A 56,046-nucleotide genomic window follows, 5' to 3' on the forward strand; every position below is an offset into this window, starting at 1 on the left:
CAAGAGGTCAGCGCAGCGCGGCGCAGGCCGTCTGGATGCGCTCGCACGCCTCGCGCAGGATCTCGTTCGACGTGGCATAGCTGATCCGCATCGCCGGCGAGAGGCCGAAGGCGGCTCCGTGCACCGCGGCGACGCGCGCCTCGTCGAGGAAATAGCCGACCATTTCCTCGTCGGTGGTGATCCGCTTGCCCTTGGGCGTGGTCTTGCCCATCAGCCCGGAGAATTCGGGATAGACGTAGAAGGCGCCCTCGGGCGTCGGGCAGGTCATGCCGTCGATCGCATTGAGCATCGACACCACCAGGTCGCGCCGGCCGCGGAACGCCTCGTTGCGCCCGGCCAGGAAGCCCTGGTCGCCGTTCAGCGCCGCGGTCGCCGCCGCCTGCGCGATCGAGCAGGGGTTCGAAGTGGACTGCGACTGGAGCTTGCCCATCGCCTTGATCAGCCAGGGCGCGCCGCCGGCGAAGCCGATCCGCCAGCCGGTCATCGAATAGGCCTTGGAACAGCCGTTCACCGTCAGGGTGCGGTCGTACAAAGACGGACAGACCTGGGCGATCGTCGCGAACTGGAAGCCGTCATAGATGATATGCTCGTACATATCGTCGGCCATGATCCACACCTGCGGGTGCCGTTCGAGCACCTCGCCCAGCGCCTTGAGCTCGTCCGCCGAATAGGCGGCGCCGGTCGGGTTGGACGGCGAGTTCAGCACCAGCCACTTGGTGCGCGGCGTGATTGCGGCGTCGAGCTGCGCCGGGGTGATCTTGTAATTCTGGTCGGCGCCGGCCTGGATGAAGACCGGCGTGCCGCCCGCGAACTGGACGATATCGGGATAGCTGACCCAATAGGGCGCGGGCACGATCACCTCGTCGCCTGCCTCGACCGTGGCGACCAGCGCGTTGAACAGCGTGTGCTTGCCGCCGACATTCACGCTGATCTGCTGCGTCGTATAGTCGAGTCCGTTGTCGCGCTTGAACTTGGCCACGATCGCCGCCTTCAGCTCGGCGGTGCCGTCGACATTGGTGTAGCGCGTCTGGCCCGAACGGATCGCCGCGATGGCCGCGTCCTGGATATAGTCGGGGGTGTCGAAGTCCGGCTCGCCCGCGCCCAGGCCGATCACGTCCACGCCGCTCGCCTTCAGCTCGTTCACCCGGGCGGTAATCGCGAGCGTGGCGGAGGGCTGGATACGGTCGAGCGCAGCGGAAGTCTTCATCGGTCAGGGCGCCTGTCTTTGAGGAGAAAGCGCCGCGCCTATACGCTCCGGTTTGTGCGATGCGCAAATGTAACGGCGGTTACGAGTCCGCGAAGCGCGTTGCCGATGAAAAAGCCGCCGTCCAGGTCCTCGGGGCGAAGCTCGCCCTCGATCGCACGGCCGGTTTCTAGAAGCTCGCCGCGCAACACCCCGGGCAGCAGCCCGCGCGACAGCGGCGGCGTCACCAGAACCCCGCCCCGCTCGACGAAGATCGAGGTGAAGCTGCCCTCGGTCAGGAACCCCTCGTCATCGACATAGAGCGTCTCGAACGCTTGCGGCACCTTTGGATAAAGGTCGCGCCGGCTGGTCTTGTGGACCAGGCGGAAATCGTGTCGGGCGACGGTCCTCGGCAGGATCGCGACGGGTACCGGTTCCGCGGGACTCTCGGGCATCGGCGCGATGCCGATCGCGATCGCCCCCGATCGCGCGAGCAACAGCCGGATTCGCGACGCGTCGCGCAGCCGGAAGGTCGCGGCCTGAAGCTCGTTGCGCACCCCGTGCCGGTCGAAACTGAAGCCGAAGCGCTGCGCGCTCGCCTTCATCCGCGCCAGATGGCGCTCGAGCAGCAGGATCCCGGCTTCGGGGTCGAACGCCATCGTCTCGATCAGGTCGAACCCGGTCTCGCCCGCGGTCACGAACGCGCCCTTGGCGAGGCATTCCGCCCATTCCTCGTCGACCTGCGAATCGGCCACCACGCCTGACCCCAGGCCGAGTGTCGCCGAGCCGCCCTCCGAGTCGATGCTGAGCGTGCGGATCGCGACATTGAAGCTTGCATCGCCGTCCGGGTCGATCCGGCCGATCGACCCGGTATAGAGGTTGCGCGGCTCGCCCTCGACCTCGCCGATGACCTGCATCGCCCGGATCTTCGGCGCGCCGGTGATCGACCCGCACGGAAACAGCGCCGCCAGCGCATCGATCGCGTCGAGCCCGTCGGCCAGCCGCGCGGTCACGGTCGATACCATCTGATGGACCGTCGGATAGCGCTCGACCTCGAACAATTGCGGCACCGCGACCGAACCCGGCCGCGCGACCCGCCCCAGATCGTTGCGCATCAGGTCGACGATCATCAGATTCTCGGCGCGCTGCTTCGGGTCGGCCGCCAGTTCCGCGGCCAGTATGCGATCCTCGGCATCGGTCGCGCCGCGCAGCGCCGTCCCCTTCATCGGCCGGGCGGTCAGCACGCCCTGGTCCAGCGAGAAGAAGGATTCGGGCGACAGCGACAGCAGCCAGCGGTCGCCGGTGGCGACCAGCGCGCCATGGCCCGCGCTCGCCCGGCCCCGCAACAACGCATAGAGCGCGGCGGGCGCGCCTGCCCAGCGCACCGCGGCCCGAAAGGTCAGATTCGCCTGATAAATATCGCCGGCCTGGATCAGGTCGATCACACGCGCGAACTGCTCGCCATAGCGGGTGCGGCCGATCTGCGGTTCTGCCGGCCCGGCCCAGGCGCCCGCGGGGTCGGGAAGCAGGGCGGGCACGTCGATCTCGCGATAGCCATCGAACAGCCCGAACCACAGCAGCGGCGTATTGCTGCCGCTGCCCGCCTGGCCCTGTGGCTCGAACGCCGCACCTGCCTCATAGGTCAGATAGCCGGCGGCGTGCCGGCCGCTGGTCCGGATCCGCTCCAGCGCCGCGTGAACCTCGGCTTCGGTTCGAGCCTCGACGATCTCGACCGGATCGGCATAGAGACGCGCGCGCCCGCCGGGACGCGCATCGTCGAGCAGCACGAAAGGGGAATCCGGCAGCATGGCAGGACCGCATGCCGGTCGCGGTCGCTCGGGGCAACCCCGTGTTGCTCCGCGCCTTGCCCCTGCCTATCAGCGGCGCCATGCCGACTCTCCCGATGCGCGCCGCGATCGTGCCCGTCACGCCGCTCCAGCAGAACTGCACCCTCCTGTGGTGCACGCGCACGATGCGGGGCGCCTTTGTCGATCCCGGCGGCGATCTCGACAAGCTGCGCGAGGTGATTCGACAGCATGGCGTCACGATCGAGAAGATCCTGATCACGCACGGGCATATCGATCATTGCGGCTCGGCCGGCGTCTTTGCTGCCGAACTGGGCGTCCCGATCGAGGGGCCGCACGAGGCCGATCGATTCTGGATCGACCGGCTGGAGGAGGACGGCCGCAACTATGGCGTGCAGGGCATGCCGTTCGAGCCGAATCGCTGGCTGGTCGATGGCGACGATGTCGCGGTCGGGGACCTGGTGCTCGACGTCTATCATTGTCCCGGTCACACGCCGGGCCATGTCGTGTTCCATCATGCGCCGTCGAAGTTCGCGACGGTCGGCGACGTCCTGTTCCGGGGCTCGATCGGGCGGACCGATTTCCCGCGGGGCAATCACCAGCAGCTGATCGACGCGATCGTCGGCAAGCTGTGGCCGCTGGGCGGGGACACGGTGTTCGTCCCCGGGCATGGCCCGCTCAGTAATTTCGCGCGCGAGCGGCAGTCCAATCCCCATGTCGCGGATTCGGTGCTCGCCCGGTCCTGAGGCCCGGCATGAAAAATCGCGAAAGAGCGATTTTTGGTCCCGCACCGGCCCGCTCCCCCACCCGACCACCCAACGGCAGTATTCTATGGGTGGTCGGGTGGGGGAGCGGGCCGGTGCCGCAATGCGCCGACAGGCGCATCCCAAACGGTGTCAGTACCAGGCGGTGACGATCGCCGCGATCCCCAGCGCCAGCATTCCCAGCATCGTCGTCGCGGCGCCGAATTGCCGGGCGGGCATGAATCCGTCCATGCCGAACGGATGGGCGACGCGGCCCAGGATGAACAGCGCCGCCGCGATCCACAGCCACAGGCTGGTCCCCAGCGCGAGTTCGAGCAGGCCGATCAGGATCAGGACGAGCGGGACATATTCGGCGAAGTTCGAATGCGCCCGCATCCGCGCGTTCAGCCGGTCATTGCCGCCATCGCCGACCGAAATCCGCTCGCGGATGCGGATTCGCCCGATCCGGACGCCCAGCCACAGGTTGATCAGTGCTGCGGCGCCGGCCGCGGTCAAGGTCACGGGAAGCAAAGTCATGAAGAATCCCCTTTCGATCCTGCATATAGCGTCACACGGCTGTGGACAGCCTTGCAACTGCGTCAGGAATCGGTATAGGCGCACGCTCGCTTCGTGACCTGTCCATCTGGTCCGGCGAGCGGCCGGCCTGGACCGTCGCTTGCCCGGAACTCCTCGTGGGCGTATCGCGAACCCGATATTGACAGTCAGTTCTAAGAAGGTTTGCCGAAATGGCCGTTCCCAAGAGAAAGACTTCGCCGTCGCGGCGTGGCATGCGTCGGGCGCACGACGCCCTCAAGGTCGAGGCGTTCCAGGAATGCCCGAATTGTGGCGAGCTCAAGCGTCCGCACGTCCTGTGCGGCGCCTGCGGCCACTATAACGGCCGTGAGATCACGTCCGTCGAGGCCTGAGCCTGACAACAGGGGCCTGACAGCATGACGACACCCTCGCGAATCGCCGTCGATGCGATGGGCGGTGATGGGGGTATCGCCGTGATGCTGGCAGGCGTCGCGGCTGCGCGGCGCCGGTACGAGGGGATTCATTTCTACCTCGTCGGCGACGAGGCGCAGATCCGCGAGGGACTTGCGACTCACCCGAACCTGACGGCCGCGTCCGAGATCGTTCACGCCCCTGACGTGATCCGGTCGGACGAGAAGCCGAGCCAGGCGATTCGCCGTGCCCGCACCACCTCGATGGGGATCGCCATCGACCTGGTGAAGCAGGGCAAGGCGGGCGCCGCGGTGTCGTCGGGCAATACCGGCGCGCTGATGGCGATGTCGAAGCTCTCCCTGCGAACGATGAAGGGTATCGACCGCCCGGCGTTGGCCGCGCTGATGCCCAGCCTGGGCGAGACCGACACGGTCATGCTCGACCTGGGCGCCAATACCGAGGTCGATGCCCGCAACCTCGTCCAGTTCGCGGTGATGGGTGCCGCCTATGCGCGCACCGCGCTGGACCTCGAGCGCCCCCGGGTCTCGCTGCTGAACATCGGCACCGAGGAGATGAAGGGCACCGAGAATATCCGCGAGGCCGCCGCCGCCCTGCGCGAGGCGGGCCATCTGCGACTCGATTTCCGCGGCTTCATCGAAGGCAACAAGCTGTCGCGGGGCGAGACCGACGTGATCGTGTGCGACGGCTTTTCGGGCAATATCGCGCTCAAGACGGTCGAGGGTACGGCGCGATTCGTCGCAGACCTGCTGCGTCGCGCCTTCGCCAACTCGATCCGCTCGAAGATCGGCTTCCTGATCTCGAAGCCCGCGACCGAATTGCTGCGGCACCATCTCGATCCCAACAACCATAATGGCGCTGTTTTTCTCGGCCTGAACGGCATCGTCGTGAAGAGCCATGGCAGCGCCAACGAGACCGGCGTGGCGACCGCGATCGGCTTCGCCGCGAAGATGCTGCGCGATGATCTGATCCGCCGCATCGCCGAGGATCTCGGCCACATCGAAGCGAAGGCGGCTTAGGGCTCCATATGACGTTGCGTTCGGTCATCATCGGTACGGGCACCGCGCTTCCTGCTCGACGCGTTTCCAATGCCGAACTGGCCCAGACCGTCGACACTACCGACGAGTGGATCGTCGAGCGCACCGGCATCCGCTTTCGCCATCTGGCGGGCCCGGACGAAACCACCTCAACCCTCGCGACCGACGCCTGCCGCGCAGCGCTGGCCGCTGCCGGTGCCGAGGCGGACGACATCGACCTGATCGTGCTCGCCACCGCGACGCCCGACCAGACCTTCCCGGCGACCGCGACCAAGGTCCAGGCGGCGCTCGGCATCAACGTCTGCGTCGCGTTCGACGTCGCGGCGGTGTGCTCGGGCTTTCTCTATGCGCTTCAGGTCGCCGACTCGATGATCCGCGTCGGCGCGCACCGTCGCGCACTGGTGATCGGTGCGGAGACATTCAGCCGCATCCTCGACTGGGAAGATCGCACCACCTGCGTCCTGTTCGGCGACGGCGCCGGCGCGATCGTGCTCGAGGGCCAGGAATCGGACGAGGCGACCGGCCGCGGCATCCTGGCGACCCGGCTCCATGCCGATGGCCGCCACAACGAACTCCTCTATGTCGATGGCGGCCCCTCGACCACCGGAACCGTCGGCAAGCTCAGGATGAAGGGTCGCGAGGTCTTCCGTCACGCCGTCGTCAACCTGGCCGAGGTCATGCAGGAAACGCTGGCGGTCGTCGGTCTGACGTCGGCCGATGTCGACTGGGTCGTGCCGCACCAGGCCAATGCCCGCATCCTCGACGCGACCGCGCGCAAGCTCGGCCTGGCGGCGGAGCGGGTCGTGGTGACCGTGGACCAGCATGCCAACACCTCTGCCGCATCGGTGCCGCTGGCGCTCGACACGGCGGTGCGCGACGGCCGCATCAAGCAAGGCGACCTGCTCGTGCTGGAGGCGATGGGCGGCGGCTTCACCTGGGGGGCGGCAGTCGTCCGCTTCTGAAATCGCTCATTGCCGTACCGTAATGTTCCCGTTTGCGGGTTCATGACAATCTGTTAGACAGAAGTTTGATCATTCGCGGAGACTCCGGACAATGGCCGCTGGCGCCACGCTGACGAGAGCTGATCTGGCCGAATCGCTTCACCGCGAGGTTGGTCTGTCGCGTGCCGATGCGGCGCGACTTGTGGAGCAGATTCTCAGCCATATGTGCGAAGCGTTGTCGAAGGGCGAGAACGTCAAGATCTCGGGGTTCGGCAGCTTCATCCTTCGCGACAAGGGTGAGCGGATCGGCCGCAATCCGAAGACCGGAGTCGAGGTGCCCATCGCGCCGCGCCGCGTCCTCACGTTCAGGGCCAGCCAGATGATGCGCGACCGCATCGTCTCGGCCGGCTGACGGACAGGGCCATGCCGGCGCCCGGAAAGGCGGCTGGCGCGCTCCGCACGATTGGCGAGCTGGCCGAGGAGATCGGCCGCCCCCAGCATATCCTGCGTTATTGGGAAACCCGGTTTCCCCAGCTGAGGCCGCTCACCCGCGCCGGCAATCGACGCTATTACCGGCCCGAGGATGTCGAGCTGGTGAAGCGGATCCACCATCTCCTGGCGGACGAGGGCTATACCATCCGCGGGGTCCAGAAGCTGCTGGCGAGCGAGAAGCCCGGCCGCGGCCCGGCGCCCAAGGCATGCAGCAGCGGGTCGCTCACCGCGATTCGCGCGTCGCTGGTCCAGGCGCTCGAAGAGGATGGCGGCTGACCGCCGGGGCCGTCAGTCGCGGTCAGGGCCCAGGGCGGGGTCGAGGTCGCGCGGGCGGGTGAACCGGACGAGCAGGCCGGTACCGGGTTTCAGGTCCGCCCAGCGCTCGACCTCGAACCGCATCTCGGCCAGGCTGGCGGTCGGGAACTTCACCTCGACATCGTCGCGAAGCTGATCGTGATCGGGAATCAGCGCCAGGACCAGCTCCTCCAGCCCCGGATTATGGCCGACCATCAGCACCCGGTCCGCCGCGTCGGGCAGGTCGTGGACGATGTCGAGCAGTGTCGCGACCGATGCGAGATAGACGCGCTGGTCCCAGTCGGGGGCAAGTTCGCTGCCATAGCTTTGCTCGACCTCGCCCAGCGTCTCGGTGACCCGGACCGCGGGCGAGGCGACGACATGATCGAAAGTCAGCCCGATCGCCTTCATGTAGCGGCCGACCGCCTGGGAGGCGCGATGCCCCTTGGGGTTCAGCGGCCGATCGAAATCGCGCGCCACGGTGTCGTCCCAGCCCGATTTGGCATGACGCAGCAAGGTGAGGGTCTTCATCTTATCCCCGGATCGGCATCTTCATGGTCGGTCGCCGGTGCGTCATGCCGCAACCCTGTTGCCAAAGAAAGACGAACCCGTGCCACCGCTTCATCCAACGTCACGCGGGCGACCGGCGTTCCGGCGGGGAAGGCGGACAGCAGTCGCGACGGCATCGCCGACGACAGCAGGACGAAGGTCCCGCGATCGTCGGCGCGCCGGATCAGCCGGCCGAACGCCTGCGCCAGTCGCGCGCGGACGATGCGATCGTCATGCGCCGATCCGCCGCCAGCCAGTCGTCGTGCGGCATGGAGCACGGTCGGCTTGGGCCAGGGCACGCCCTCCATCACCACCAGCCGCAGCGACTCGCCGGGCACGTCGACGCCGTCGCGCAGCGCATCGGTGCCGATCAGCGAGGCGCGCGGATCGTCGCGGAAGATGTCGACCAGCGTGCCGGTGTCGATCGGATCGACATGCTGCGCCATCAGCGGCAGCCCTTCGCGCGCCAGCCGGTCGGCGATCCGGGCATGGACCGCACGCAGCCGTCGGATCGCGGTGAACAGGCCCAGCGTGCCGCCGTTCGCCGCGACGATCAGCCGGGCATAGGCGTTGGCCAGCGCGGGCAGGTCGCCGCGCTTCACGTCGGTGACGATCAGCACCTGCGCCTGATTGGCATAGTCGAACGGGCTGACCGCCTCGAACCGGCCCGCCGGACGCATCAGATGGGTGGCGCCGCTGCGCGCTTCGGCCAGTTCCCAGTCACCGCCCGCGCGCAGCGTCGCGGAGGTGATCAACGCGCCATGCGCCTGCTTCAGGACGGTCTCGGCAAAGGGCTTGGACGGGTCGAGCCAGTGGCGGTGCAGGCCGATATCATATTCGCGGCCCTCGACCCGGTCGACCGCCAGCCAGTCGACGAACTGGGGATCGGCCGGCCCCCCGATTCGCGCGATCAGCGACAGCCACGCGCCGACCGTCTCGGTCCGCCAGCCCAGCGAGGCGATCGCCCCCTCGATCCGCGCGCGCGCCGCCCCGTCCATCCAGTCGGGCGCCTCGGCCAGCACTGCTTCCAGCCTCCGGCCCAGCGTCACCATCGGCCGCACCATCGCCTCCAGCGCGGCTCCGGCCGGTCCGGCCGCCTCGACCAGCGTCCCGTCGGGCTCGGCAAGTTCGGTTTCCAGCCCATAGCCGGCCTCGGCGGCATTCTCGGCGCGCGCATAGGTCAGGCCGCGGACTGCCGCGAGCAGCGACTCGACCGGGCCGAAGGGCTGGCCTTCGTTCAGCCGCTGCAGCCAGCCATCGGTCGGCAGCGCCTGTGCCGCGATCACGGCGGCGGCGATCGCTTCGCCGCCTTCGGAATCATAGCTGGCGACGTCGGAAAGCCTCGCAGCGAGCCCGCGTCGCCGTCCGCGCGATCCGGATTCGGGACCGGTGATCCAGCGACGCAGCTCGATCGCCTCCTGTCCGGTCAGCGCGGCGGAGAACATCGCGTCGGCCGCATCGAACAGGTGATGGCCCTCGTCGAAGACATAGCGGGTCGGCCGTGCCGCGGTCTCGCGTCCGCGCGCGGCGTTGACCATGACCAGCGCATGATTGGCGATGACCAGGTCGGCATCGACGCTGGCCCGCGCCGCCCGCTCGATGAAGCATTTCCGGTAATGCGGGCAGCCGGCATAGATGCATTCGCCGCGCCGGTCGGTCAGCGCGGTCGATCCGTTGCGGCGGAACAGCACCGGCAGCCAGCCCGGCAGGTCTCCGCCGATCATGTCGCCATCGGCGCTATAGGCCGCCCAGCGCGCGACCAGCTGCGCCAGCACCGCCGCACGCCCGGCGAATCCGCCTTGAAGCGCATCCTCGAGATTCAGCAGGCAGAGATAATTCTCGCGTCCCTTGCGCGTCACGATGCGCCGCTTGCGCTCTTCGGGATCGGCGAACAGCCGCTCGCCCTCGTTCGCCAACTGGCGCTGCAGCGCCTTGGTGAAGGTCGAGACCCACACCGCGCCGTCCGCCTCCTTCGCCCACAGCGACGCGGGCGCAAGATAGCCGAGCGTCTTGCCGATGCCGGTGCCCGCCTCGGCCAGGACCAGGTTCGGCGAATCGCGCATCTCGCGCGGGGCGAAGGCGCGCGCGGCGGCAGCGGCATAGTCGCGCTGTCCCTGGCGGCGCTCGGCTCCCGTGCCGGTCAGCCGGGCCAGGCGATCGGCGACCGCATCGTCGTTCAGCGTCACCGTGCGCGGCGCGGATCGCGGCGGCTGCTCGCTCCATTCGGGCAGGCGCGAGAAGAGCCAGCGTTCGGCGCGCTCGGGCTTGTCGAGACGCTGGCCGACGACCGGCGCCCAGGGCCAGCGCAGCCGGAACAGCGACTGTGCCGCATGCCATGCGCCCTCGCGCTCGGGCCAGTCGCCGTCGATGCTCGCCAGCAACGCCTCGGCGGCGTCGCGCAGGAACGGGGCGACGTCGGCGTCGCTTGCCGGTGGCTCGATCCCCGCGGCGCGCGCCAGCCCCTTTGGCGTCGGCACCATGAAGCGGGCAGGGCGCAGGAACGCGAAGAGTTCGAGCAGGTCGAGCCCCGACAGCTCGGGATGGCCCAGCCGCTGCCCGACCAGCGGCGCGTTCAGCAACAGGGTAGGGGTGTCGGCAGCGATTCGGATCGCCTCGCCGCGTCCGACCGCGCGGACCTCGCCTTCATGTGCGATCCACACGCCGCCATGGCTCGCGTGCAGCGCGGGATAGGGAAGGTCGAGCACATCCGGTCCATAGCATGGCGGAACGGAAGGGAAACATGGATTGTGCCGCCGTCCGGCACGTCGATCCCGCCGGATGCTGGCCCTCGCGCCCAGTCTTCGCTAGAGCCCCCGGCATGTTCGACAAGGCAAAGTTGCGCGACGCCGCGCTCGCTTCCAAGGCTTGGCCCTATGAAGAGGCGCGCAAGCTGCTGAAACGCTATCCCGACGGCGCGCCGGCCAAGGGACATGTGCTGTTCGAAACCGGCTATGGCCCGTCGGGCCTTCCGCATATCGGCACGTTCAACGAAGTGCTGCGCACGACGATGGTGCGCCATGCGTTCGAGGCGCTGTCGGATATTCCGACCCGGCTGATCGCGTTCAGCGACGACATGGACGGGCTGCGCAAGGTGCCCGACAATGTGCCCAACAAGGACATGCTGGCCCGGCATCTCGGCAAGCCGCTGACGCAGGTGCCCGATCCGTTCGGCACGCATGACAGCTTCGCCGCGCACAATAATGCGCTGCTGTGCGAATTCCTCGACCGGTTCGGCTTCGACTATGAGTTCGTGTCGTCGACCGATTATTATCATGGTGGCCGTTTCGACGATGCGCTGCGCGGGGTGCTGCGCAACTATCAGGCGATCCTCGACGTCATGCTGCCCACGCTGGGCAAGGAACGCCAGGCGACCTATTCGCCGGTGCTGCCGATCAGCCCCACGAGCGGGATCGTGCTGCAGGTGCCGGTCGAGGTGGTCGATGCCGAACAGGGGATGATCGCGTTCGACGATGGCGGCGAACGGGTCGTCCAGAGCGTGCTGGGCGGCAAGGCGAAGCTTCAGTGGAAGGTCGACTGGGCAATGCGCTGGGTCGCGCTGGGCGTCGATTACGAGATGTCGGGCAAGGATCTGATCGACTCGGTCACCCAGTCTTCGAAGATCGCCCGCGTCCTTGGCGGCAAGCCGCCCGAGGGCTTCAACTACGAGATGTTCCTCGACGAAAAGGGCGAGAAGATCTCGAAGTCCAAGGGCAACGGGCTCAGCCTCGACCAGTGGCTGACCTATGGCCCGGACGAGAGCCTGGCCTTTTATATCTTCCGCGAGCCGCGCAAGGCGAAGGCGCTGCACATGGGCGTGATCCCGCGTGCGGTCGACGATTACTGGCAGTTCCGCGGCAACTGGCCGAACCAGCCGATCGAGCAGAAGCTGGGCAACCCGGTCCACCATATCCACAACGGAGCGGTGCCGACCGAGACCCTGCCGGTGACCTTCGGGCTGCTGCTCAACCTCGTCGGGGTGATGGGCGGCGACGCGACCAGGGAGCAGGTCTGGGGCTATCTCGGCAATTATGTCGTCGATGCCTCGCCGGCGAACTGGCCCGCGCTCGACAAGCTGATCGACTATGCGCTCGCCTATGCCCGCGATTTCGTGGCGCCGACGCTCCAGCGCCGCGCGCCCGAGGGCGTCGAGATCGAGGCGCTGCGCCGGCTCGATGTGGATCTGGCGGCACTGCCCGCCGACGCCAGTGCCGAGGACATCCAGAACATCGTCTACGAGATCGGCAAGACCGGCGGCTTTGCCGAACTGCGCGACTGGTTCAAGGCGTTGTACGAGACGCTGCTCGGCTCCAGCCAGGGGCCGCGCATGGGCAGCTTCATCGCGCTCTACGGCATCGCCAATTCGCGCAAGCTGATCGCCGAGGCGCTCGCCAAGGCGACCGGCTGAGCGTTCAGCGCCGGGCCGGCGCCTGCCACGTAAGCGTGACGGTCGCGCCGGCGCCGGGAACCCGCTCCGCGGTGATACCAGCCTCGGTCAGGCGGGCGATGACCGTCTCGGCCTGTGCGCCCGACACGCCGATCGGCAGCGCCACGCGCTGTCCGGCCCAGATCGCGGTCGCCAGCGCCTCCGCATCCGGCGTGTCGCCGTCGAATGCGATCGTCGGCAAGTCTGCGGTCGGGGGGATCAGGATGATCGTCCAGCCCTGGCTGGCAGCCGCGACGCGCTGCTCCAGCGCACGATAGGCGGCTGCCGTCGCGCCCGGCAGGGTGGTTGCGCGAACCTGAGCCCGGCGGGTGCCGCTGTCGGCGACCACCGCCTCGGGCGTGACTCCGGCGACCAGCGCCAGCCGGTTGCGCAGGTCGTCGCCATAGCGCGTCTCGCTGGTCTGCGCCGCTGCGATCTGCGCTGCCTCGGTCGATCCGGTTTCCAGGCCGATCCGCACCTGGTCGATATGCAGATCGACCGGCGCGCCCAGCGAGTCGGTCACTGCCGCGCGGGTCCGCGCATCGGCATCGCCGTGCAGCGTCGGCGTCAGGACCACGGCGCGGATGCGCAGCGGCTTTCGCTCGAAATCGATGTCGAGCTGGCTGATCCGGGCATCGCGCGGGAAGGGCGCACGAACCGCATCGCGGATCTGGCGCTGGGCGATCGCCTCCCAGGCGATCTGGCGCAGCGCGATGCCGAGCGGCACCGCAAGCGCGAGTAACCCTGCCACGATCAGGAAGCCCTGAAGCCGCGTCTGGCTTGGCGAAAGGTGCCCGCCGAATCCGTAAAGCCGTCCCATGAGCGCGGCGGTCAGCGCGATCGTGACCAGGTTGGTGAGGAACAGCAGCAATGCGCCCCCCGCGACGGTCGGGTTGGTCGTGGCGATGCCGAAGCCGACCACCGCGAGCGGCGGCATCAGCGCGATGGCGATCGCGACGCCGACCACCGTCTCGCCGCGGCCGCGGACCAGGGCGTAGCCGCCCGCGACCGCCGACAGCAGCGCCACCAGCAGATCGAACAGGTTCGGCTTGGTGCGGATCGCGATCTCGGTCGTGATCGTCTGCACCGGCGACAGCGCCACGAAGCCTGCCGACAGCAGGATGGCGATCACCGACCCGGCGGCAAGCGCGAAGGTCGCGCGCTTGATTTCGGCAAGGTCGAAGGTGGCCAGCCCGAAGCCCAGGCCGATGATCGGCATCATCAGCGGCGAGATCAGCATCGCCCCGATCAGCACCGCCGATGACGGCAGCAACAGTCCGAGGATCGAGATCAGGACCGAGATGACGATCAGGAAGGCGTAGCGCGAACTCCACCGCGCCTCGTCGGCTACCCGCGCCAGGACGGCGGCATGATCGACATTTGCGGTCAGCGTGTGACGCCACCAGCGCCATAGCGAAAGGGGGGACAGGGTCGCTTGCGTCATGACGCGGACGTAGGGGGTTCTCACCCGCTAGGCCACCCGGTAGGGGCAGAAGGGTCGGGCATGAGGGTGGAAGGACAGGGATGAGACGCATTCGACATCCGCTTTCCGAATCCGCGCTGCGCGACTTCATCCGCTCCGAAGCTGCCGGGGGGATCGTGCTGATGGCGGCCTCGGCGCTGGCGATGCTCGTCGCCAATTCGCCGTTGCGCGGGGCCTATTTCGACCTGCTCCACCGGGCGGTCGGGCCGGTGATCGCGCCCGCGCATGGCCCGATGACGATCCATCTGTGGATCAACGACGGGTTGATGGCGATCTTCTTCCTGCTGGTCGGGCTGGAGATCAAGGGCGAGTTCACCGGCGGGCGGCTCGCGACCTGGCAGCAGCGGCGCCTGCCCGTCCTCGCCGCGGCGGCGGGGATGCTGGTGCCGGCGCTGATCTTCCTCGCGATCACCAGCGGAACGCCGGGACTGGGCAATGGCTGGGCGATTCCGGCGGCGACCGACATCGCCTTCGCCATGGGGGTGCTCGCCATCCTGGGACGGCATGCCCCGCCCTCGCTCAAGCTGCTGCTGGTCACCATCGCCATTGTCGACGACATGGGCGCGGTCGCGATCATCGCGGTCGCCTATACCGCGCATCTCGACCTGCTGGCGCTCGCCGGGGCGGCGGCGATCCTTGCCGGAATGGTCGCGCTCCCGCGCTTCGGGGTGACCCGGATGCGCTGGTATCTGGCACTGGCGGCGGTGCTGTGGATCCTCGTCTATCTGTCCGGCGTGCACGCGACCATCGCCGGGGTGGCGGCGGCGATGACGATTCCCGACTCGGTGCGCCACCGGCTCGAGGCGATCCTGAACCCATGGATCGCCTTTGCGATCGTGCCGCTGTTCGGATTCGCCAATGCCGGCGTGTCGCTCGCGGGGATGAGCCCGGGGATCCTGCTGGCGCCGCTGCCGCTGGGGATCGCCGCCGGCCTGTTCCTCGGCAAGCAGGCGGGAATCTTCGGCAGCATCTGGCTTGCGGCCCGCACCGGCTTTGCGCGCCCGCCCGAGGGAGCGGGGTGGCGGCAGGTCTATGGCATGGCGCTGCTTGCGGGCATCGGTTTCACCATGAGCCTGTTCATCGGTGGGCTGGCCTATCCCGCGCGGCCCGATCTGATCGACGAGGTGAAGATCGGCGTGCTCGCCGGCTCGCTGCTGTCCGCGCTTGCCGGCTTCCTGGTCCTGCGGTCGGCCAGCACCGCGACGCCGAGCACCGCCAGTCCGCCCAGCGACAGCAGCGCGCCGACCCAGCCGGTCGACGTCCAGCCATAGCCGGCTGCGATCGCCAGCCCGCCCAGCCAGGGGCCGAGCGCGTTGGCGGTGTTGAATGCGGAATGGTTGAGCGCGGCGGCCATCGCCTGCGCCTCGCCCGCCACGTCCATCAGCCGGGTCTGGAGCACCGCACCCAGCGCGCCTGCCATGCCGACCGCGAACACGCACAGGCACAGCGTCCAGAAGTTGCCGGCCGCGAACGGGTACAGCGCCAGCGCGATCGCGCTGCCCGCCAGCAGCACCGCCGCCGTCGGCATCAGCGCCCGGTCGGCGAAGCGCGGCGCGATCAGGTTGCCCGCGGTCATGCCGAGTCCGAAGACCGCCAGCGCGATCGGGATGCTGCTCGCCGGCGCGCCGGTGACCTCCAGCAGCGTCGAGGCGACATAGGTATAGACGCAGAACAGCCCGCCGAACCCGATCGCGCCGATTCCCAGCGTCAGCCACACTTGGCCGTTGGCCAGCGCGGACAATTCCTTCAGCGGGCTCGCCGCGGGCTCCGGCCGGTCCTGCGGCACGAACGCGATCACCAGCGCGACCGTCAGCATCGCCAGCACCGCGACCACCCCGAACCCCCATTGCCAGCCCACTGCCTGGCCCAGCCAGTTGGCGAGTGGCACGCCGATGACTGTGGCGATGGTCAGCCCCAGCATGACCCGCCCGACCGCCTGCGACCGCTTGTCGTGCGGCACCAGCGACGCCGCGACCAGCGCGGCGACGCCGAAATAGGCCCCGTGCGGCAGGCCGCTGAGAAAGCGGAACGCCAGCATCCAGCCATAGGTGGGCGCAAGCGCGCTCATCCCGTTGAACAGCGCGAAGCTGGCCATCAGCAGGATCAGCAGCGTCCGCCGCGACAGCTTTGCGGCGCCGACCGCAAGCAGCGGCGCACCGACGACGACCCCCAGCGCATAGGCGCTGATGACATGTCCCGCGGTCGGCGCATCGACGCCGAGGCCTTCCGCGAAATAGGGCAGCAGGCTCATCGTCGCGAATTCGGTCGTCCCGATCGCGAAACCGCCCATGGCGAGTGCGAAATGAACGAGCAGCACCGGGCGGGGCCGGGCAGGGGAAGGGGCGGGGCGCATCTCCCCCAACTGGCTATGCTGCACTGCAGCGTCAACCACAGCACGCCGCATTCCCGGTTGCACGAAATGCAACTGGTGTCGGTTGCTACACGCCCAGCCAGTCGAGCGGCGGCGGCAGTCGGTCCGCCGAGTAATCGACCTGGACTACCCGCCGCCGTCGCGGCCGAACCGCCGCAGCGGAGGCGTGGACGATCGGCGTCGCGTACAGCCAGACATCCCCGCGCTCCGCCTCGCACGGTGCGACACCGCACCGCGCGACCGCAGAATCGATCTGCCCGTCGGGAAGGCGGCCCAGACGGTGCGATCCCGGTGCGACCAGCAACGGTGCATTGTCGGCGTCTACGGGATCGAGATGAATGCGGAGGGTCAGCATGCGCTCGATGACCGCGAAGGGCGGCTCGACATGCTGCAGTCCCGCCTTGAGCGACCAGGGGCCATAGCCCGGCACTTCGGCGCGTGCGGTGACGGCGATCGTCCGGTCCTGGTGCCAGCCGAGCGCCCAGTTGCCGGCATCGCTCTTGTCGAACAGGATCGCACGGACGGGGCGGGTGTCCGGGCCGAGCAGGCGCGCTGCGCAACGCCCCAAGGCATCGTGCGCCAGCAGCATCGCCAATCCCGGAACGGCGTGCAGGCGAATCCCGGCCCGGTCGCGCGGCTGACCGGCCAGTGCGACCTCCAGCGCATCAAGAAAAGGGGCGGCAGCACCCGGAAGGTGCGCCGCCCCGTGATCCTCGAGGGTCAAGATCCGCTCAGAGCTTCTCGGTGAGTTCGGGGACGATCTTGAAGAGATCGCCGACCAGGCCGACATCGGCGACCTGGAAGATGGGGGCGTCCTCGTCCTTGTTGATGGCGATGATGACCTTGGAGTCCTTCATGCCCGCCAGATGCTGGATCGCGCCGGAGATGCCGACCGCGACATAGACTTCGGGTGCCACGATCTTGCCGGTCTGGCCGACCTGATAGTCGTTGGGGACATAGCCGGCATCGACCGCGGCGCGCGAGGCGCCGACGGCGGCGCCCAGCTTGTCGGCCAGCGGCTCGATCAGCGCGTGGAACTGCTCGCCCGAGCCGAGCGCGCGGCCACCCGAGACGATGATCTTGGCGCTGGTCAGTTCCGGACGCTCCGACTTGGCGATCTCGGCCGACACGAAGCTGGACAGGCCGGCATCGCCGGTGCCCGATACGGCCTCGACGCTGGCCGATCCGCCGCTGGTCTCGGCCTTGGCGAAGGCGGTGCCGCGCACGGTGATCACCTTCTTGGCGTCGCTCGACTGGACGGTGGCGATGGCGTTGCCGGCATAGATCGGACGCGTGAAGCTGTCCGGACCCTCGACCGACAGGATGTCGGAGATCTGCATCACGTCGAGCAGCGCGGCCACGCGCGGGGCGATGTTCTTGCCGGTCGTGGTCGCCGGAAACACCGCCGCGTCGTGATCCGCCATCAGGTTGACGATCAGCGGCGCGACATTCTCGGCCAGGCCATGCGCATAGGCGGGATCGTCGGCCAGATGGACCTTGGTCACGCCGGCGATCTTTGCGGCCTCGTCGGCCACGCCCGCGGCGCCGCTGCCGGCGACCAGCAGATGGACCTCGCCCAGCTGGCCGGCGGCGGTCACCGCGGCCAGCGTCGCGTCCTTGACGGCGGCATTGTCGTGTTCGACCCAGACGAGCGTCTTCATTTCGCGACTCCCAACACCTTGAGCTTGCCGATCAGTTCGTCGACATCGGCGACCTTCACGCCCGCCTGGCGCTTGGCCGGCTCCACCACCTTCAGCGTCTTCAGGCGCGGCGCGACGTCGATTCCGTAATCGGCCACCGTCTTCTTCGCCACCGGCTTGGACTTGGCCTTCATGATGTTGGGCAAGGTCGCATAGCGCGGCTCATTGAGGCGAAGATCGGTCGTCACGATCGCCGGCGCCTTCAGGTCCACCGTCTCGAGACCGCCATCGACCTCGCGGGTCACCACGATCCGGTCCCCAGTCACCTCGACCTTGTTGGCGAAGGTGCCCTGCGGCCAGCCCAGCAGCGCCGCCAGCATCTGGCCGGTCTGGTTGCTGTCGTCGTCGATCGCCTGCTTGCCCAGGATCACCAGGCCCGGCTGCTCCTCGTCGCACACCGCCTTCAGCAGCTTCGCGACACCCAGCGGCTCGACCTCGTCCTCGCTCACGATCAGGATCGCACGATCCGCACCCATCGCGCGGGCGGTCAGCAGCACGTCGGTCTCCGCCTTCGGCACCCCGATCGTCACCACCACCACCTCGGTCGCGGCACCCTTTTCCTTCAGACGAACCGCTTCCTCGATCGCGATCTCGTCGAACGGGTTCATGCTCATCTTCACGTTCGCCAGATCGACGCCCGTCCCGTCCGCCTTCACGCGAGGCTTCACATTGTAATCAAGCACACGCTTGACCGGTACCAGTACCTTCATGCCATCCACTCCTGCTGTCCGATCCGCTTCCTCCGAACGAGGAGGAAGCGGTCAGCGCCGATGCGATGGGCGACCTTGGATCAGGCCGCCTTCTTGACCTCGGCAACGATCTTCTGCGCGGCGTCGCCCAGGTCGTTGGCGGCGACGATCGGCAGGCCCGAATTGGCGAGGATGTCCTTGCCTTCCTGGACGTTGGTGCCTTCGAGGCGGACGACCAGCGGCACCTGGATGTTCACTTCGCGCGCCGCGGCGACGATGCCCTCGGCGATGATGTCGCAGCGCATGATGCCGCCGAAGATGTTGACCAGGATGCCCTTCACCGCCGGATCGCTCAGGATGATCTTGAACGCCGCGGTGACCTTCTCCTTGCTCGCGCCGCCGCCGACGTCGAGGAAGTTGGCGGGGAACATGCCGTTCAGCTTGATGATGTCCATCGTCGCCATCGCCAGGCCGGCGCCGTTGACCATGCAGCCGATGTCGCCGTCCAGCTTGATGTACGCCAGGTCGTGCTTCGACGCCTCGAGCTCCATCGGATCCTCTTCGGTCTCGTCGCGCAGTTCCATCAGGTCCTTGTGACGGAACATCGCGTTCGAATCGAAGCCGACCTTGGCGTCGAGCACCATCAGCTTGCCGTCGTCGGTGACCGCCAGCGGGTTGATCTCGATCTGCGAGGCGTCGGTGCCGGTGAACGCGTCGTACAGCTTCGACGCGGTCGAGGCTGCCTGCTTGGCCAGGTTGCCCGACAGGCCCAGGGCATTGGCGACGGCGCGGCCATGATGCGGCTGGAAGCCGGTGGCCGGATCGACCGCGAAGGTGTGGATCTTCTCGGGCGTGTCATGCGCCACGGTCTCGATGTCCATGCCGCCTTCGGTCGACACGACGAAGGCGATGCGGCCGGTCGCGCGGTCGACGAGTGCCGCCAGGTAGAATTCCTTGTCGATGTCGACGCCGTCGGTCACGTACAGGCGGTTGACCTGCTTGCCGGCATCGCCGGTCTGGATCGTCACCAGCGTGTTGCCGAGCATCTCGGTCGCGGCGGCGCGGACCTCGTCCTCGGTCTTGGCCAGGCGGACGCCGCCCTTGGCTTCGGCCGGCAGTTCCTTGAACTTGCCCTTGCCGCGGCCGCCGGCATGGATCTGTGCCTTGACGACATAGAGCGGTCCGGGCAGCTTCTTCGAAGCCTCGACAGCTTCCTCGACGGTCAGCGCGGCATAGCCTGCGGGGACCGGGACGCCGAACTTCGCAAGCAGTTCCTTGGCCTGATATTCGTGGATGTTCATGGGGACGCGCCGCCTTTCCAGGTGCAGAAATCGGGAGGGTTTGCGCCGCCTAAAGCACAGCGCGAGAGTCGAATCCACCCCTGCCCTCTCGCGAGTGCAGCATAGCTGAGCTATATCGCATTCATGAACTGGCTTACCGGCATCTCCCTGTTCCTGCTCACCGTCGCCGTGATGGAGGGCGTCGCCTATGCGGCGCACCGCTGGATCATGCATGGTCCGGGCTGGTTCCTCCACGAAAGCCATCATCGCGAGCGGCCGGGGATGTTCGAACTGAACGACCTGTACGCGGCGATCTTCGCGGTGCCGTCCTTCGTCATGCTGCTGGGCGGGGTGCAGCTCGGCTGGTGGCCGGGCTTTACCTGGATCGGCGCCGGAATCGCTGCCTATGGCGCGATCTATTTCGGCTTTCACGACGTGATCGTGCATCGCCGCGTCCCCCACCGCTATGTCCCGCGCTCGACCTATATGAAGCGGATCATGCAGGCCCACCGGCTCCACCACGCGGTGGAGGGCAAGCATGGCACGGTCAGCTTCGGTTTCCTGTATGCGCCGCGTGCCGAGGTGCTGAAGGCACAGCTCAAGAAAAACGGCGGCGTGCGGCGCTGACCCTGCGCGCATGATCACCGACTGGACCTTCTACGCCGTGGCGGTGCCGGCGGTGGTGCTGATGGGGCTGGCCAAGGGCGGCTTCACCGGCCTGGGATCGCTGGCGCTGCCGATGCTCGCCTTCGTCATCAGCCCGGTCACCGCCGCGGCGATCCTGCTGCCGCTGCTGATCGTCCAGGATGTGGTCGGCGTCTGGGCATTCCGCCGGACGGTCGATTGGCGGCTGCTCGGCTGGATGCTGCCTGGCGCCGCCGCCGGAGTCGCGATCGGCTATGTCTTCGCCGCCAGCGTCACGCCCCAGGCGGTGATGGCGGTGGTCGGGCTCATCTCGATCCTTTTTGGCTTGTGGCGGCTCTGGCTCGAACGCCATCCCGTCCCGCACGAAACCGCGACGCTGCCCGACTGGATCGGCGCGCTGTTCGGGATCGCGTCGGGCTTCACCAGCCAGATCGCCCATGCCGGGCAGCCCCCGTTCCAGCTATGGGTGCTGCCGCGCAGGCTGAGCCCGCCGCTGCTGGTCGGCACCACCGCGATCTTCTTCGCCGCGGTCAACTGGATCAAGGTGCCGGCCTATATCGCGCTCGGCCAGTTCACCGCCGCCAACCTGATGACCGCGGCCATGCTGTTGCCGGTCGCGATCGCATCGACCTTCGCCGGCGTCTGGCTGGTGCGGCGGATCGACGCCGCGCGATTCTATACCGCCATCTACTGGCTGATGGTCGTGGTCGGTGCAGGACTGATCTGGGAAGCGACTCGCTAGGCGCGGGTCGGCGCCCTCAGTCGAACAGGCTGGAGACCGAGCTTTCGTCGGCGATGCGGCGCATTGCCTCGGCCAGCAGCGGGGCGATCGTCAGGTGACGGATCTTGTCGCTGTCGGCGATAACATTGTGGTTGCCGATCGAGTCGGTGATGACCAGCTCGGCCAGTTCCGATCCGTCGACCCGCGCCACCGCCCCGCCCGACAGCACGCCGTGCGTGCAATAGGCGACGACGTCCTCGGCACCCGCCGCCTTCAGCGCGGCGGCGGCGTTGCACAGCGTGCCGGCCGAATCGACGATGTCGTCGATCAGGATGCAGAAGCGGCCCTCGACGTCGCCGATGATGTTCATCACCTCGGATTCGCCGGCGCGCTCGCGGCGCTTGTCGACGATCGCCAGCGGCGCATTGTCGAGTCGCTTGGCCAACGCACGGGCGCGCACCACGCCGCCCACGTCGGGCGACACGACCATCAGGTTGCGGTCGCCGAAGCGCGACTTGATGTCCTCGCTCATCACCGGCGCGCCGAACAGATTGTCGGTGGGAATGTCGAAGAAGCCCTGGATCTGACCGGCGTGCAGGTCGACCGACAGGACGCGGTTGGCGCCAGCGGTGGTGATCAGGTTGGCGACCAGCTTGGCGGAGATCGGCGTGCGCGGGCCGGGCTTCCGGTCCTGGCGGGCATATCCGAAATAGGGGACGACCGCGGTGATCCGCTTGGCCGATGCGCGGCGCAGCGCGTCGACCATGATCAGCAATTCCATCAGATTGTCGTTCGCGGGATAGGCGGTCGACTGGATCACGAACACGTCCTCGCCGCGGACATTCTCGAGGATCTCGACGAAGATCTCCTCGTCGGCGAACCGGCGGACGTTCGCCTTGGTCAGCGGAATCTCGAGATAGCCTGCAATTGCCTTGGCAAGCGGCAGGTTCGAATTGCCGGACATCAGCTTCATGGGTGGTTCGGCCTTATCGTGACGGTCGCGTGACGCTCCCTTAGTGTGCGTTCCCCGTGGCGCAAGTCGGCAATGCGCCCTAATGCGCCCGAATGACGGTCATCACCCGCTTCGCGCCCAGCCCGACGGGCCGCCTCCATGTCGGCAATCTGCGCACCGCGCTTCACAACTGGATGTATGCGCAGGCGCAGGGCGGACGCTTCCTGCTGCGTATCGACGATACCGATCGCGAACGCTCCGAAGAGCGGTTCGTCGATGCGGCACGTGCCGATCTCGCCTGGATGGGACTGGTCCCCGATGGCGAGGCGCGCCAGTCGGATCGCTTCGCGCTGTACGAGGATCGGTTCGAGACGCTGAAGGCGGCGGGCCGGGTCTATCCCGCCTGGGAAACCGCGCAGGAACTCGAGCTCAAGCGCAAGGTGCTCCTCGGCCGCGGCCTGCCGCCGGTCTATGACCGCGCCGCGCTGGACCTGAGCGACGCCGATCGCGCCGCGTTCGAGGCCGAGGGGCGCTCGCCCCATTGGCGCTTCCGGCTCGACCACGACTCGGCGATCGAGTGGACCGATCTGGTGCGCGGGCCGCAGCGTTTCGACCCGTCTACGATGAGCGATCCCGTCGTGCGCCGCGCCGATGGCAGCTGGCTCTACCTGCTCCCCTCGGTGATCGACGATATCGACATGGCCATCACTCATGTGGTGCGCGGCGAGGACCATGTGTCCAATACCGCGACCCAGCTCCAGATGTTCGCCGCGCTCGGCGCCGAGCCGCCCGCCTTCGCGCATGAGGCATTGCTGACCGGCAGCGAGGGCAAATTGTCGAAGCGACTCGGATCGCTCGGCGTCGATCATTTCCGCGAGATCGGCATCGAGCCGCAGGCGCTGGTCGCGCTGCTGGCCCGGATCGGCACCAGCGACCCGGTCGAGCCGCAGGTCGATCCCGCCCCGCTGATCGCGACGTTCGACTTCGGCCGGTTCGGCCGCGCTCCGGCGCGCTTCGACGAGGCCGAACTGGCACAGCTGAACGCGCGAATCGTCCACCAGCTCGACCATGACGCGGTACGCGAGCGGCTGGCGCACGGCATGGGGGAGGCGGCGTGGAACGCGATCCGCCCCAATCTGTCGACCGTCCGCGAGGCGCAGGACTGGTGGCGGGTGGTCGAGGGACCGGTCCCGGCCGATCGCGCGCCCGAGGATGCCGACTTCCTTGCCCAGGCTGCGCAGGTCGCCGAGTCGATCGACTGGAGCGACTCGCCGTGGCAGGCGCTGACCGGCGCGCTGAAGAACGCCACGGGTCGCAAGGGCAAATCATTGTTCCTGCCGCTGCGCCGCGCGCTCACCGGTCAGGATCACGGCCCGGAAATGGCGGCCTTGCTGCCGTTGATCGGCCGCGAGCGCGCGCTGGAGCGGCTCAAAGGCTGATCCGAAATGGAGCGATGCGGATCGAAATCGCCTGTCTTTACGTTGGCTATGTTACGATGTATCATCACGACGTTCCGGCCTGAAACCGGACATCAGGAGAAGGAGGCCCTGCATGTACGCCAATCGTTCTTCGCTCCCCTTCGGCATCAACCCTGCCGGGCTGGGCGGCGCACTGGTGATCAACGGATTGATCGTTTCTGCGATGATCTTTCTGATCGCACCGAAAATCGTCCCCAGGGTCTTCGACGACGGTACGATTATCGAAGTTGAAAATACTCCGCCGCCCCCGCCGCCCGTGACTCCCCCAAAGCCGGAGAAGCGTGTCGAAACAGTCCGCGAGACGAAGATCGTCACGCCCGAGCCGCTTGTCCCACCGCCGCCGGTCGATACGAACACGACGGCCACGACATCGACGCCAACGGATCAGCCGCCGCCGATCCCGTCCGGCACGGCCGGCGGCACCTCCGACAGCGTCGTTCCACCGACCTTCGATCCGCCCGCGCCGCCGCCGCTGATCAAGGCGTCGATCGACTCGCGCTACGCCAAGGGTTTTCAACCGGATTATCCCGCGAGCGAACTGCGCGCCGAGCGTAGCGGCACCGTCTCGGTCCGGGTCCTGATCGGGACCGACGGACGGGTAAAGGCGGTCGAGCGAATCAGTGCAACCACCGACGCCTTCTTCAACGCGACCCGCAGCCATGCGCTGAGCAACTGGCGGTTCAAGCCGGCGACCCGCGGCGGCGTCGCTCAGGAAGAGTGGAAGGTCATGAACGTCCGCTTCAACATCACCGACGTCCAATAACCCGGGGGGGTGGATGCGGGGGCTGGCTCCCAAGCCCCCGCATCCCTATTTGTCCGCCGATGGGTTTCTTCCGTTCCGTATCGCCGACCGGCGCCTTCAGCGATCTCCGCACCTTTATCGGCAGTCGCAAGAAGCACGAGATCTGGCTGCTCCTTCCCGCGTTGTTGATCACGATAGGGATTCTCTGGGCCTTTTATCTCGATTCGCGAGCGACGCCGGAGTGGAAGCGGCCCGAGATCATCTGGGTGCGCGACTGGCGGCTCGACCGGTCCAAGGACGAGATCGAGGCACAGCAGCTGATCGACATGAAGATCCGCGCCGTCGCTGAGGCCGAGCTGGAAAAACGCCGCAAGGCCCGCCGCGACGAGTTCAAGAAGATCGACGACGGATTGAGAGGGATGGGGCTCTGACCCACGATCCGCGGTTCATGGCCTGTGCGCTGTCGCTGTCGCAGCGCGGTCGCGGCCGGACCGCACCCAACCCCAATGTCGGCTGCGTGATCGTTGCCGCGAATCATGTCGTCGGCCGCGGCTGGACCCAGCCGGGCGGACGCCCCCATGCCGAGGCGATGGCGTTGGCCGAGGCGAGGGGGGCGGCGCGCGGCGCCACCGCCTATGTCACGCTCGAACCCTGCGCCCATGTCTCGCCGCGCGGTCCCGCCTGCGCCGACCTGCTGGCCGAGGCGGGAATCGCCCGGCTGGTCGTCGCCCTGCGCGACCCCGATCCACGCACCGATGGCCTGGGACTGGCGCGCCTGCGCGACGCCGGGATCGAGATCGTCACGGATGTCGGCGCTGCCGAGGCGCGGGAGGCGATGGGCGGCTTCCTCACCCGCCGGCGACTCGGCCGCCCCTTCGTCACGCTCAAGCTCGCGACCTCGCTCGACGGCCGCATCGCCCGCCCCGATGGCGAAAGCCGCTGGATCACCGGGCCCGAATCGCGCGCCCATGCCCATCTCGAACGCGCGCGGCACGAGGCGATCCTGGTCGGGCGCGGGACTTTCGCCGCCGACCAGCCGCGACTCGATGTCCGGCTGGCGGGCCTGGAGGATCGCGCACCGCGCCGGATCCTGTTGACCCGCGGCGAGGCCGCGCCCGGATGGGAACGGATCGCCGATCCGACCGAAATCGCCGGCCTCGACGGCGTCGATCACCTGCTGGTCGAAGGCGGCGCCGAAACCGCTTCGTCCTTCCTGCGGGCCGGGCTGGTCGACCGGCTGCTGCTGTACCGCGCGCCGATCCTGATCGGGTCGGGCAAGGCGGCGCTGGGCGATATCGGACTTGGTCGCCTGGCGGATGCCCATGGCCGCTGGCGCCTTGCGGAGTCGCGGCAGCTTGGCAGCGACCGGCTTGAGGTCTACCGGGCTGGCTGAGATGTTTACCGGAATCGTCACAGATATCGGCACGATCGACACCGTCCGCGCACAGGGCGACCTGCGCGTGCGCGTCTCGACCGTGTACGACACCGCCACCATCGACCTGGGCGCCTCAATCGCCTGTTCGGGGGTCTGCCTCACCGTCGTCGACAAGGGAGCCGGCTGGGTCGCGTTCGACGTGTCGGGCGAAACCGTGTCGCGCACCGCCCGCGACATGTGGTCCGACGGCCGCCGCCTCAATCTCGAACGCGCGCTGCGCCTCGGCGACGAACTGGGCGGGCATATCGTCACCGGTCATGTCGACGGCATCGGCACCGTGGCCAGCGTGACCGTCGAGGGCGGATCGCACCATGTCGTGATCGCGGCCGGGCACGAGATGGCGCCCTATGTCGCGCCCAAGGGATCGATCACCGTCGACGGGGTCTCGCTGACGGTCAACGCGGTCGAGGACACGCCCGAGGGCGTCCGTTTCCACCTCAACATCATTCCGCACACCGCGGACGTGACCACCTTCAACACGATCGCGCCGGGGCAGCAGGTCAATCTCGAGATCGACGTGCTCGCCCGCTATCTGCAGCGCATGGAGTCCCTTCGTGGCAAAAGCTGAACTCGCCCGCCTCAAGCATGCCTTCCTCTCCTCGCCCGAGGAGATCATCGACGAGGCGCGCAACGGCCGGATGTTCATCCTGGTCGATGACGAGGATCGCGAGAATGAGGGCGATCTGGTCATCCCGGCACAGATGGCCACGCCCGATGCGATCAACTTCATGGCAAAATATGGCCGCGGCCTGATCTGCCTGGCGATGACGAAGGAACGGGTGGAGACGCTCGGCCTCGAACTGATGAGCCGCGCCAACGGCACGCGTCACGAAACCGCCTTCACCGTGTCGATCGAGGCGCGCGAGGGCGTGACCACCGGCATTTCGGCGGCCGACCGCGCCCGCACCATCTCGGTCGCGATCGACGCGTCGAAGGACAAGAGCGACATCGTCACCCCGGGCCATGTCTTCCCGCTGGTCGCGCGCGATGGCGGCGTGCTGGTGCGCGCGGGCCATACCGAGGCGGCGGTCGACGTCTCGCGGCTGGCCGGGCTGAATCCTGCGGGCGTGATCTGCGAGATCATGAACGAGGATGGGACGATGGCGCGGATGGACGACCTCGTCACCTTCGCCCAGTATCACAACCTCAAGATCGGCACGATCCGCGACCTGATCGCCTATCGCCGCCGGCACGACCATCTCGTCGAGCGCCGCGCCGAATCGCGTTTCGTCAGCCAGTGGGGCGGCGAGTGGACCGCGATCGCCTTCTGGAACCGCGCCACGCAGACCGACCAGATGGTGTTGCTCAAGGGCAAGATCGATCCGACCAAGCCGACCTTGGTGCGCATGCACGCGGTGTCGCCCCTGCCCGACCTGTTCGGCGAGGCGAGCGACCGCCGCGACGTGCTCCAGCGCTCGATGGAGATCATCGGCGAGGAGGGCGCGGGCGTGATCGTCGCCATCAACCGCCGGCGCAACGACGCCTTCACCCTGGCGCTCGAAGCGCGCGAGGGCGTGCGCAAGCCCGACATGGAGGAACTGCGCGACTATGGCGTCGGCGCGATGATCCTCAGCGACCTGGGCGTGCAGGACATGATCCTGCTCACCAACACCCATCACACGCTGGTCGGCCTCGACGGCTATGGTCTGTCGATCGTCGGCGAGCGCAGCCTCGATACCGGAGAAGACTGACTTGGCTCGCGTCCTTATCGTCGAAGCGCGTTTCTATGCGCACCTGAACGACCTGCTGCTAGAGGGCGCCCGCGCCGCGATCGAGGCGGAAGGCCATAGCCACGAGACGATCACCGTCCCCGGCGCGTTGGAGATACCGGGTGCGGTGGCGATGGCGGCGGAAAGCGGCCGCTATGACGCCTATGTCGCGCTGGGCGTCGTGATCCGCGGCGAGACCTATCATTTCGAAGTCGTCTCGAACGAAAGCGCGCGCGGGCTGATGGCGCTGGCGATGGACTCGCTGCCGATCGGCAACGGCATCCTGACGGTCGAGAACGAGGCGCAGGCGCTGACCCGCGCCCGCCCGGACGAGAAGGACAAGGGCGGCGAAGCGGCCAAGGCCGCGCTCGCCATGCTCGCGCTGCGGAACCGATTCGGCTGAGCTGACCGATGGACATGCCCCCCACCCGATATCGTGTCGTGGAAAAGGGGCGCCGGCTGATCGTCATCGATCGGCTGCGCGGCGAGCGGGTCGAGTCGCGGATCGTCGATTCGCTGGAGCGACGCAGTCCTCGCCGGGTCGAGACCCGGGACCGGCCGGCGCCCGCTCCGGCTCCGACGAGGGCGCGCCGGGCCGAGTCGCGCCGGTCCACCGGCTCGGGGGCTGAAACCGCATCGGGGATGGTCCTGTCGACCCAGCGCTGGTTCGATGATCGCGGGCCCCGCCGGATCCGCGTCGACAGCGACGGCGAAGGCAAGCTCGCCATCGCCGCCGTCGGGGCCGCATTGGTGGCCGTCCTGATCATCGTCCTGCTGATCGCCACCGGCTGGATCGTGCTGCCGATCCTTGTCTTCGTCGCCTTCCAGTCCGGTCCGCGCAAGGCGCTGAGGTCCCGCATCACCGACTGGCTGACCGGACTGGGCGAGGAACTCGACTAGATCGCTGCGGCTTCCAGCGCCGGATAGTCGATATAGCCTTCGGCGCCGCGGCCATAGAAGGTCGACGGGTTCGGGTCGTTGAGCGGGGCGTCGCGGCGCAGCCGTTCGACCAGGTCGGGATTGGAGATGAAGGTGCGGCCGAACGCGATCGCATCCGCCAGGCCCGCGGCCAGGTCACCCTCGGCACTGGCCAGTCGGTAATCCTGGTTCAGCACCAGCGGCCGCTTGAACACCTTGCGGATCTCCGGGGACAGCGGCGGCACGCTGCTGGTGGCGAAGGTCGAGTCGGGCTTGGATTCACGCAGTTCCAGGAAGGCGATTCCCTGCGAATCGAGCCACTGTGCGGCGGGCACGAACACGCTGGCGGGATCGCTGTCGTCGGCGCCCTGCACCGCGCCATTGGGCGACAGCCGCACCGCGACGCGGTCGGCACCTGCCTCGTCGATCAGGCGGCCGGTCGCCTCGCGCAGCAATCGCGCGCGATTCTCCGGGCTGCCGCCATAGTCGTCGTCGCGGAAGTTCGAATTGTCGCGCAGGAACTGGTCGATCAGATAGCCATTGGCGGCGTGCAACTGGACCCCGTCGAACCCGGCGCGCAGCGCATTGCGCGTGGCGGTTCCATAATCGTCGAGCACGCGGGCGATATCGTCGGTCGTCGCGGCGCGCGCCTCGCCATAGGGACGCTTGCCGTCACCCGAGTCATAGGTGCGCACCGTGCCCGGCGCGGTCGTCGCCGAGGACGACAGCGGCGCGGCACCGCCCAGGAAGTCGGGATGGACCAGCCGCCCCATATGCCACAGCTGTGCGACGATCCGGCCGCCGGCCTTGTGGACGGCGTCGAGCACCGGCTTCCATCCCTCGACCTGATCCTCGGTCCACAGGCCGGGCGCATAGGCCCAGCCCAGCCCCTCGCGGCTGATGCCGGTCGCCTCGGAGATGATCAGTCCGGCGGTCGCGCGCTGGACATAATAGTCGGCCATGATCGGGGTCGGCACATGGTCCTGCGTCGCGCGGCCGCGGGTCAGCGGCGCCATCAGCACGCGGTTCGGCGCGGCGATCGCGCCAAGCTGGATCGGATCGAACAGTCGCGACATTCGGGTTGGTCTCCGTCGGGGATGGTATCGGCAAAATAGGGCGCTACAGGGCATCATGCACCGGAACGGGTCCCAAACAAAAACTGATGTCGGGCAAAGCGCGAGTGCGTTGCCGCTTATCGCATGCCTGATCGGCAATGTGACGCTGGCGTTCGGCCCGTGGTTCGTGCGGCTGACCGATGTCGGACCGGTCGCGGCGGGCTTCTGGCGGATCGCACTGGCGGTGCCGTTCCTGCTGGCGCTCAGCTATATCGGGACCCGCCGGCCGTTCGCCGCGGCCAGAGGGCTCTGGCTGGTCCTGCTGCTGAGCGGGGTCGCCTTCGCCGCGGATCTGGCCAGCTGGCATCTCGGAATCCTGCGCACCACCCTGGCCAATGCCACCCTGTTCGGCAATTCGGCGACGCTGATGTTCCCGATCTACGGCTTCCTGATCGCCCGCGCCTGGCCGACCCGGTCGCAGGGGACGGCTTTGGTCCTGGCGGCAATCGGCGCGGCGCTTCTGCTCGGCCGGTCCTACCAGCTGTCGCACGAGAATCTGGTCGGCGACCTGCTCTGCCTGCTCGCGGGGACGCTCTACACCGTCTATTTCATCATGATGACGCGGGCGCGGGCGGTGATGGCGCCACTGCCGGCGCTCGCCATGTCCAGCGTGGCCAGCATGGTGCCGCTGCTGCTGTTCGCCATCGCGCTTGGCGAGCGGGTCGTGCCGGACAATTGGGGGATCCTGCTTGGCCTTGCGCTGGCCAGCCAGGTCGTGGGGCAGGGGCTGATGATCTACGCGATCGGCCATTTGTCGCCTTTGGTGGTCGGCATCGCCCTGCTCAGCCAGCCAATCGTCGCGGGCGTGGTCGGCTGGCTGGCCTATGACGAGCGGCTGGGCTGGCCCGACCTGCTCGGCGCGCTGCTGGTCGCCATCGCGCTGGTGCTGGTCCGTCGCGGACCGGTTGCGTCCGCGGCGCAAGCCACTAAGTCGGAAGCCGAAGGAACGGTGTGATGACCCTGCCCCAGGACCCGACGCTCGACGAAATCCGCCTCGCGCTGGCGCCGTACGTGGCCGCCAACGCCGCGTTCGACGGCTGGAGCGCGCGCGCCGTGGACGCGGCCGCCGCCGCGCTGGGGCTCGATCCGGCCATCGCGCAGATCGCCTATCCCGGCGGCCCGATCGAGATGATCGACAGCTGGTTCGCCTCGATCGATGCCGAGATGCTCGACCGCCTCCCGCCCGAACGGCTGGCGACGATGAAGATCCGCGATCGCATCGCCGGGCTGGTCGAGACGCGGCTGGAGATCGTCGCGCCGAACCGCGAAGCGCTGAACCGCGCGCTGTCGATCCTCGCCATGCCGCAAAATGCGCCGCGCGCCGCCCGGCTCGGCTGGCGCTCGGCGGACGTCATGTGGCGCGCCGCCGGGGACACCGCGACCGACTATAATCATTATACCAAGCGCGGCATTCTCGCCGGCGTCTATGCCGCGACGATCACCGTCTTCCTCCACGACGAAAGCGACAACTGGACCGAGACCCGCGCCTTCCTCGCGCGGCGGATCGAGGGGATCATGCGCTTCGAGAAGGCGAAGGCGAAGCTGCTCGGCCGCGACACCCATCGGCTGAGCCTCAGCCGGTTCGTCGGGCGGCTGCGCTATCCCGCGGTGTGATTGGGCTGGCGCGAGCGGTCGGTTATTGATAACGACTCGCAATCATGAGTGTGTCCGAGCCGTCCACCCTGCTGGCATCGCTTCCGCGAGCCACCAGCGCCTCCGTAACCGCGATCGACTGGCATTTGTTGAGCGACAACGAAGCGCGGCGGCTGCGCGAATTCGGTCTCGATGACGGGGTCGAGGTTGAGCTGCTCCAGCCTTCCGGCCTGTTGCGCGGGCCGTTGTCGGTGCGGATCGGGCGGATGACGATCGCGATTCGCCATCATGTCGCCGGTGCGATCCATGTCACCGCGAAACCGCGGCCGGCAAAGGCAGCGGCATGAACGTCGCACCGCTGGTCGCGCTGGTCGGCAATCCCAATGCCGGCAAGAGCGCGCTGTTCAACGCCCTGACCGGTGCCCGGCAGAAGGTCGGCAATTATCCCGGCGTGACCGTCGAGCGTCATTCGGGCCGGATGGCGCTGAACGACGGGCGCCCGGTCGAACTGGTCGATCTCCCCGGCACCTACAGCCTGGATCCGTCGAGCCCCGACGAACAGGTGACCCGCGACGTCGTGCTGGGCCGGCAGGAGGGCGAACGGCTTCCCGACGCGCTCGTAGTGGTTGCAGATGCAAGTAATCTCGACAACCATCTGCGCTTCGTCCTGCAGCTTCGCGCCCTGGGACGGCCGATGGTCGTGGCGCTCAACATGGTCGACATGGCCGAACGCGACGGGCTGAAGATCGACACCGAAGCCCTGTCGCGCGAGCTGGGCGTCGCCGTCGTCGCCACAGTGGCGGTGCGCAAGCGCGGCATCGACGGGCTGAAGGACGCGCTTGGCACGCTGCTGGCCGGCCAGTCGCCCAAGGCGCCGACGGTGCTCGATGCCGACATTACCCATTTCCAGCGCGAGGCGCGGCGCATCGCCGGCGTCGCGATCGTCGAGCAACCGCGCAGCCGCGCGGTCACGCGCGGCGTCGACCGGCTCGTGCTGCACCCGGTGGCGGGGCCGATCATCCTGCTGACGATCCTGTTCGTGATGTTCCAGGCGGTGTTCAGCTGGTCGGAAGCGCCGATCGGCTGGATCGAGGGGTTGCAGGGCTGGCTGGCCGAGGCCGCGGTCGCGAACCTGCCCGACACTTTCCTGCGCAGCCTGCTGGTCGAGGGGATCATCAACGGCGTCGGATCGGTGGTGGTGTTCCTGCCCCAGATCGTGATCCTTTTCCTGTTCATCCTGATCCTCGAGGCATCGGGCTATATGGTCCGCGCGGCGTTCCTGATGGACCGACTGATGGCGGGCGTCGGCCTGTCGGGCCGCGCGTTCATTCCGCTGCTGTCGTCCTTCGCCTGCGCGATTCCGGGGATCATGGCGACGCGGTCGATCGACGATCCGCGCGAGCGGCTGACGACGATCCTGATCGCGCCGCTGATGACCTGTTCGGCGCGGCTGCCGGTCTATGCCGTGATCATCGGGGCCTTCATTCCCGCGCGGACCGTCGGTCCCGGCATCGGCCTTCAAGGGCTGGTGCTGCTGGTCCTGTATCTTGCCGGCATCGTTGGCGCGGTCCTGGCCGCGCTGGTGCTGCGCCGCACCGCCACGCGCGGCACGGGCGGCGGATTCATGATGGAGATGCCGCGCTATCAACTGCCGTCGGTCCGCGACGTGCTGATCGGCCTGTGGCAGCGCGCCTATGTCTTCCTGCGCCGCGCGGGCACGATCATCATGGGCGTGACCGTCGCCCTGTGGGTGCTGACCTCCTACCCGGTCGCACCCGAGGGCCAGAAGCAGAGCGAATATTCGGTCGCCGGCCGGATCGCGTCGGGGTTGGAAGTCGTGCTGCGCCCGATCGGCTTCAATCACGAGATGAGCCTGGCGGTCATCCCCGCGATGGCGGCGCGCGAGGTCGCGGTGTCGGCGCTGCAGACGGTCTATTCGATCGACGCCGAGGATGAGGAGCAGGGCGCGCAGGAGCTTGGCAATCGCCTGGCGGGTCGCTGGTCGCTGCCGACCGCCCTGGCATTCCTCGCCTGGTTCGTGTTCGCGCCGCAATGCCTGTCGACGATCGCGGTGGCGCGGCGAGAGACCAATGGCTGGAAATGGCCCGCGGTGATGATCACCTATCTGTTCGCGCTCGCCTATATCGCCGCGGGCGCGACCTTCTGGACCGCGACCGCGCTGGGGCTCTAGTCGCGCTTGGACTCGTCGAGCAGCTTCTCGGCGCGCGCGCGTTCGGCCGCATCGGCCTGCTTCTCGGCCTTGGTCCGGCCGAAGCGAAGGCGGTTTTCCTCAGCTTTTATCGCCGAAGCCGCGCGGGCGCGCTGTTTCCGGGCCCGGTTGATATTGATGATCTCGGCCATCGAGTGTACCCCGTTCGTTCGCGGCGCATCTTGCGCAGGGGAAAGTGCGCGCGCGCTTCTCCCGATATCGATTTTCAGACGGAGTTTCCATGGCGGGCAGCGTCAACAAGGTGATCCTGGTCGGCAATCTGGGGCGTGACCCCGAAAGCCGCAGCTTTCAGAACGGTGGCAAGGTCGTGAACCTGCGCATCGCGACCTCCGAAAGCTGGAAGGACCGCAACAGCGGCGAGCGCAAGGAAAAGACCGAGTGGCACTCGGTCGCGATCTTCTCCGAAGGCCTTGCCAATGTCGCCGAGCGCTATCTGCGCAAGGGCAGCAAGGTCTATCTCGAAGGCCAGCTCCAGACCCGCAAGTGGCAGGACCAGACCGGCAACGATCGCTATTCGACCGAGATCGTGCTGCAGGGCTTCGATGCCAAGCTGGTGATGCTCGACGGTCCCGGCGGCGGCCAGGGTGGCGGCGCCGGTGCGGGCGGCAGCCGTGGCGGTGACGATTGGGGCGGCGGCGACGACTTTGCCGGCCAGTCCTCGGGCCGCGGCGGCGGCACCTTCAACAGTGGCGGCGGGTCGCGCGGCGGCTTCGGCGGCGGTTCCGGCGGTTCCGGCGCTGGCGAGTCGGGTGGCGGCAGCCGCGGCGGCTTCCCCGACGATCTCGACGACGACGTCCCGTTCTGATCGGAGCGGGCAGGGTGTCGCTTCGACCGGCGATTTCGGCTGCGCTGCTGCTCGCGCTTGGCGCCTGCGGCAGCGACAAGCCGGTCGACGGGGCGAACCTGTCGATCGCCAACGCCAATCTCGACGTGACCACCGGCGACGCGGCGTGCAGCCAGCGTCCGCCGCATGCGCCGGTCTATGCCGATGCGAGCTATGTCACCTGCGCCGCAGGGGCGATCAGCGCCACCAGCAAGGTCAGCGGCACCGTCGTCTATGAAACCGCAGCCGCGCCCGCCGCGGTGCTGGCATGGTCCAAGGCAGAGGCGATCAAGGCCGGCCTGACCGAGCAATTGTCGAGCGCGGACATGATCTCCGCCACCGAGGGCGACCGGACCGTGATGGTCATGGCGCAGCCCCGCGGCTCGGGCAGCATGGTCACGGTCAACTGGGGTCGGGCGCCCTAGGCAAGGACGCGCCGATCAGCCGCGGCGCAGCTGGAACACCGCATGCTCCGCCAGGAAATTCGCCGCGGCCGAGCTGGTCCGGCGGTCGCGGCTGAGGAACCAGGCGCCCTCCACCACGATGCCGCGCGATTTCACGAAGGCGCGGAAATCGTCGATCGTCACATGGTGGATGTTCGGGGTGGCATACCATTCGAGCGGCAGCAGCCGCGTCACCGGCATCCGCCCGCCCCACAGCAGCGACGCGCGCACGCGCCAATGCGCGAAATTGGGAAAGGACACGACCGCGCGCTGGCCGATGCGCAGCAGCTGGTCGAGCACCCAGTCGGGCCGCCGCGTCGTCTGCAGCGTCTGGCTGAGGATCGCATAGTCGAAACTGGCGTCGGGATAATCGGCCAGGTCGGTATCGGCATCGCCCTGGATCACCGACAGACCGCGCCCCACTGCGGCGGCAACATCGTCGGCCGACAGCTCCAGGCCGCGCGCGTCGCAGCCGCGCTCGTCGCGCAGCGCCGCCATCAGCGCGCCGTCGCCGCAGCCGACATCGAGCACGCGCGATCCCGGCGCGACATTGGCGGCGATGATCGCAAGGTCGGGACGGAGGGTCATCGCCGGTAGATATCCTCGACATGGCGCTCCATGCAGCGCTCGGGATGGCGGAGCGGCTTCCAGCCCAGCTTCTCGTACAATGGCTGCATGTCGCGGGTGACCAGCATCCAGCGGCGAAGCCCCTGAAGCTCGGGATGCGACTGCAGCGCCTCGATCATCGCCCGGGCGACGCCCTGGCCGCGATGCGCCGGCAGCACGAACACGTCCGCCAGCCAGGCGAAGGTCGCGCGGTCCGTGATCAGCCGGGCAAAGCCGATCTGCTCGTCAATGCCGGCCTCGTCGGGGGCATAGGCGCCGACGCACAGTGATCCGGCGATCGACCGCTCGACAACCTCGCGCGGGATGCCGGCCGCCCAATAGCTTCCCGACAGAAAGGCATGGATCAGCTCGATGTCGAGTTCGGCCGGATCGAACGAGACTCTCACCTGCCTTCCCCCGCGCGAAGGAAGCCGTCGACCACCCGGTTCAGCTCGGGCGAATCGAGCAGGAAGGCATCATGGCCGAAGGGCGAGCGCAGCTCGACGAAGCTGGCGGGCGCGCCCGCGGCGTTGAGCGCATGGACGATCGTGCGCGACTCGGCGGTGGGATAGAGCCAGTCGGTATCGAAGCTGACGAGGCAGAAGCGCGTCGCCGATCCGCGAAAGGCATTGGCCAGCACGCCGCCATGTTCCTCGGCCAGGTCGAAATAATCGAGTGCGCGGGTGATGTAGAGATAGGAATTGGCGTCGAACCGGTCGGTGAAGCTCAACCCCTGGTGCCGCAGATAGGATTCGACCTGGAAATCGGCGTCGAAGCCGAAGGTCTTGGCCTCGCGCGATTGCAGCTTGCGGCCGAACTTCGCGGTCAGCCCCGCCTCGGACAGATAGGTGATGTGCGCCGCCATCCGCGCGACCGCCAGCCCGGCAGCCGGGGGATCGCCCGCCGCGTAATAGTCGCCGCCGCGCCATTTGGGATCGGCCATCACCGCCTGGCGGCCGACCTCGTGGAACGCGATATTCTGCGCCGAATGGCGTGCGGTCGCGGCGATGACTACGGCCGAGGCAACCCGCTCGGGATAGGTCGCGGCCCAGCTGAGCGCCTGCATCCCGCCCATCGATCCGCCGACGACGGCCGACAGCCGCTGCACCCCGAGATGGTCGAGCAGCATCGCCTGCGCACGCACCATGTCGCGGATGGTGATGACCGGAAAGGTCATCGCCCAGGGATCGCCGGTCGCGGGATTGATCGTCGCCGGCCCCGATGAGCCGAGACAGCTGCCCAGCACGTTCGAGCAGATGATGAAATGCCGTGCCGGATCGATCGGCTTGCCCGGCCCGACCAGCTTGACCCACCAGCCGGGCTTTCCCGTCACCGGATGGTCGGACGCGACATGGTGGTCCCCGGTCAGCGCATGGCAGATCAGGATCGCATTGCTCGCGTCGCCGTTCAGCGTGCCATAGGTTTCATAGGCGATGTCGACCGGAGACAGCAGCCCGCCGCCGTCGAGCCTGAGCGGTCCGGGCAGCGTCACCGTACGGCGGAGGCCGAAGCGCGGATCGTCAGACATGGCGGCGGAGTTACGGCGCAGGCGGTCCGGGTTCAAGTCACGTTGGTGCGACGAAGGCCGGCCGGCTGCGCCGCCAGCTTGCTATTGCGCATCGGTTCCGCCAATCGCCTGCGCATGACTGGACCCGTACCCAAGCCGTGGATCATGGAAATCGCCCCCTATGTGCCGGGGCGGGCAACCACCGACAGCGGCAAGAAGGCGATCAAGCTGTCGTCGAACGAAAACCCCCTGGGCACCTCGCCCGCGGCGCGTGCCGCGTTCGAGGCGGCGTCGGGCACGCTCGAACGCTATCCCGATGCCAGCGCCACCGACCTGCGCGAGTCGCTGGCCGCGCGCCATGGGCTGGATCCGGCACGGATCATCTACGGCAACGGCTCCGACGAGGTGCTTCACTTGGCCGCAGGCGCGTTCGCAGGTCCTGGCGACGAGGTGATCTTCGTCAAATATGGCTTCGCCGTCTATGAGATTGCCGCCCGCCGGGTCGGCGCCGTGCCGGTGATCGCGCCGGATGCGGACTATGCGACCGATGTGGACGCGATCCTGGCGGCAGTGACCGACCGGACCCGGATCATCTACGTCGCCAACCCGAACAATCCCACCGGCACCTACGCCAGCAAGGACGAGATCGCCCGGCTGCATGCCGGGCTGCGGCCGGACATCCTGCTGGTGCTCGACCATGCCTATGCCGAATATATCGACGGGCAGAATGACGATGGCGGGATGGCGCTGGCGGAGACCGCATCCAATGTGCTGGTCACGCGCACCTTCTCGAAGATGTACGGCCTTGCCGCCGAGCGGATCGGATGGGGCTATGGCGCGCCGGCGCTGATCGAGGCGATGCACCGGATTCGCCTGCCCTTCTCGATCACGATCGCGGGCACGGCGGCAGCGCTGGCCGCATTGGGCGATACCGAATTCGTCGAGCATACCCGCACGCACAATGCCGAGTGGCGCCGCTGGTTCTCGGACGAGATCGCGAAGCTGGGCAATGCCGGATTGCGCCCGGTGCCGAGCCAGGCGAACTTCGTGCTGGTCCTGTTCGAAGGCGCGCTGACCGCCGAGGTCGCGTACAAGGGGCTGATGGAGGCGGGCTATATCGTCCGCTGGCTGCCCGGCCAGGGCCTGCCCCACGGCCTGCGCATCACCATCGGCACCGAGCAGGAAACGCGCGGCGTCGCCGGCGTCCTGCGCGACCTGGTCGAACGGGCCGGCTGATGCTGCCCTTTTCGCGCGTGACGGTCGTCGGATTGGGCCTGATCGGCTCGTCGATCGCGCGCGCGGTGAAGGCCTATATGCCGACCGTCCGGGTCATCGGCTATGACGCCGACCCCGAGGTGCGCGAGATCGCAACGCGCATCTCGCTGTGCGACGACGTGACCGATACGCCGGGCGCCGCGGTGATCGATGCCGACCTGGTGATCCTGTGCGTTCCCGTCGGTGCGATGGGCGCTGCCGCGCGCGACTTCGCCGCCGACCTGCCGGCCGACGCGATCGTCAGCGATGTCGGATCCTGCAAGGTCAGCGTCGTCGAGGCGCTGGCTGCCGCGCTGCCCGGCGCGATCGTGATCCCGGCGCATCCGGTTGCCGGCACCGAGAATAGCGGCCCCGAGGCGGGCTTCGCCTCATTGTTCCAGCATCGCTGGTGCATCGTGACGCCGCCCGAGGGCGTCAGCGGCTTCGCGGTCGAGCGGGTCAAGGAATTCTGGCGCCAGCTGGGCGCGGAAGTCGAGACGATGACTCCCGCGCATCACGACCTGGTCCTGGCGGTCACCAGCCATCTGCCGCACCTGATCGCCTATACCATCGTCGGCACCGCGTCGGACCTGGAGGAGGTGACCCAGTCCGAGGTCATCAAATATTCCGCGGGCGGATTTCGCGACTTCACCCGGATCGCGGCGTCGGATCCGACAATGTGGCGCGACGTGTTCCTCGAGAACAAGGAGGCGGTGCTGGACATGCTCCAGCGCTTTTCCGAGGACCTGTCGGCGCTGCAGCGCGCGATCCGCTGGGGCAAGGGCGACGAACTGTTCGATCGCTTCACCCGCACCCGGGCGATCCGCCGCAGCGTGATCGAACAGGGGCAGGACGATTCGCGCCCCGATTTCGGCCGGGCGCACGACTGAATCCGCGACGCCGTCCCGCCGGCCGGGACTCAGGCCTGCAGCGCGTTGATCCCCTGATGCACCTTCGCCTCGACCTCGGCGCGGGGCAGGCCGGGGGGGATCGGCTCGCCGAAGCGGAAGACGACGGTCCCCGGGTGCTTGGCGCCCTTTTTCGGCCAGACATGGCCGCTGCGGACCGCAATCGGCACGACCGGCACGTCCAGCATCCGGTAGAGGCCGGCAAAGCCCGCCTGAAGCGCCGGCGATTCGCCCGGCGGAACGCGGGTTCCCTCCGGGAAGATCATGATCGACCGCCCCTCCGCCAGGGCGGCGCGACCATCGCGCATCATCGCGCGCAGCGCCGAGGCATTGGCGGCGCGATCGACGACGATGACGCCGTATCGCCGTGCGGCCCATCCCCAGATCGGGATCATCGCCAGTTCGCGCTTCATCACCGTCGCCGGCGCCTCCAGCAGTCGCGTCAGCTCGATCGCCTCGTACAGCGATTCGTGCTTCGCGGCGAAGATGACCGGCCCGGCGGGGATCGTCCCCTCGACCCGCTGCTCGATCCCCAGGAAGATGCGAGCTGACCAGCGCATCAGCGCCGCCCAGCCATTGGCATAGCCGCGCAACGCGCGCGGCCCGAACAGCGCGGAGACCGGCGCGAACAGCACCATCGGCACCGAAAGACTGTAGAAGAACATCGAGAAGGCGATCGTGCGCAGCAGGTCCATCGTCAGCTTCCCCCCAGCGTCAGCACGATCCAGCGGACGAGATATTTGTGATATTCGCGCACCAGCGTGCCGAAGCGCGGCGAGCTGGGCACCGGATCGCCGATCAGCGTCACATCGTCGCCCAGCCGGGCAGACAGCTCGAGCCGGGCGCGGGGCATATGCCAGTCCGACGTCACCAGGCGGACGGTGCGATAGCCATTCTCCGCGACCCAGGACGCCGTCTCGTCGGCGTTGGAGCGTGTATTGACCGCTTCCCAGCCGAGATCGACACAGCATTCGAACAGCCTGGGTTCCCTGTACTGGGCGGCGAGTTCGCGCGGCTTCACGCTGGTGTCGACGCCGCTGACCAGCATGCGCTTCGCCGCATGTTCGCGCATCAGCGCCAGCCCGCGGTCGATCCGGCCCGGTGCGCCGGTCAGGACCACGATCGCATCGGTGCGCTCGGTCGCCGGGATCGGCTTGCCCAGCGACATCATGAACAGGCCGAAGCCCAGCGCCCATAGCAGGATCGGGACGGCAAGGATGCGGACGATCACAGCCGCGCCCTCAGCGTTCGCAGCACGGCGATGCGCGCCGCCAGGGTGGCGAGCAGGGCGAAGCCGACCGGCAGCAGCGCGAGCAGCGCCCAGTCGCGCGGGTTCAGCGCGGCGCCGCTCATCGGCTCCGACCCCAGCAGCGCGAAGCGGCTCTGAAGGAACGCGATCACCCCCATCCCCATGATCGTGCCGATTGCGCCGCCCAGCAGCGTGTCGAACGCGATGCGACGCTGGAACAGCCGCGCGATCTGGAGGTCGGTCGAGCCGAGCATATGCAGCACGTCGATCGTATCGCGGTGCGTGTCCAGCCCCGAGCGCGCGGCAAGCAGCACGACCCCTCCGGTCGCGGTCGCCATCAGTAGCACCAGCCCGGCCGCCAGCCAGGTGAGCGTCGACAGGAACAGGCGCACCGGCGACAGCCAGCGGGCATGACGATCGATCCGCGCGGCGGGGACGATCGCCCGGGCCGCCCGCTCGGCGGCCGCCACATTCGCCGCGCCACGGATGTCGACATCGATCATCGCCGGCATCGGCAGGTCGGGATCGAGACCCGCATCGCCCAGCCACGGCTTCATCAGTTCGGCGAGATGCGCCCGGTCGACCTCGACGACGCGGTGCACGCCGGGGGTCGTGCGCAGCGTCGCCGCGACCTGGCGCGACAGCGCGTCGCGCCGTGCCGAATCGGGCTCGACGATCTGGACGGTCAGCCGCCCCGACAGCGCCCTGTCGAGCTGGGTGGTGGCGGCCCACATGCCAAGGCCCAGCGCACCCGAAAGGACGGTCAGGAACAGCATGATCGCCATGATCCACGTCATCGCATGGGTGCGCCTGCCCTGGTCGAGCAGCCGGCGGTCGGGCGCGGCGGGGCCGATGCCGAACATCGCGCTCACAGACCCGGCGGGTGGCGCAGCGCGCCGGTGGGATCGTTGAGCGTCCCGCTCTCCAGCCGCATCATCCGCGCATTCGGAATGCGGTTGAGCAGGTGGAAATCATGGGTGGCGACGATCACGGTCGTGCCCAGCCGGTTCAGCGAGTCGAACAGGTGGAGCAGCCGTTCGGCCATGTCGGGATCGACATTGCCGGTCGGTTCGTCCGCGACCAGCAGGTCGGGCCGACCGATCACCGCGCGGGCGATGGCGACGCGCTGCTGCTCGCCGCCCGACAGGGTCGCGGGTTTCGCGTCCGCCCGGTCGATCAGCCCGACCCAGGCGAGCATCTCGCGAACCGGCGCCCGGATATCGCTTTCGGGCATTCCGGCGATCCGCAAGGGGAGGGCGATATTGTCATGCGCGGACAGGTGCGGGACCAGGCGAAAATCCTGGAACACGACGCCGATGCGCCGCCGGAAGCCGGGCAGGCGGCTGCGCGCGAGGCCGACCGCATCCTCGCCGAACAGGCGGATCACGCCGCGCGACGGCCGCTGGGCCAGATAGAGCAGCTTGAGCAGCGAGGTCTTCCCCGCACCCGATGGCCCGGTGAGGAAATAGAATGCACCCGAGGCGAGCGTGAACGAGATGTCGGTGAGCGTTTCCGCGCCGTCGCCGTACCGCAGGCCGACATTTTCGAACTGGACGATATTGGCCATTCGTTCCCGCTGCTTCCCTTGGCCCGGTGCCATCGCATAGCGGTGGGCGGGGCTCAAGCACGTCCCGGCTTTCCCGTGCTTGCAGCCCGAGTCGCGAAGTGCTTATGATTCGCCATGATCCTTGAATGCAGCCAGTGCGGAACGCGCTATGCGGTTCCCGACAGTGCGATCGGTCCCGACGGACGAACGGTGCGCTGCGCGAACTGCAAATATAGCTGGTTCCAGTCGCCCGCGACCCAGCCCGCGCCATCCCAGGCTGCGCCCATGGTCGAGGATGCCCGGCCGGCTCCAGCCGCGCGTCAGCCCGGCGCCGCGCCTGCGGTCGCGGCCCGCGAAACGCCGGTCGAACCGGCAGCGCCCAAGGTGTTCGACGACGCGGCCATCACGCCGCGTCCGCCCCAGTCGCCCCGGGGCCATGATCCCTTCGCGCACGAGCCGCCGTTCAAGTCGCGCCGCAACCCCGCGCGGCGCTGGACCGCCGCCGCGGTGATCGCCGGCCTGTCGATGCTGCTGGGTGCAGGGGCGATCGTCTATTCGGGCGCGCCGGGGATCGCCTCGTCGCTCGGGCTGGGCGGCGGCGAGATCGAGACCCCGCTGCTGTTCGGCGACAAGGCCGCCGAGCGCCGGACGCCGCCGGGCGGCGGCGAGCTGTTCGTGGTGTCGGGCAAGGTCACGAATCCGACGACGAGCGCGCAGCACGTGCCAGATATCCAGATCCAGCTGCGCGACGATGCGGGCAACATGGTCCATAGCTGGCGGATCACGCCCGAGACGCGATCGATCAGGCCCAGGGCATCGATCGACTTCAACAGCGCCAATCTGAACGTGCCCGCCAATGTCCGCGTGGTGCAGTTCAGCTTTGCGAGCGAAATCGGCGGCTGACATGCAATAGCCGCAGGCCGTGCAGCAGCGCGGCGGCGAGCATGCCGACGCCCGAGGCATAGGCAAGGCCGATCGCGCCATGGCCGAGATGCACCAGCAGCAGCCCGGCGCCACCGGTGATCACGAAAAAGGCGAGGATCGAGTTCAGTCCGGCCGCTACCTGGTCGCCGAGCGAGCGCAGCGCATAGACGAACACGATCTGCACGCCGTCGAACAGGATGAACGGCGCCCAGGGCACCAGCATCGCCGCGGCCAGCCGGTGAACCGGGTCCACCGCAGGAAACAGCCGGACGATCATGTCAGGCATCGCGATCAGCACCAGGGCCTGCGCCCCGATCACCAGCGCCGCCAGCGCCGCCGCGATGCCGGCACGCCGGCCGGCCGCTTCGGGTACGCCCTCGCCCACCGCATTGCCGACGCGAACGCCGGCGGCCGATCCGAGGCCCAGTGCCATGGCGAAGGTGAGGTTGTGGATGCCGAACACGATCTGAAAGGCATGGGCGGTCGCATCGCCCAGCTGAGTCGACAGCGCGATCAGGATCGAGAAGCCGGCCAGTTCGAAGCCCGAGGCAAGGCCGGGGACGAAGCCGAACCTGGCCAGCGCCCATGCGCCGCGCGCCGTGTCCGCCGTGAGCAACCGGCGCAGGTCGCGCACGCCGCGTTCGACCGCGCGGGGCAGGGTCCAGGCAGCGCCCAGCATCCCAACCGCGCCGATCGCGGAGGCGATCGCGGTGGCGCCCGCGGCACCCGCCGCCCCCATGACCGGAAAGCCGAGATGCCCGCCCGACATCGCCCAGGCGAGCAGCGCGTTCAGGGGCAGGATCGACAGGTTGACGACGGCGACCCGCCGGGGCCGGCTGACTCCTTCCAGGAAGAAGCTGGCAGTCACGATCATCAGCTGGAACGGATAGGCGAAGGCCATCACCTGCACGACATGCGCCGCGCCGGGGATCACGGCGGATGCGACGCCCAGCCCGGCGAGCATCGGGGCGGCGAAGGCGAACAACAGGGTGAAGCTGACAAGGCCGAGCAGCGCGGCGAGCAGCAATCCCTGATGCAGCAGCCGGCCGGTCGCGAGCAGGTCGCGCGCGCCATCGGCCCGGGCCACCTGGACGAGCACGCCGGACAGCGCGCCGATCGCCATGACGATGCCGATATAGGTCAGCGACCGGCTGGCGCCCAGGAACGCGGCCTCGCCGGTTCCGGTCATGCCGACCACGATGACGTCGGTCAGATGGAGGATGGTCCAGTTGAGGCTCGTCAGCACTACCGGCCAGGCAAGCGACACGATGCGGCGCGTCTCGGCGATCAGGGCGGGGGACGGACGCATCGGCAGGATCGCCTAGCCGCATCCGTGTTTTTGCGAAAGTACGGCTTCGGGAGTTGCCAGCCCCGATCGGCTTTGCTAGGGGCCGCTGCCTTACCAGCCTCCGGCGCCGTCCGGTGGATTTCACGTGCGGTCGTGGCGGAACTGGTAGACGCGCAACGTTGAGGTCGTTGTGGCCGAAAGGCCGTGGAAGTTCGAGTCTTCTCGACCGCACCACTTTTCTGAAATCGGGTTTGAGCGACAGGGAACCGGGCAACCGGGATCCCTTCGCCGCGTTCGGAGTCCGCCGCTCGGCAGCCGTTCGGGGCAGGGCGCGCATTCTTTTTGGGGACCGGCACAATTTTGCGACAAGTCGACCGTAGCGATCCGCTGATGGATATGCGCAATCGAATCAACGAGCTGAAACTGGGATGTGCGCTGGCTGCGCTGCTGGCGGGGGCGTTGCCCGCATCGGCATGGGCGCAGGCGGCGGACCCCGCCGCGGCACCGGCGCCCGCACAGGAGGCCGCGCCGCCGGCCCAGGACGAGGACCTTCAGGAGGCCGACGAGATCGTCGTCGAGGGCCAGTTGCGTGGCGCCGTTCAGGGCGACATCAAGCCCGAGCTGTCGTTGAACCCGGCCGATATCCGCGCCTATGGCGTCAGTTCGCTGGCCGACCTGATCACCGAGCTTGCGCCCCAGACCAGCAGCGGCCGCGGACGCGGCGGCGGCGGGCCGGTGATCCTGCTCAACGGCCGGCGCATCTCGGGCTTTTCGGAACTGCGCGACCTGCCGCCCGAGGCGATCGAGCGGGTCGACATTCTGCCCGAGGAAGCGGCGCTGAAGTTCGGATATCGCGCCGACCAGCGGGTCGTGAACATCGTGCTGCGCCAGCGGTTTCGTTCGATCAGCAGCGAAGTCGCGTTCGGCGGGCCAACCGGGGGCGGATTCACCACGCAGCGCGGCCAGGTCGGCGTCGTCCGGATCAACCGCAACGGGCGCGTCAATGTCGACATGCAATATGACGGCTCGGGCCGCCTGACCGAAGACGAGCGCGACATCGATTCGCCGATCGCCAGCACGCTGCTCGATGCCGAGGGCAATGTCGTCGATGTCCGGCCCTACCGGACGCTCGTGTCGCCCAGCGACCGGCTGGCGATCAATACGGTGCTGAGTCGCAACCTGTCGTCCAAGGTCACCGCATCGGTCAATGCGCGGCTGGAATCGACCAGCACCCGGTCCTGGCTGGGGCTGGGCGGGGTCGACCTGGCGGTGCCCGGCTCCAATCCCTTTTCCGCGACCGGCCAGGATGAGATCGTCCCGCGCTATATCGACGGCACCGGGCCGCTGACGCGAACCGTGCAGGGCCGCACCGCGCATGCCGGTTTCAGCGTGAATGGTGACGCGCTGCCGTGGCGCTGGTCGGTGACCGGCAATTACGACCGCGTGACTTCCAGCGCGGTCACCGATGGCGGCTTCACCGGCGGCGCATTCGAGGCGCGGGTGGCCGCGAACGATCCGACGGCCAATCCGTTCGGCATCATCCCGCTGGACCAGGTCAGGATCCTGCCCGGGCAGATCGCCAGGTCCACCTCCAGCGTCGCGTCGATCGACGGGCTGGTTACCGGGCCGCTCGCCCAGCTGCCCGCGGGCGAGCTTCGCACCAGCCTGCGGCTGACCGGCGAGACCAATGATTTTGCGAGCGAGTCATTCCGCCTGGGCGTGCCGCGCAGCGGCGACGTGTCGCGCGACCGGGGCAGTGCGCAGCTCAATGTCGACCTGCCGATCACCAGCCGCCGGCGCGGCGTGCTCGATGCGATCGGCGACTTCTCGCTCAACGCCAATATCGAGGTCGAACAGCTGTCCGACTTCGGCACCCTCGTCACGACCGGCTATGGCGCGGTGTGGAGCCCGATCCCTCAGATCCGACTGATCGGGTCGGTGACCGACGAGGAAGGCGCGCCGACCGCGCAGCAACTGGGCAATCCGGTGCTGATCACGCCCAATGTCCGGATCTTCGACTATGTCCGGGGCGAAAGCGTCGACATCAGCACGATCACCGGCGGGAATCCCGGCCTGACCGCCGACAGCCGCAACGTGATGAAGATCGGCGCGAACGTGACGCCCTTCTCGAAGCTGCAGTTCAACCTCAGCGCCGACTATATCCGCTCGACGACGCGCAACCAGATCACCGCCTTTCCCGCGGCGACCGCCGAGATCGAGGAGGCGTTCGGGGAACGTTTCGTGCGTGATGGCGGGCAGTTGGTGAGCATTGATACCCGTCCGGTGAATTTCGCGCGTGCCGAGAGATCGGAGTTGCGCTGGGGTTTCAACCTGTCGGTCCCGTTGGGCTCGACGATCGAAAAGCGCATCCGCGAGCGCCGCGCCGAATATGAGCGCCAGCGCGAGGAAGCCGAGCGCAACGGGACGCCGCCACCACCACCGCCCGAGAACATGTTCGGACGGCGCGGCGACGGCCAGGGCCGTGCGCCGGGTCAGGACGGCCAGGCGGCCGCCGGCGGTGCTCCGGGCGGCGAGGGCGGCCCCCGCCGCTTCGGCGGGTCGGGCGGCGGTGGCGGCGGCTTTCGCGGCTTTGGCGGTCGCGGCGGGATGGGCGGCCGGGCCCAGTTCAGCCTGTACCACACCGTCCGCTTCATCGACCGGATCGAGATTCGCCCAGGCCTGCCGGTGCTCGACCTGCTCGACGGGTCGGCGACCGGAAACAGCGGCGGCAATTCGCGCCACCAGATCGAGGCGCAGGCGGGCTATTCCAAGGACGGCTATGGCCTGCGCCTGGTCGGTAACTGGCAGAGCGGGACCAGCGTGGCGAGCGGCGCGCTGGGCAGCGGCGACCGGCTGGATTTCTCCAGCCTGGGGACGCTCGGGGTGCGCGCCTTCATCGACATGGGGCAACAGCTTCGCCTGGTGCGCGACCATCGCTGGCTGCGCGGCATGCGGATCACGCTGGGGGTCGAGAATCTGTTAGATGCCCGCCAGCGGGTGACCGACCAGAATGGCGTGGTGCCGCTCAACTATCAGCCCGATCTGCTCAACCCCACGGGCCGCACCCTCCGGCTGAGCGTGCGCAAGCTGTTCTTCTGAAGGCCGCGCGCGTTGCGTGATCGCAGCGCGCAATCGCGCCGCCCGCAAGCTTTCCGGCTGGGCGGCGGGCGGCGGCGTGCTACGGCAGGGCGTGCGTCGCCACCTCTATCTCGTCGCCGGGTTCGTCTCGCTTGGCCTCGCCGTCATCGGCGCGCTGCTGCCGGTGATGCCGACGACGGTGTTCGTGATCCTGGCGGCATGGTGCTTCGCGCGCAGTTCGCCGAAGCTGGAACGGCGACTGCTGGATCATCCGACCTTCGGGCCGCACATCCTGCGCTGGCGCGAGCGCGGGGCGATCAGCCGCAAGGGGAAGGTGGCGGCGACGATCGCCTTCGCGGTCAGCATCCTGGTCGGCGCGATCTTCGCGCCCTGGCCCTGGTCGCTGGCCCCGGTCGCGGCCGCGCTGGTGATCGGCGGCTGGATCTGGTCGCGCCCCGAAGGTTGAGCGCGGGCGCGCTCGTGCTGGCATCCGCCGCCGCTTTGCGGTAGCGCGGCAGGCGATGTCCGCACCCCATATCGTCGCGATCGGCGGCACCCTTCGCCCCGAATCCTCCACCGGCCGGCTGCTCGGCGCGGCGCTGTCGCTTGCCGAGGCGCGGGGCGCGCGCACCACGCTGCTGACCGGTCCGGCGATCGCCTTTCCCCATTACGAACCCGGCGCGGCGGAGGGGCATGAGGAGATCGCCCGCTTCCTCGAGGCGCTGCGGACCGCCGACGGCGTGATCGTCGGCTCGCCCGGCTATCACGGAACGCTGTCGGGGCTGGTCAAGACGATGCTCGATTATGTCGAGCAACTGCGCGGCGATGCCCGGCCCTATCTGGACGGGCGTCCCGTCGGGTTGATCGCCACCGCCGGCGGATGGCAGGCGGCGGTGTCGACGCTCCAGGCGCTGCGCACGGTCGTCCATGCGCTGCGCGGCTGGCCGACGCCGATGGGGCTGGCGATCAACACCGCCGAACCCGATGACTGTGTCGACGCAGCGCGGCCGCAGATGCAGCTGATGGTCGACCAGATGTTCGACTTCATCGACCGCTGAGCCGCGACCGCGCCCCGGTTCACCGGAGCGCGGACATGGCGTTCACTCCGCCGCGACGGCTTCGGTACGATCGTCCAGCGGCCAGGGAAGCCGCTCGAGCATTTCCTTCGGCACGACCTGCCAGAACTGGCCGACGACGCGGTCCCAGTCGTCGAGCAGGCCCTTGGCCCATTCGCTGTCGGTCGCGCGGACATGCGCCTCGACCAGGTCGCGCAGCTTCGATTCCCAATGGGCGGAGGCGATCCGCCGCCAGGTGATGTTCTCCGGATTGGCGCGCGCGACGAAGCTGTCATCGGCATCGTAGATGAACGCCATGCCGCCGGTCATGCCGGCACCGAAGTTCATGCCGACCTTGCCGAGCACCACGGCGGTGCCGCCGGTCATGTACTCGCAGCCATTGGCGCCGCAGCCTTCGACCACCACGTCGGCGCCCGAATTGCGCACCGCGAACCGCTCGCCCGCCTGGCCGGCAGCGAACAGCCGGCCCGAGGTCGCGCCGTACAGCACGGTGTTGCCGATGATCGTATTGTCCTGGCTGGCCAGCGGCGAGCTGACCATCGTGCGGACCACGATCATGCCGCCCGACAGGCCCTTGCCGACATAGTCGTTGGCCTCGCCGAACACTTCGAGCGTGATCCCCTTGCACAGGAAGGCGCCGAGCGACTGGCCGGCGCTGCCGCGCAGCCGGACATGGACATGGCCGTCGGACAGCGTCGACATGCCGAAGGTGCGGGTGACTTCGCTCGACAGGCGGGTGCCGACCGCGCGGTGGGTATTGCGCACCGTATAGGTCAGCTGCATTCGCTCGCCGCGGGCGAAGACCGGCGCCGCGTCCTTGATCATCTGCGCGTCGAGGCTGTCGGGCACTTCGTTGCGGAAGGTCGTCAGGCTGAAGCGGCGCTGGCTTTCGTCCGCATCGACCTTGGCCAGGATCGGGTTGAGGTCGAGATCGTCGAGATGCTCGGCGCCGCGGCTGACCTGACGCAGCAGCTCGGTCCGGCCGATCACCTCGTCGAGGTTGCGGAAGCCCAGACGTGCCAGGATCTCGCGCACTTCCTCGGCGATGAAGGTCATCAGGTTGATGACCTTTTCCGGCGTGCCGACGAACTTGGCGCGCAGCCGTTCGTCCTGGGTGCAGATGCCGACCGGACAGGTGTTCGAATGGCACTGGCGGACCATGATGCAGCCCATCGCCACCAGGCTGAGCGTGCCGATGCCGAATTCCTCCGCGCCCAGGATCGCGGCGATCACGATGTCGCGCCCGGTCTTCAGCCCGCCATCGGTACGCAGCTTCACCCGGCCGCGCAGGCCGTTGAGCGTCAGCGTCTGGTTGACCTCGCTGAGGCCCATTTCCCACGGCGTGCCCGCATATTTGACCGAGGTGACCGGCGACGCGCCGGTGCCGCCGACATGGCCGGCGATCAGGATCACGTCGGCATGCGCCTTTGCCACGCCCGCCGCGACGGTGCCGATCCCCGCCGACGAGACGAGCTTCACGCACACCCGCGCCCTGGGGTTGATCATCTTCAGGTCGTAGATCAGCTGCGCCAGATCCTCGATCGAATAGATGTCGTGATGCGGCGGCGGGCTGATCAGCGTCACGCCCGGCGTCGCGTGGCGCAGCTTGGCGATGAACTCGGTCACCTTGAAGCCGGGCAGCTGGCCGCCCTCGCCGGGCTTGGCGCCCTGGGCGACCTTGATCTCGATCTCGTCGCAGGCGTTGAGATATTCGGCGGTGACGCCGAACCGGCCCGACGCGATCTGCTTGATCACCGAATTGGCGTTGTCGCCATTCTCGTACGGGGTGTAGCGGACCGAATCCTCGCCGCCCTCGCCCGACACCGCCTTGGCCCCGATGCGGTTCATCGCGATCGCCAGCGTCTCGTGCGCCTCCGGGCTGAGCGCGCCGAGCGACATGCCGGGGGTCACGAAGCGCTTGCGGATCTCGGTGATCGCCTCGACCTGATCGATCGCGATGCCCTCGGTGGGATAGTTGAACTCGAGCAGGTCGCGCAGATAGACCGGCGGCATGTCGCGCACCCCGCGCGAGAATTGCAGATAGGTCGAGTAGCTGTCGCTCGACACCGAGCTTTGCAACAGGTGCATCAGCTGCGCCGAATAGGCATGCGTCTCGCCGCCGTTGCGATGGCGATAGAAGCCGCCGATCGGCAGCGTCGCGACCGCGGCGTCGAAGGCCGCATTGTGCCGAATCATCGCGCTCAGATGGAGCGAGGCATAGCCTTCGCCCGAGATCTTGGCCGGCATGCCGGGGAACAGGTCGTTGACCAGCGCGCGGCTGAGCCCGACCGCCTCGAAATTATAGCCGCCGCGATAGCTGGAGATCACCGCGATCCCCATCTTCGACAGGATCTTCAGCAGGCCTTCGTCGATCGCCTTGCGGTGCCGCGCCAGGCACTCGTCCAGCGTCAGCTTGCCGAACAGCCCGCGCGACTGGCGGTCGGCGATCGCAGCCTCGACCAGATAGGCGTTCACCGTGGTCGCGCCGACGCCGATCAGCACCGCATAATAATGGGTGTCGAGGCATTCGGCGGTGCGGACGTTGACCGAGGCATAGGAGCGCAGGCCGCGGCGGACGAGGTGGGTGTGAACCGCCGCCGCCGCCAGCACGCCCGCGATCGCCACCTTGCCTTCGCTGACATGCTCGTCGGTCAGGAACAATTCGGTGCAGCCGGCGCGCACCGCCTGTTCGGCTTCGTAACGGATGCGGGTGATCGCCTGGCGCAGCGTGTCCGGGCCGCCCTCGGCATCGAAGGTACAGTCGATCTCGGCCGACTGGTTGCCGAAATGCGTCTTCAGCCGGTTCCAGTCCGAACAGGTCAGGACCGGCGATTCGAGCACCAGCACTGGGTTGGGCGTGCCCGCGGTGTCGAGGATGTTGGCCAGGTTGCCGAAGCGGGTGCGCAGCGTCATCACCTGCCGCTCGCGCAGCGGATCGATCGGCGGGTTGGTCACCTGGCTGAAATTCTGGCGGAAGAACTGGCTGATCAGCCGCGGCTTGTCCGAGATGACGGCCAGCGGGGTATCGTCGCCCATCGACCCGATCGCTTCCTTGGCGGTCTCCACCATCGGGGCGAGGATCAGCTCCATGTCCTCCAGCGTCTGGCCAGCAGCCACCTGGCGGCGGGTCAGCTCGGCGCGGCTGTACTGTGGCGTCGCCGCCTCGGCTGCAGCCAGGTCGTCGATCGACAGGAACTTGCCGATCATGTTGGGATAATCCGCCTCGGCGGCGATCCGGTCCTTGATCGCGCCGTCTTCCAGCAGCTCGCCGCTGTCGAGGTCGACCGCGATCATCTGGCCCGGGCCCAGTCGGCCCTTGGCCAGCACGTTGCTCTCCGGCACGACGACCATGCCGGCTTCCGAGCCGACGATCAGCAAGCCGTCGGAGGTGCGGGTGTAGCGCAGCGGACGCAGCGCGTTGCGGTCCATGCCCGCGACCGCCCAGCGGCCGTCGGTCATCGCCAGCGCGGCCGGGCCGTCCCACGGCTCCATCACACTGGCCAGATATTTGTACATCGCCAGGTGCGATTCGGGGGTCTGGTCGTCCCATGCCTCCGGCACCAGCATCAGCTTGGCGGTCGGCGCGTCGCGGCCCGAACGGCAGATCGCCTCGAATGCGGCGTCCAGCGCGGCGGTGTCCGACGCACCGGCCGGGATCACCGGCTTGATATCCTCCGACTGCTCGCCAAAGGCGAGGCTGGCCATCTTGATCTCGTGGCTCTTCATCCAGTTCTTGTTGCCGCGGATCGTGTTGATCTCGCCATTATGGGCGAGGCAGCGGAACGGCTGGGCCAGCCACCATTGCGGGAAGGTGTTGGTCGAATAGCGCTGGTGAAAGATCGCGACGCGGCTTTCGAACCGCGCGTCGCGAAGGTCGGGGTAGAAGTCGCTCAGGCTCTCGGCGAGGAACAGCCCCTTGTAGATGATCGAGCGGTGCGACAGCGAGCAGATATAGAATCCGCTAATCTGCGCCTCGATCACCTTCTTCTCGATCCGGCGGCGGACCAGGTACAGGTTCTTCTCGAACTCCGCGGCGTCCTGATCGTCGGGCAGCGGGCCGGCGATCATGATCTGCTCGATCTCCGGGCGCGTCGCCTGGGCCTTCATGCCGATTACCGACACGTCGACCGGCACCTGGCGCCAGCCATAGATGGTATAGCCTGCCTCGATGATCTCGCTCTCGACGATCGTGCGGCAGGCCTCCTGCGCGCCCAGGTCGGTGCGCGGCAGGAAGATCATGCCGACCGCGAGCCGGTTCGGCAGGACGCGGTGGCCGCTGGCGGCGATCGCATCGTCGAAGAAGCGCACCGGCAGGTCGACATGCAATCCGGCACCGTCGCCGGTCTTGCCATCGGCATCGACCGCGCCGCGATGCCACACCGCCCGCAGCGCATCGATCGCCGACTGAACGACGCGGCGCGATGCCGTGCCGTCGGTCGCGGCGACCAGGCCGACGCCGCAGGCATCGCCCTCATATTCGGGGCGATACATGCCGTCACGGGCGAGACGATTGCGTTCGGCGTCGTTGGTCATCTTCTGGTCCTGTCGGTCGGCCGGGCCAATGGCGTGGCCGTGAATCACGTTGGGGTGTCAGCTGGCAAGCGCTCTGCCGCAGGCTGCCTGCGGTTCGGCACCTGGTGCCTATTTCGACTTTTCGTGGCCCTCGCGCAGGTTGAGCCCAGTGAACTTTTCCATTGCCGCGATCGTCGCCGCCTCGAGTTCGGCATCCACCTTGGGGTTGGGCTTGTTTGCTTCAGCCACCGAGATCGCCTGAACCCTAGGGGTCAGCGCGACGATCTTGGCACCCGTCGGCGATCTGACGAACGCTTCCGCCTCCGCCAATTCCTGCGGTGTCAGTCTGTCAATCACATCGGACTCGCTACGTCGTACTGTCCTGGCGAGTTGGCTTTCTGTCAGGCCGAAATCCTCCGTTTTGAGCATCTCGCCAAGGACCGGCGCGAAATCGACCGACTGGTGCATGCGGGCAATGATCTTCGCGCCCGTCGGCCCGCCATAGAATGCGAGGGCCGCGCGCAAATCATCCTGGGTCAACGATTCGGCGAGCACGTCCGCGATGCTGTCCCAAGCACCCGGCAGGGAATCACGTGAGTAGCGCAACAGCACTGGGGCCATTCCCTCGGCCACGGCCTTTATCACACCCGGATACTCTTGCTCGAGCGCCTTCATGTTGGCGTCGGCAAGCATTGCTTTGGGTATGTCTACCGCGATCACGCGCTCGATCGCCATAATCGTGGCGTCCTCCGGCGCGAGGGTCTTTGCGAGTTGCAGTGCGAGTGCGCGGCGCGCCGGATCGGCAGCAGCGATGGGCCTGGGCGGCAGGGCGCCGCTCTGCGCCAGCGCAGGGGCCGCCGTTACCGCAGTGCCCAGCGCGAGCGTGGCCATCAAGGTTCGGAAGAGGAGATTCCCCATCTCACGCCGCCTGCGGGGTGGCCGCGGAAGCAGCCGCGGCGCGCGCGCGCATCCAGCCGTGCATGTGCGCGGCGACGTCGCGACCGTCGCGGATCGCCCACACCACCAGGCTGGCGCCGCGGACGATGTCGCCGGCGGCGAACACGCCGTCCAGGCTGGTCATCATCGTCTTGCCGTCGGTGCGCAGCGTGCCCCAGCGGGTGACCCCCAGTTCGGGCGCGTCGAACAGCCGCGGCAGGTCCTCCGGGTCGAAGCCCAGCGCCTTGATCACCAGGTCGGCCTCGACGGTGAAGCCGGCGCCCGGATCGATTTCCGGCGCGCGGCGGCCGCTGGCATCGGGCGCGCCCAGGCGCATGGCGCTGGCCTTCACTGCGCTGACCTTGTCGCCGCCCTCGAAGCTTTCCGGGGCGGAGAGCCAGACGAACTCGACGCCTTCCTCCTCGGCATTGGCGGTCTCGCGCTTCGACCCCGGCATGTTGGCGCGGTCGCGGCGATAGAGGCACTTCACCGACGTGGCGCCCTGGCGCACCGCGGTGCGGACGCAGTCCATCGCGGTATCGCCGCCGCCGATCACGACGACCTTCTTGCCCTGCGCATCCAGGCTGCCGTTGTCGAAGGCGGGAACGGCATCGCCGAAGCTCTTGCGGTTCGACGCGGTGAGATAGTCGAGCGCGTCGACGATCCCGTCCGCCTCGACGCCCTCGGCACGGATCGCGCGCGGCTTGTAGACGCCGGTGGCGACCAGCAGGCTGTCATGGCGCTGGCGCAGGTCGGACAGGCTGGCATCGCGTCCGACCTCGAACCCGAGATGGAATACAATCCCGCCGGCCTGAAGCCGCTCGACGCGGCGCGTCACGACCGGCTTTTCCAGCTTGAAGCCGGGAATGCCGTAGGTCAGCAGACCGCCGGCGCGGTCGTACCGGTCATAGACATGGACGTCATAGCCGAGCAGCCGGAGATATTCGGCTGCGCTGAGCCCGGCGGGACCGGCACCGATGATCCCGACCGACATGCCGTTGGCGCGGCCGGGCACCAGCGGCTCGACCCAGCCTTCCTCCCAGGCAGTGTCGGTGATGAACTTCTCGACCGACCCGATCGTCACCGCGCCGTGCCCGGAGAATTCGATGACGCAATTGCCCTCGCACAGCCGGTCCTGCGGACAGATGCGGCCGCAGATCTCGGGCATGGTCGAGGTGCTGTTCGACAGTTCATAGGCTTCGCGCAGCCGCCCCTCGGCGGTCAGGCGCAGCCAGTCGGGGATGTGGTTGTGAAGCGGACAATGCACCGTGCAATAGGGCACGCCGCATTGCGAGCAGCGCCCCGCCTGCTCCTCGGCTGCGGGCACCGAATATCGGTCCGCGATCTCGCGGAAATCCTCACGGCGATAGGGCGCGGGCCGCTTCTCCGGGAAAGACTGCCCGGTTTCCACGAATCTGAGCATCACATCATTTGCCATGCCCGCGGCGATAAAACAGACCGCCGCACACTAAAAGGCAGTAATGCTGACCTAATTCAAGATTTGCGGGTCGTGGGCGTTAATTTTCCGGATGTGTGGCAATATTCTATGGCCGTTTCGGACCTACCGTATCGTGAGCCAGATGAGCGCGGTCGCGCCGGCGACAATGCGATACCAGGCAAAGGGGGCGAAGCCGTGCTTGCTGACGATGCCGACGAACCACTTGATGACCAGCAGCGCGACGATGAACGACACGACGAAGCCGACGGCGATTTCGTCCCACCCGACACGGCCTTCGAGAACAACGCCTTTCTTCGCCAGCTCCAGCGTCGTGGCGCCGAGCATGGTCGGGATGGCGAGGAAGAAGCTGAACTCGGCCGCGGTGCGACGCTCGACGCCCAGGCTGAGCGCACCCATGATCGTCGCGCCCGAACGGCTGACGCCGGGGATCATCGAGATGCACTGGATCAGGCCGATGCCGATGGCGCGCACGACCGGAATCTCGGCAATGCCGGTGATGGTCGCGGACTTGAGCATCCGCTCGATCACCAGGATCGCGACGCCGCCGACGATCAGTGCCCAGGCGACGACCTTGGGCGAGCCGAGGAGCAGCTCGATCTTGTCGTGCAGCGCCAGGCCCAGCACCGCGGCGGGGATGAACGCGATCACCAGGTTGCGCAGGAAGCGCCACGAGACGGGGTTGAGCTGGATCAGTCCCGTCGCCACCGCCCAGAAGGTCCGCCAGTAGAGTACGACCACGGCCAGGATCGCGCCCAGCTGGATGATGACGTTGAACATCGCCCATTGCTCGGCATCATAGCCCAGCAGTTCCGACGCGAGGATCAGGTGGCCGGTCGACGATACCGGCAGGAACTCGGTGATGCCCTCGACGATGCCGAGGATGACGGCGACGATAAGCTCGGTCATGGAGTCATGCCCTTTCGGGCCGGACGCTCCTCAGGATCGC

General features: G+C 68.0%; 55 protein-coding genes, 1 tRNA gene and 1 pseudogene. 31 read left to right on the forward strand and 26 right to left on the reverse strand.

The features are described from left to right. Positions 1-7: 7 nt before the first annotated feature. Positions 8-1,207 (reverse strand): pyridoxal phosphate-dependent aminotransferase, encoded by a 1,200-nt coding sequence (locus TPR58_RS15695; RefSeq protein WP_346247648.1) that lies wholly within the window; start codon positions 1,205-1,207, stop codon positions 8-10. A 38-nt stretch (positions 1,208-1,245) separates the two neighbouring features. After that, on the reverse strand, positions 1,246-2,991 hold the full coding sequence (pabB, locus tag TPR58_RS15700) for an aminodeoxychorismate synthase component I (RefSeq protein WP_346247649.1): 1,746 nt from the start codon (positions 2,989-2,991) through the stop codon (positions 1,246-1,248). Positions 2,992-3,071: 80 nt separating this feature from the next. On the opposite strand from pabB, the gene TPR58_RS15705 reads away from it, so the two are divergent. Beyond that, positions 3,072-3,734, forward strand: coding sequence for an MBL fold metallo-hydrolase (locus tag TPR58_RS15705; protein WP_346247650.1), 663 nt, complete (start codon positions 3,072-3,074; stop codon positions 3,732-3,734). Positions 3,735-3,884: 150 nt separating this feature from the next. On the opposite strand, the gene TPR58_RS15710 is transcribed toward TPR58_RS15705, so the two are convergent. Further along, positions 3,885-4,268 carry an MAPEG family protein gene (locus tag TPR58_RS15710; RefSeq protein ID WP_346247651.1) on the reverse strand — a complete coding sequence of 128 codons (384 nt, stop codon included), beginning with the start codon at positions 4,266-4,268 and terminating at the stop codon, positions 3,885-3,887. Positions 4,269-4,477: 209 nt separating this feature from the next. Between TPR58_RS15710 and rpmF the strand changes: the two genes are divergently transcribed. From rpmF to TPR58_RS15735, 5 genes are all read left to right on the forward strand, one after another. Continuing rightward, a complete protein-coding gene (rpmF, locus tag TPR58_RS15715; protein ID WP_346247652.1) occupies positions 4,478-4,657 on the forward strand; it encodes a 50S ribosomal protein L32 in 180 nt (59 codons plus the stop codon). Positions 4,658-4,681: 24 nt separating this feature from the next. Next, complete coding sequence (gene plsX / locus TPR58_RS15720; protein ID WP_346247653.1) at positions 4,682-5,713, forward strand: phosphate acyltransferase PlsX; 1,032 nt, start codon at positions 4,682-4,684, stop codon at positions 5,711-5,713. 8 nt (positions 5,714-5,721) lie between these two features. Next, positions 5,722-6,693, forward strand: coding sequence for a beta-ketoacyl-ACP synthase III (locus TPR58_RS15725; RefSeq protein WP_346247654.1), 972 nt, complete (start codon positions 5,722-5,724; stop codon positions 6,691-6,693). A gap of 91 nt (positions 6,694-6,784) precedes the next feature. Further along, positions 6,785-7,084, forward strand: a complete 300-nt coding sequence (locus tag TPR58_RS15730; protein WP_346247655.1) for an integration host factor subunit alpha — start codon at positions 6,785-6,787, stop codon at positions 7,082-7,084. Between the two features lie 11 nt (positions 7,085-7,095). After that, positions 7,096-7,440 (forward strand): MerR family transcriptional regulator, encoded by a 345-nt coding sequence (locus TPR58_RS15735; protein ID WP_346247656.1) that lies wholly within the window; start codon positions 7,096-7,098, stop codon positions 7,438-7,440. A gap of 12 nt (positions 7,441-7,452) precedes the next feature. Here TPR58_RS15735 and TPR58_RS15740 read toward each other — a convergent pair whose 3' ends face one another. Then, positions 7,453-7,989, reverse strand: coding sequence for a SixA phosphatase family protein (locus TPR58_RS15740; protein WP_346247657.1), 537 nt, complete (start codon positions 7,987-7,989; stop codon positions 7,453-7,455). After that, entirely contained in the window at positions 7,986-10,712 is a 2,727-nt protein-coding gene (locus tag TPR58_RS15745; RefSeq protein ID WP_346247658.1) for an ATP-dependent DNA helicase, read from the reverse strand. The genes TPR58_RS15740 and TPR58_RS15745 overlap by 4 nt, the downstream gene beginning before the upstream one ends. 113 nt (positions 10,713-10,825) lie before the next feature. On the opposite strand from TPR58_RS15745, the gene TPR58_RS15750 reads away from it, so the two are divergent. After that, the gene (locus TPR58_RS15750; protein ID WP_346247659.1) at positions 10,826-12,412 is read left to right on the forward strand and encodes a lysine--tRNA ligase; all 1,587 of its coding nucleotides are present in this window, start codon (positions 10,826-10,828) and stop codon (positions 12,410-12,412) included. A gap of 4 nt (positions 12,413-12,416) precedes the next feature. Here TPR58_RS15750 and TPR58_RS15755 read toward each other — a convergent pair whose 3' ends face one another. Next, entirely contained in the window at positions 12,417-13,874 is a 1,458-nt protein-coding gene (locus TPR58_RS15755; RefSeq protein ID WP_346247660.1) for a DUF389 domain-containing protein, read from the reverse strand. Positions 13,875-13,954: 80 nt separating this feature from the next. Here TPR58_RS15755 and nhaA point away from each other — a divergent pair. Then, a pseudogene (nhaA, locus tag TPR58_RS15760) lies at positions 13,955-15,106 on the forward strand (Na+/H+ antiporter NhaA); the annotation flags it as partial. Here nhaA and TPR58_RS15765 read toward each other — a convergent pair. From TPR58_RS15765 to sucC, 5 genes are all read right to left on the reverse strand, one after another. After that, entirely contained in the window at positions 15,007-16,266 is a 1,260-nt protein-coding gene (locus tag TPR58_RS15765; RefSeq protein WP_428835731.1) for an MFS transporter, read from the reverse strand. The pseudogene nhaA and the gene TPR58_RS15765 sit on opposite strands and share 100 nt — an antisense overlap. 85 nt (positions 16,267-16,351) lie before the next feature. Continuing rightward, positions 16,352-17,008 carry a phytanoyl-CoA dioxygenase family protein gene (locus TPR58_RS15770; protein ID WP_346247661.1) on the reverse strand — a complete coding sequence of 219 codons (657 nt, stop codon included), beginning with the start codon at positions 17,006-17,008 and terminating at the stop codon, positions 16,352-16,354. Positions 17,009-17,015: 7 nt separating this feature from the next. Then, a complete protein-coding gene (locus TPR58_RS15775) occupies positions 17,016-17,945 on the reverse strand; it encodes an electron transfer flavoprotein subunit alpha/FixB family protein (RefSeq protein ID WP_346247662.1) in 930 nt (309 codons plus the stop codon). Next, positions 17,942-18,694 (reverse strand): electron transfer flavoprotein subunit beta/FixA family protein, encoded by a 753-nt coding sequence (locus TPR58_RS15780; RefSeq protein ID WP_346247663.1) that lies wholly within the window; start codon positions 18,692-18,694, stop codon positions 17,942-17,944. The genes TPR58_RS15775 and TPR58_RS15780 overlap by 4 nt, the downstream gene beginning before the upstream one ends. Before the next feature lie 80 nt (positions 18,695-18,774). Beyond that, entirely contained in the window at positions 18,775-19,974 is a 1,200-nt protein-coding gene (sucC, locus tag TPR58_RS15785; protein ID WP_346247664.1) for an ADP-forming succinate--CoA ligase subunit beta, read from the reverse strand. Between the two features lie 123 nt (positions 19,975-20,097). Here sucC and TPR58_RS15790 point away from each other — a divergent pair, with 123 nt between their 5' ends. Both TPR58_RS15790 and TPR58_RS15795 read left to right on the forward strand, forming a co-directional pair. Next, positions 20,098-20,580 carry a sterol desaturase family protein gene (locus tag TPR58_RS15790; RefSeq protein ID WP_346247665.1) on the forward strand — a complete coding sequence of 161 codons (483 nt, stop codon included), beginning with the start codon at positions 20,098-20,100 and terminating at the stop codon, positions 20,578-20,580. Positions 20,581-20,590: 10 nt separating this feature from the next. Then, positions 20,591-21,340: a sulfite exporter TauE/SafE family protein gene (locus TPR58_RS15795; protein WP_346247666.1), complete on the forward strand. Its 750-nt coding sequence runs from the start codon at positions 20,591-20,593 to the stop codon at positions 21,338-21,340. 16 nt (positions 21,341-21,356) lie between these two features. On the opposite strand, the gene TPR58_RS15800 is transcribed toward TPR58_RS15795, so the two are convergent. Next, positions 21,357-22,292, reverse strand: a complete 936-nt coding sequence (locus TPR58_RS15800) for a ribose-phosphate pyrophosphokinase (protein WP_346247667.1) — start codon at positions 22,290-22,292, stop codon at positions 21,357-21,359. Positions 22,293-22,384: 92 nt separating this feature from the next. Here TPR58_RS15800 and gltX point away from each other — a divergent pair, with 92 nt between their 5' ends. From gltX to TPR58_RS15840, 8 genes are all read left to right on the forward strand, one after another. Next, complete coding sequence (gene gltX, locus TPR58_RS15805; protein WP_346247668.1) at positions 22,385-23,710, forward strand: glutamate--tRNA ligase; 1,326 nt, start codon at positions 22,385-22,387, stop codon at positions 23,708-23,710. A 175-nt stretch (positions 23,711-23,885) separates the two neighbouring features. Further along, positions 23,886-24,512 carry an energy transducer TonB gene (locus tag TPR58_RS15810; RefSeq protein ID WP_346247669.1) on the forward strand — a complete coding sequence of 209 codons (627 nt, stop codon included), beginning with the start codon at positions 23,886-23,888 and terminating at the stop codon, positions 24,510-24,512. A gap of 59 nt (positions 24,513-24,571) precedes the next feature. After that, positions 24,572-24,922 carry a hypothetical protein gene (locus TPR58_RS15815; RefSeq protein ID WP_346247670.1) on the forward strand — a complete coding sequence of 117 codons (351 nt, stop codon included), beginning with the start codon at positions 24,572-24,574 and terminating at the stop codon, positions 24,920-24,922. A 17-nt stretch (positions 24,923-24,939) separates the two neighbouring features. Beyond that, on the forward strand, positions 24,940-25,884 hold the full coding sequence (ribD, locus tag TPR58_RS15820; protein ID WP_428835726.1) for a bifunctional diaminohydroxyphosphoribosylaminopyrimidine deaminase/5-amino-6-(5-phosphoribosylamino)uracil reductase RibD: 945 nt from the start codon (positions 24,940-24,942) through the stop codon (positions 25,882-25,884). Between the two features lies 1 nt (position 25,885). Next, positions 25,886-26,494 (forward strand): riboflavin synthase, encoded by a 609-nt coding sequence (locus TPR58_RS15825; RefSeq protein ID WP_346247671.1) that lies wholly within the window; start codon positions 25,886-25,888, stop codon positions 26,492-26,494. Further along, positions 26,481-27,617 carry a 3,4-dihydroxy-2-butanone-4-phosphate synthase gene (gene ribB / locus TPR58_RS15830; protein WP_346247672.1) on the forward strand — a complete coding sequence of 379 codons (1,137 nt, stop codon included), beginning with the start codon at positions 26,481-26,483 and terminating at the stop codon, positions 27,615-27,617. The genes TPR58_RS15825 and ribB overlap by 14 nt, the downstream gene beginning before the upstream one ends. 1 nt (position 27,618) lies before the next feature. Next, complete coding sequence (ribH, locus tag TPR58_RS15835; protein WP_346247674.1) at positions 27,619-28,038, forward strand: 6,7-dimethyl-8-ribityllumazine synthase; 420 nt, start codon at positions 27,619-27,621, stop codon at positions 28,036-28,038. Between the two features lie 8 nt (positions 28,039-28,046). Further along, positions 28,047-28,535, forward strand: a complete 489-nt coding sequence (locus TPR58_RS15840) for a hypothetical protein (protein ID WP_346247675.1) — start codon at positions 28,047-28,049, stop codon at positions 28,533-28,535. On the opposite strand, the gene TPR58_RS15845 is transcribed toward TPR58_RS15840, so the two are convergent. Then, positions 28,532-29,629 (reverse strand): alkene reductase, encoded by a 1,098-nt coding sequence (locus TPR58_RS15845; RefSeq protein ID WP_346247676.1) that lies wholly within the window; start codon positions 29,627-29,629, stop codon positions 28,532-28,534. The genes TPR58_RS15840 and TPR58_RS15845 overlap by 4 nt on opposite strands. A gap of 55 nt (positions 29,630-29,684) precedes the next feature. Here TPR58_RS15845 and TPR58_RS15850 point away from each other — a divergent pair, with 55 nt between their 5' ends. From TPR58_RS15850 to feoB, 4 genes are read left to right on the forward strand one after another with little or no spacing between them, the layout of a single operon-like run. Beyond that, positions 29,685-30,623 carry a DMT family transporter gene (locus TPR58_RS15850; RefSeq protein WP_346247677.1) on the forward strand — a complete coding sequence of 313 codons (939 nt, stop codon included), beginning with the start codon at positions 29,685-29,687 and terminating at the stop codon, positions 30,621-30,623. Continuing rightward, positions 30,623-31,282 carry a COQ9 family protein gene (locus TPR58_RS15855; protein ID WP_346247678.1) on the forward strand — a complete coding sequence of 220 codons (660 nt, stop codon included), beginning with the start codon at positions 30,623-30,625 and terminating at the stop codon, positions 31,280-31,282. Before TPR58_RS15850 ends, TPR58_RS15855 begins: the two co-directional genes overlap by 1 nt. 44 nt (positions 31,283-31,326) lie before the next feature. Further along, on the forward strand, positions 31,327-31,608 hold the full coding sequence (locus TPR58_RS15860; protein WP_346247679.1) for a FeoA family protein: 282 nt from the start codon (positions 31,327-31,329) through the stop codon (positions 31,606-31,608). Next, on the forward strand, positions 31,605-33,452 hold the full coding sequence (feoB, locus tag TPR58_RS15865; protein ID WP_346247680.1) for a ferrous iron transporter B: 1,848 nt from the start codon (positions 31,605-31,607) through the stop codon (positions 33,450-33,452). The genes TPR58_RS15860 and feoB overlap by 4 nt, the downstream gene beginning before the upstream one ends. Here the strand turns inward: feoB and TPR58_RS15870 are convergent. Beyond that, on the reverse strand, positions 33,449-33,622 hold the full coding sequence (locus TPR58_RS15870; RefSeq protein WP_346247682.1) for a DUF4169 family protein: 174 nt from the start codon (positions 33,620-33,622) through the stop codon (positions 33,449-33,451). The two genes, feoB and TPR58_RS15870, sit on opposite strands and share 4 nt — an antisense overlap. A gap of 89 nt (positions 33,623-33,711) precedes the next feature. Between TPR58_RS15870 and ssb the strand changes: the two genes are divergently transcribed. Next, entirely contained in the window at positions 33,712-34,296 is a 585-nt protein-coding gene (ssb, locus tag TPR58_RS15875) for a single-stranded DNA-binding protein (RefSeq protein WP_346247683.1), read from the forward strand. 14 nt (positions 34,297-34,310) lie between these two features. Continuing rightward, positions 34,311-34,739 carry a hypothetical protein gene (locus TPR58_RS15880; RefSeq protein ID WP_346247684.1) on the forward strand — a complete coding sequence of 143 codons (429 nt, stop codon included), beginning with the start codon at positions 34,311-34,313 and terminating at the stop codon, positions 34,737-34,739. Positions 34,740-34,754: 15 nt separating this feature from the next. On the opposite strand, the gene metW is transcribed toward TPR58_RS15880, so the two are convergent. From metW to metX, 3 genes are read right to left on the reverse strand one after another with little or no spacing between them, the layout of a single operon-like run. Further along, positions 34,755-35,345, reverse strand: a complete 591-nt coding sequence (gene metW, locus TPR58_RS15885; protein WP_346247685.1) for a methionine biosynthesis protein MetW — start codon at positions 35,343-35,345, stop codon at positions 34,755-34,757. Then, entirely contained in the window at positions 35,342-35,770 is a 429-nt protein-coding gene (locus tag TPR58_RS15890; RefSeq protein WP_346247686.1) for a GNAT family N-acetyltransferase, read from the reverse strand. The genes metW and TPR58_RS15890 overlap by 4 nt, the downstream gene beginning before the upstream one ends. Continuing rightward, positions 35,767-36,891 carry a homoserine O-acetyltransferase MetX gene (gene metX / locus TPR58_RS15895; RefSeq protein WP_346247687.1) on the reverse strand — a complete coding sequence of 375 codons (1,125 nt, stop codon included), beginning with the start codon at positions 36,889-36,891 and terminating at the stop codon, positions 35,767-35,769. The genes TPR58_RS15890 and metX overlap by 4 nt, the downstream gene beginning before the upstream one ends. A gap of 114 nt (positions 36,892-37,005) precedes the next feature. Here metX and hisC point away from each other — a divergent pair, with 114 nt between their 5' ends. Both hisC and TPR58_RS15905 read left to right on the forward strand, forming a co-directional pair. Then, a complete protein-coding gene (hisC, locus tag TPR58_RS15900) occupies positions 37,006-38,106 on the forward strand; it encodes a histidinol-phosphate transaminase (RefSeq protein ID WP_346247688.1) in 1,101 nt (366 codons plus the stop codon). Then, positions 38,106-39,014 (forward strand): prephenate/arogenate dehydrogenase family protein, encoded by a 909-nt coding sequence (locus tag TPR58_RS15905; RefSeq protein ID WP_346247690.1) that lies wholly within the window; start codon positions 38,106-38,108, stop codon positions 39,012-39,014. The genes hisC and TPR58_RS15905 overlap by 1 nt, the downstream gene beginning before the upstream one ends. Before the next feature lie 29 nt (positions 39,015-39,043). On the opposite strand, the gene TPR58_RS15910 is transcribed toward TPR58_RS15905, so the two are convergent. The 4 genes from TPR58_RS15910 to ftsE are packed head-to-tail and all read right to left on the reverse strand — an operon-like array spanning position 39,044 to position 41,848. Then, a complete protein-coding gene (locus TPR58_RS15910) occupies positions 39,044-39,727 on the reverse strand; it encodes a lysophospholipid acyltransferase family protein (protein ID WP_346247691.1) in 684 nt (227 codons plus the stop codon). 2 nt (positions 39,728-39,729) lie between these two features. Then, positions 39,730-40,263 (reverse strand): YdcF family protein, encoded by a 534-nt coding sequence (locus TPR58_RS15915; protein WP_346247692.1) that lies wholly within the window; start codon positions 40,261-40,263, stop codon positions 39,730-39,732. Next, positions 40,260-41,144 carry a cell division protein FtsX gene (locus tag TPR58_RS15920; protein WP_346247721.1) on the reverse strand — a complete coding sequence of 295 codons (885 nt, stop codon included), beginning with the start codon at positions 41,142-41,144 and terminating at the stop codon, positions 40,260-40,262. The genes TPR58_RS15915 and TPR58_RS15920 overlap by 4 nt, the downstream gene beginning before the upstream one ends. 5 nt (positions 41,145-41,149) lie before the next feature. Then, positions 41,150-41,848: a cell division ATP-binding protein FtsE gene (gene ftsE, locus TPR58_RS15925; RefSeq protein WP_346247693.1), complete on the reverse strand. Its 699-nt coding sequence runs from the start codon at positions 41,846-41,848 to the stop codon at positions 41,150-41,152. Between the two features lie 114 nt (positions 41,849-41,962). Between ftsE and TPR58_RS15930 the strand changes: the two genes are divergently transcribed. Next, positions 41,963-42,730 (forward strand): zinc-ribbon domain-containing protein, encoded by a 768-nt coding sequence (locus tag TPR58_RS15930; RefSeq protein ID WP_346247694.1) that lies wholly within the window; start codon positions 41,963-41,965, stop codon positions 42,728-42,730. Here TPR58_RS15930 and TPR58_RS15935 read toward each other — a convergent pair. Beyond that, on the reverse strand, positions 42,702-44,060 hold the full coding sequence (locus TPR58_RS15935; RefSeq protein WP_346247695.1) for an MATE family efflux transporter: 1,359 nt from the start codon (positions 44,058-44,060) through the stop codon (positions 42,702-42,704). The two genes, TPR58_RS15930 and TPR58_RS15935, sit on opposite strands and share 29 nt — an antisense overlap. Positions 44,061-44,186: 126 nt before the next feature. On the opposite strand from TPR58_RS15935, the gene TPR58_RS15940 reads away from it, so the two are divergent. The 4 genes from TPR58_RS15940 (at position 44,187) to TPR58_RS15955 (ending at position 48,175) form a co-directional block, all read left to right on the forward strand. Next, positions 44,187-44,273 (forward strand) — tRNA-Leu (locus TPR58_RS15940). A 156-nt stretch (positions 44,274-44,429) separates the two neighbouring features. After that, the gene (locus TPR58_RS15945; protein WP_346247696.1) at positions 44,430-47,138 is read left to right on the forward strand and encodes a TonB-dependent receptor; all 2,709 of its coding nucleotides are present in this window, start codon (positions 44,430-44,432) and stop codon (positions 47,136-47,138) included. Positions 47,139-47,229: 91 nt separating this feature from the next. After that, positions 47,230-47,583: a YbaN family protein gene (locus TPR58_RS15950; protein WP_346247722.1), complete on the forward strand. Its 354-nt coding sequence runs from the start codon at positions 47,230-47,232 to the stop codon at positions 47,581-47,583. A gap of 55 nt (positions 47,584-47,638) precedes the next feature. Then, complete coding sequence (locus TPR58_RS15955; RefSeq protein WP_346247697.1) at positions 47,639-48,175, forward strand: NADPH-dependent FMN reductase; 537 nt, start codon at positions 47,639-47,641, stop codon at positions 48,173-48,175. A gap of 42 nt (positions 48,176-48,217) precedes the next feature. Here TPR58_RS15955 and gltB read toward each other — a convergent pair whose 3' ends face one another. The 4 genes from gltB to TPR58_RS15975 form a co-directional block, all read right to left on the reverse strand. After that, entirely contained in the window at positions 48,218-52,726 is a 4,509-nt protein-coding gene (gltB, locus tag TPR58_RS15960) for a glutamate synthase large subunit (protein ID WP_346247698.1), read from the reverse strand. A gap of 108 nt (positions 52,727-52,834) precedes the next feature. Then, entirely contained in the window at positions 52,835-53,623 is a 789-nt protein-coding gene (locus tag TPR58_RS15965; protein ID WP_346247699.1) for a DUF2059 domain-containing protein, read from the reverse strand. Position 53,624: 1 nt separating this feature from the next. Beyond that, positions 53,625-55,079 carry an NAD(P)-dependent oxidoreductase gene (locus tag TPR58_RS15970; protein WP_346247700.1) on the reverse strand — a complete coding sequence of 485 codons (1,455 nt, stop codon included), beginning with the start codon at positions 55,077-55,079 and terminating at the stop codon, positions 53,625-53,627. A 123-nt stretch (positions 55,080-55,202) separates the two neighbouring features. Continuing rightward, on the reverse strand, positions 55,203-56,006 hold the full coding sequence (locus TPR58_RS15975) for an undecaprenyl-diphosphate phosphatase (RefSeq protein ID WP_346247701.1): 804 nt from the start codon (positions 56,004-56,006) through the stop codon (positions 55,203-55,205). Between the last annotated feature and the right edge of the window lie 40 nt (positions 56,007-56,046).

It is taken from the genome of Sphingomonas rustica (assembly GCF_039652585.1).
GTDB lineage: Bacteria > Pseudomonadota > Alphaproteobacteria > Sphingomonadales > Sphingomonadaceae > Sphingomonas > Sphingomonas rustica.

Coding starts and splice junctions, on each gene's coding strand:
- TPR58_RS15710 (WP_346247651.1), bottom strand. CDS start 4,268: ATGACTTTGCTTCCCGTGACCTTGACCGCGGCCGGCGCCGCAGCACTG.
- TPR58_RS15910 (WP_346247691.1), bottom strand. CDS start 39,727: ATGGACCTGCTGCGCACGATCGCCTTCTCGATGTTCTTCTACAGTCTT.
- rpmF (WP_346247652.1), top strand. CDS start 4,478: ATGGCCGTTCCCAAGAGAAAGACTTCGCCGTCGCGGCGTGGCATGCGT.
- TPR58_RS15970 (WP_346247700.1), bottom strand. CDS start 55,079: ATGGCAAATGATGTGATGCTCAGATTCGTGGAAACCGGGCAGTCTTTC.
- TPR58_RS15795 (WP_346247666.1), top strand. CDS start 20,591: ATGATCACCGACTGGACCTTCTACGCCGTGGCGGTGCCGGCGGTGGTG.
- gltB (WP_346247698.1), bottom strand. CDS start 52,726: ATGACCAACGACGCCGAACGCAATCGTCTCGCCCGTGACGGCATGTAT.
- TPR58_RS15955 (WP_346247697.1), top strand. CDS start 47,639: ATGTCCGCACCCCATATCGTCGCGATCGGCGGCACCCTTCGCCCCGAA.
- feoB (WP_346247680.1), top strand. CDS start 31,605: ATGAACGTCGCACCGCTGGTCGCGCTGGTCGGCAATCCCAATGCCGGC.
- TPR58_RS15905 (WP_346247690.1), top strand. CDS start 38,106: ATGCTGCCCTTTTCGCGCGTGACGGTCGTCGGATTGGGCCTGATCGGC.
- TPR58_RS15855 (WP_346247678.1), top strand. CDS start 30,623: ATGACCCTGCCCCAGGACCCGACGCTCGACGAAATCCGCCTCGCGCTG.
- TPR58_RS15775 (WP_346247662.1), bottom strand. CDS start 17,945: ATGAAGACGCTCGTCTGGGTCGAACACGACAATGCCGCCGTCAAGGAC.
- TPR58_RS15860 (WP_346247679.1), top strand. CDS start 31,327: ATGAGTGTGTCCGAGCCGTCCACCCTGCTGGCATCGCTTCCGCGAGCC.
- hisC (WP_346247688.1), top strand. CDS start 37,006: ATGACTGGACCCGTACCCAAGCCGTGGATCATGGAAATCGCCCCCTAT.
- TPR58_RS15850 (WP_346247677.1), top strand. CDS start 29,685: ATGCACCGGAACGGGTCCCAAACAAAAACTGATGTCGGGCAAAGCGCG.
- TPR58_RS15800 (WP_346247667.1), bottom strand. CDS start 22,292: ATGAAGCTGATGTCCGGCAATTCGAACCTGCCGCTTGCCAAGGCAATT.
- TPR58_RS15815 (WP_346247670.1), top strand. CDS start 24,572: ATGGGTTTCTTCCGTTCCGTATCGCCGACCGGCGCCTTCAGCGATCTC.
- TPR58_RS15975 (WP_346247701.1), bottom strand. CDS start 56,006: ATGACCGAGCTTATCGTCGCCGTCATCCTCGGCATCGTCGAGGGCATC.
- TPR58_RS15920 (WP_346247721.1), bottom strand. CDS start 41,144: ATGTTCGGCATCGGCCCCGCCGCGCCCGACCGCCGGCTGCTCGACCAG.
- TPR58_RS15790 (WP_346247665.1), top strand. CDS start 20,098: ATGAACTGGCTTACCGGCATCTCCCTGTTCCTGCTCACCGTCGCCGTG.
- TPR58_RS15780 (WP_346247663.1), bottom strand. CDS start 18,694: ATGAAGGTACTGGTACCGGTCAAGCGTGTGCTTGATTACAATGTGAAG.
- pabB (WP_346247649.1), bottom strand. CDS start 2,991: ATGCTGCCGGATTCCCCTTTCGTGCTGCTCGACGATGCGCGTCCCGGC.
- TPR58_RS15750 (WP_346247659.1), top strand. CDS start 10,826: ATGTTCGACAAGGCAAAGTTGCGCGACGCCGCGCTCGCTTCCAAGGCT.
- TPR58_RS15965 (WP_346247699.1), bottom strand. CDS start 53,623: ATGGGGAATCTCCTCTTCCGAACCTTGATGGCCACGCTCGCGCTGGGC.
- plsX (WP_346247653.1), top strand. CDS start 4,682: ATGACGACACCCTCGCGAATCGCCGTCGATGCGATGGGCGGTGATGGG.
- ribD (WP_428835726.1), top strand. CDS start 24,940: ATGGCCTGTGCGCTGTCGCTGTCGCAGCGCGGTCGCGGCCGGACCGCA.
- TPR58_RS15840 (WP_346247675.1), top strand. CDS start 28,047: ATGGACATGCCCCCCACCCGATATCGTGTCGTGGAAAAGGGGCGCCGG.
- TPR58_RS15945 (WP_346247696.1), top strand. CDS start 44,430: ATGGATATGCGCAATCGAATCAACGAGCTGAAACTGGGATGTGCGCTG.
- TPR58_RS15730 (WP_346247655.1), top strand. CDS start 6,785: ATGGCCGCTGGCGCCACGCTGACGAGAGCTGATCTGGCCGAATCGCTT.
- TPR58_RS15725 (WP_346247654.1), top strand. CDS start 5,722: ATGACGTTGCGTTCGGTCATCATCGGTACGGGCACCGCGCTTCCTGCT.
- metW (WP_346247685.1), bottom strand. CDS start 35,345: ATGACCCTCCGTCCCGACCTTGCGATCATCGCCGCCAATGTCGCGCCG.
- sucC (WP_346247664.1), bottom strand. CDS start 19,974: ATGAACATCCACGAATATCAGGCCAAGGAACTGCTTGCGAAGTTCGGC.
- TPR58_RS15735 (WP_346247656.1), top strand. CDS start 7,096: ATGCCGGCGCCCGGAAAGGCGGCTGGCGCGCTCCGCACGATTGGCGAG.
- TPR58_RS15935 (WP_346247695.1), bottom strand. CDS start 44,060: ATGCGTCCGTCCCCCGCCCTGATCGCCGAGACGCGCCGCATCGTGTCG.
- TPR58_RS15765 (WP_428835731.1), bottom strand. CDS start 16,266: ATGCGCCCCGCCCCTTCCCCTGCCCGGCCCCGCCCGGTGCTGCTCGTT.
- ftsE (WP_346247693.1), bottom strand. CDS start 41,848: ATGGCCAATATCGTCCAGTTCGAAAATGTCGGCCTGCGGTACGGCGAC.
- TPR58_RS15695 (WP_346247648.1), bottom strand. CDS start 1,207: ATGAAGACTTCCGCTGCGCTCGACCGTATCCAGCCCTCCGCCACGCTC.
- TPR58_RS15930 (WP_346247694.1), top strand. CDS start 41,963: ATGATCCTTGAATGCAGCCAGTGCGGAACGCGCTATGCGGTTCCCGAC.
- gltX (WP_346247668.1), top strand. CDS start 22,385: ATGACGGTCATCACCCGCTTCGCGCCCAGCCCGACGGGCCGCCTCCAT.
- metX (WP_346247687.1), bottom strand. CDS start 36,891: ATGTCTGACGATCCGCGCTTCGGCCTCCGCCGTACGGTGACGCTGCCC.
- TPR58_RS15740 (WP_346247657.1), bottom strand. CDS start 7,989: ATGAAGACCCTCACCTTGCTGCGTCATGCCAAATCGGGCTGGGACGAC.
- TPR58_RS15825 (WP_346247671.1), top strand. CDS start 25,886: ATGTTTACCGGAATCGTCACAGATATCGGCACGATCGACACCGTCCGC.
- TPR58_RS15755 (WP_346247660.1), bottom strand. CDS start 13,874: ATGACGCAAGCGACCCTGTCCCCCCTTTCGCTATGGCGCTGGTGGCGT.
- TPR58_RS15705 (WP_346247650.1), top strand. CDS start 3,072: ATGCCGACTCTCCCGATGCGCGCCGCGATCGTGCCCGTCACGCCGCTC.
- TPR58_RS15870 (WP_346247682.1), bottom strand. CDS start 33,622: ATGGCCGAGATCATCAATATCAACCGGGCCCGGAAACAGCGCGCCCGC.
- TPR58_RS15845 (WP_346247676.1), bottom strand. CDS start 29,629: ATGTCGCGACTGTTCGATCCGATCCAGCTTGGCGCGATCGCCGCGCCG.
- ssb (WP_346247683.1), top strand. CDS start 33,712: ATGGCGGGCAGCGTCAACAAGGTGATCCTGGTCGGCAATCTGGGGCGT.